Annotated in this window: 63 protein-coding genes (1 of these 63 running past the window's edge); 29 read left to right on the top strand and 34 right to left on the bottom strand. The window is 66.2% G+C overall.

Features of this window, described 5'->3' with window-relative positions:
* Positions 1–628: the final stretch of an amidohydrolase gene (locus tag EXR94_13660; GenBank protein MSR03762.1), read on the top strand. It extends 995 nt beyond the left edge of the window; the window shows 628 of its 1,623 coding nt (coding positions 996–1,623); its start codon lies off the left edge, out of view; the stop codon is at positions 626–628.
* Between the two features lie 139 nt (positions 629–767).
* Here the strand turns inward: EXR94_13660 and EXR94_13655 are convergent, their stop codons facing one another.
* Genes EXR94_13655 through EXR94_13645 form a run of 3 tightly spaced genes read right to left on the bottom strand, consistent with a single transcriptional unit; the run spans position 768 to position 2,038 of the window.
* Positions 768–1,193 carry a hypothetical protein gene (locus tag EXR94_13655; protein MSR03761.1) on the bottom strand — a complete coding sequence of 142 codons (426 nt, stop codon included), beginning with the start codon at positions 1,191–1,193 and terminating at the stop codon, positions 768–770.
* Positions 1,194–1,195: 2 nt separating this feature from the next.
* Positions 1,196–1,564 carry a co-chaperone GroES gene (locus tag EXR94_13650; protein MSR03760.1) on the bottom strand — a complete coding sequence of 123 codons (369 nt, stop codon included), beginning with the start codon at positions 1,562–1,564 and terminating at the stop codon, positions 1,196–1,198.
* 3 nt (positions 1,565–1,567) lie between these two features.
* Positions 1,568–2,038, bottom strand: coding sequence for a transcription elongation factor GreA (locus EXR94_13645; GenBank protein MSR03759.1), 471 nt, complete (start codon positions 2,036–2,038; stop codon positions 1,568–1,570).
* 215 nt (positions 2,039–2,253) lie between these two features.
* Here EXR94_13645 and coxB point away from each other — a divergent pair, with 215 nt between their 5' ends.
* From coxB to EXR94_13615, 6 genes are all read left to right on the top strand, one after another.
* Complete coding sequence (gene coxB, locus EXR94_13640; GenBank protein ID MSR03758.1) at positions 2,254–3,393, top strand: cytochrome c oxidase subunit II; 1,140 nt, start codon at positions 2,254–2,256, stop codon at positions 3,391–3,393.
* Positions 3,394–3,410: 17 nt separating this feature from the next.
* Entirely contained in the window at positions 3,411–5,282 is a 1,872-nt protein-coding gene (ctaD, locus tag EXR94_13635) for a cytochrome c oxidase subunit I (GenBank protein ID MSR03757.1), read from the top strand.
* Positions 5,283–5,288: 6 nt separating this feature from the next.
* Positions 5,289–5,963 (top strand): cytochrome oxidase subunit III, encoded by a 675-nt coding sequence (locus tag EXR94_13630; GenBank protein MSR03756.1) that lies wholly within the window; start codon positions 5,289–5,291, stop codon positions 5,961–5,963.
* Between the two features lie 15 nt (positions 5,964–5,978).
* The gene (locus EXR94_13625; protein MSR03755.1) at positions 5,979–6,332 is read left to right on the top strand and encodes a cytochrome C oxidase subunit IV; all 354 of its coding nucleotides are present in this window, start codon (positions 5,979–5,981) and stop codon (positions 6,330–6,332) included.
* 99 nt (positions 6,333–6,431) lie between these two features.
* Positions 6,432–7,841, top strand: coding sequence for a M20/M25/M40 family metallo-hydrolase (locus tag EXR94_13620; protein MSR03754.1), 1,410 nt, complete (start codon positions 6,432–6,434; stop codon positions 7,839–7,841).
* A gap of 55 nt (positions 7,842–7,896) precedes the next feature.
* Complete coding sequence (locus tag EXR94_13615) at positions 7,897–8,877, top strand: glycerophosphodiester phosphodiesterase (protein ID MSR03753.1); 981 nt, start codon at positions 7,897–7,899, stop codon at positions 8,875–8,877.
* Here EXR94_13615 and EXR94_13610 read toward each other — a convergent pair.
* The 6 genes from EXR94_13610 to EXR94_13585 are packed head-to-tail and all read right to left on the bottom strand — an operon-like array spanning position 8,839 to position 14,557.
* Positions 8,839–9,453, bottom strand: coding sequence for a hypothetical protein (locus tag EXR94_13610; GenBank protein MSR03752.1), 615 nt, complete (start codon positions 9,451–9,453; stop codon positions 8,839–8,841). The genes EXR94_13615 and EXR94_13610 overlap by 39 nt on opposite strands.
* Positions 9,278–10,132 (bottom strand): YkgJ family cysteine cluster protein, encoded by an 855-nt coding sequence (locus EXR94_13605; protein ID MSR03751.1) that lies wholly within the window; start codon positions 10,130–10,132, stop codon positions 9,278–9,280. Before EXR94_13605 ends, EXR94_13610 begins: the two co-directional genes overlap by 176 nt.
* Entirely contained in the window at positions 9,922–10,284 is a 363-nt protein-coding gene (locus EXR94_13600; protein MSR03750.1) for a DUF423 domain-containing protein, read from the bottom strand. Before EXR94_13600 ends, EXR94_13605 begins: the two co-directional genes overlap by 211 nt.
* 20 nt (positions 10,285–10,304) lie before the next feature.
* Positions 10,305–11,219, bottom strand: a complete 915-nt coding sequence (locus EXR94_13595; GenBank protein ID MSR03749.1) for an enoyl-[acyl-carrier-protein] reductase — start codon at positions 11,217–11,219, stop codon at positions 10,305–10,307.
* Between the two features lie 9 nt (positions 11,220–11,228).
* Entirely contained in the window at positions 11,229–13,829 is a 2,601-nt protein-coding gene (locus EXR94_13590; GenBank protein MSR03748.1) for an FtsX-like permease family protein, read from the bottom strand.
* Entirely contained in the window at positions 13,826–14,557 is a 732-nt protein-coding gene (locus EXR94_13585; protein MSR03747.1) for an ABC transporter ATP-binding protein, read from the bottom strand. Before EXR94_13585 ends, EXR94_13590 begins: the two co-directional genes overlap by 4 nt.
* Here EXR94_13585 and EXR94_13580 point away from each other — a divergent pair.
* Positions 14,505–15,245, top strand: a complete 741-nt coding sequence (locus tag EXR94_13580; protein ID MSR03746.1) for an arylesterase — start codon at positions 14,505–14,507, stop codon at positions 15,243–15,245. The two genes, EXR94_13585 and EXR94_13580, sit on opposite strands and share 53 nt — an antisense overlap.
* On the opposite strand, the gene EXR94_13575 is transcribed toward EXR94_13580, so the two are convergent.
* Complete coding sequence (locus tag EXR94_13575; protein ID MSR03745.1) at positions 15,179–15,727, bottom strand: PAS domain-containing protein; 549 nt, start codon at positions 15,725–15,727, stop codon at positions 15,179–15,181. The two genes, EXR94_13580 and EXR94_13575, sit on opposite strands and share 67 nt — an antisense overlap.
* Positions 15,728–15,810: 83 nt before the next feature.
* Between EXR94_13575 and EXR94_13570 the strand changes: the two genes are divergently transcribed.
* Both EXR94_13570 and EXR94_13565 read left to right on the top strand, forming a co-directional pair.
* Positions 15,811–16,878, top strand: coding sequence for an AI-2E family transporter (locus EXR94_13570; GenBank protein ID MSR03744.1), 1,068 nt, complete (start codon positions 15,811–15,813; stop codon positions 16,876–16,878).
* Positions 16,470–17,846, top strand: coding sequence for a hypothetical protein (locus EXR94_13565; GenBank protein MSR03743.1), 1,377 nt, complete (start codon positions 16,470–16,472; stop codon positions 17,844–17,846). Before EXR94_13570 ends, EXR94_13565 begins: the two co-directional genes overlap by 409 nt.
* Positions 17,847–17,905: 59 nt before the next feature.
* On the opposite strand, the gene EXR94_13560 is transcribed toward EXR94_13565, so the two are convergent.
* A complete protein-coding gene (locus EXR94_13560; GenBank protein ID MSR03742.1) occupies positions 17,906–19,462 on the bottom strand; it encodes an OmpA family protein in 1,557 nt (518 codons plus the stop codon).
* Positions 19,463–19,742: 280 nt separating this feature from the next.
* On the opposite strand from EXR94_13560, the gene EXR94_13555 reads away from it, so the two are divergent.
* Positions 19,743–20,357: a nitroreductase family protein gene (locus tag EXR94_13555; GenBank protein MSR03741.1), complete on the top strand. Its 615-nt coding sequence runs from the start codon at positions 19,743–19,745 to the stop codon at positions 20,355–20,357.
* Here EXR94_13555 and EXR94_13550 read toward each other — a convergent pair.
* Positions 20,324–20,905: an N-acetyltransferase gene (locus EXR94_13550; protein ID MSR03740.1), complete on the bottom strand. Its 582-nt coding sequence runs from the start codon at positions 20,903–20,905 to the stop codon at positions 20,324–20,326. The two genes, EXR94_13555 and EXR94_13550, sit on opposite strands and share 34 nt — an antisense overlap.
* 12 nt (positions 20,906–20,917) lie before the next feature.
* Positions 20,918–21,382: a nuclear transport factor 2 family protein gene (locus EXR94_13545; protein ID MSR03739.1), complete on the bottom strand. Its 465-nt coding sequence runs from the start codon at positions 21,380–21,382 to the stop codon at positions 20,918–20,920.
* A gap of 140 nt (positions 21,383–21,522) precedes the next feature.
* On the opposite strand from EXR94_13545, the gene argG reads away from it, so the two are divergent.
* From argG to EXR94_13475, 14 genes are all read left to right on the top strand, one after another.
* Positions 21,523–22,716, top strand: coding sequence for an argininosuccinate synthase (gene argG, locus EXR94_13540; GenBank protein ID MSR03738.1), 1,194 nt, complete (start codon positions 21,523–21,525; stop codon positions 22,714–22,716).
* A gap of 1 nt (position 22,717) precedes the next feature.
* Positions 22,718–23,812, top strand: coding sequence for a hypothetical protein (locus EXR94_13535; protein ID MSR03737.1), 1,095 nt, complete (start codon positions 22,718–22,720; stop codon positions 23,810–23,812).
* Complete coding sequence (gene argC / locus EXR94_13530; GenBank protein ID MSR03736.1) at positions 23,812–24,840, top strand: N-acetyl-gamma-glutamyl-phosphate reductase; 1,029 nt, start codon at positions 23,812–23,814, stop codon at positions 24,838–24,840. The genes EXR94_13535 and argC overlap by 1 nt, the downstream gene beginning before the upstream one ends.
* A gap of 22 nt (positions 24,841–24,862) precedes the next feature.
* Positions 24,863–26,014 carry an aminotransferase class III-fold pyridoxal phosphate-dependent enzyme gene (locus tag EXR94_13525; GenBank protein MSR03735.1) on the top strand — a complete coding sequence of 384 codons (1,152 nt, stop codon included), beginning with the start codon at positions 24,863–24,865 and terminating at the stop codon, positions 26,012–26,014.
* Complete coding sequence (locus tag EXR94_13520; protein MSR03734.1) at positions 26,011–27,024, top strand: N-acetylornithine carbamoyltransferase; 1,014 nt, start codon at positions 26,011–26,013, stop codon at positions 27,022–27,024. The genes EXR94_13525 and EXR94_13520 overlap by 4 nt, the downstream gene beginning before the upstream one ends.
* The gene (argB, locus tag EXR94_13515) at positions 27,025–27,963 is read left to right on the top strand and encodes an acetylglutamate kinase (GenBank protein ID MSR03733.1); all 939 of its coding nucleotides are present in this window, start codon (positions 27,025–27,027) and stop codon (positions 27,961–27,963) included. It begins immediately after the preceding gene.
* Entirely contained in the window at positions 27,938–29,017 is a 1,080-nt protein-coding gene (locus EXR94_13510; protein ID MSR03732.1) for a M20/M25/M40 family metallo-hydrolase, read from the top strand. Before argB ends, EXR94_13510 begins: the two co-directional genes overlap by 26 nt.
* The gene (argH, locus tag EXR94_13505; GenBank protein MSR03731.1) at positions 28,945–30,378 is read left to right on the top strand and encodes an argininosuccinate lyase; all 1,434 of its coding nucleotides are present in this window, start codon (positions 28,945–28,947) and stop codon (positions 30,376–30,378) included. Before EXR94_13510 ends, argH begins: the two co-directional genes overlap by 73 nt.
* Positions 30,285–30,836: an arginine repressor gene (locus tag EXR94_13500; protein MSR03730.1), complete on the top strand. Its 552-nt coding sequence runs from the start codon at positions 30,285–30,287 to the stop codon at positions 30,834–30,836. The genes argH and EXR94_13500 overlap by 94 nt, the downstream gene beginning before the upstream one ends.
* Positions 30,837–31,026: 190 nt before the next feature.
* Positions 31,027–31,383 carry an ATP phosphoribosyltransferase gene (hisG, locus tag EXR94_13495; GenBank protein MSR03729.1) on the top strand — a complete coding sequence of 119 codons (357 nt, stop codon included), beginning with the start codon at positions 31,027–31,029 and terminating at the stop codon, positions 31,381–31,383.
* Positions 31,380–32,150 (top strand): histidinol-phosphatase, encoded by a 771-nt coding sequence (hisN, locus tag EXR94_13490; protein ID MSR03728.1) that lies wholly within the window; start codon positions 31,380–31,382, stop codon positions 32,148–32,150. The genes hisG and hisN overlap by 4 nt, the downstream gene beginning before the upstream one ends.
* Positions 32,147–32,371 (top strand): hypothetical protein, encoded by a 225-nt coding sequence (locus EXR94_13485; protein ID MSR03727.1) that lies wholly within the window; start codon positions 32,147–32,149, stop codon positions 32,369–32,371. The genes hisN and EXR94_13485 overlap by 4 nt, the downstream gene beginning before the upstream one ends.
* A gap of 54 nt (positions 32,372–32,425) precedes the next feature.
* On the top strand, positions 32,426–32,731 hold the full coding sequence (gene hisE, locus EXR94_13480; protein MSR03726.1) for a phosphoribosyl-ATP diphosphatase: 306 nt from the start codon (positions 32,426–32,428) through the stop codon (positions 32,729–32,731).
* A complete protein-coding gene (locus EXR94_13475) occupies positions 32,728–33,822 on the top strand; it encodes an NAD-dependent epimerase/dehydratase family protein (GenBank protein ID MSR03725.1) in 1,095 nt (364 codons plus the stop codon). Before hisE ends, EXR94_13475 begins: the two co-directional genes overlap by 4 nt.
* On the opposite strand, the gene EXR94_13470 is transcribed toward EXR94_13475, so the two are convergent.
* From EXR94_13470 to EXR94_13460, 3 genes are read right to left on the bottom strand one after another with little or no spacing between them, the layout of a single operon-like run.
* On the bottom strand, positions 33,819–35,705 hold the full coding sequence (locus tag EXR94_13470) for a Na+:solute symporter (GenBank protein ID MSR03724.1): 1,887 nt from the start codon (positions 35,703–35,705) through the stop codon (positions 33,819–33,821). The two genes, EXR94_13475 and EXR94_13470, sit on opposite strands and share 4 nt — an antisense overlap.
* Positions 35,706–35,717: 12 nt before the next feature.
* A complete protein-coding gene (locus tag EXR94_13465; protein MSR03723.1) occupies positions 35,718–37,172 on the bottom strand; it encodes a serine hydrolase in 1,455 nt (484 codons plus the stop codon).
* Complete coding sequence (locus tag EXR94_13460) at positions 37,169–38,464, bottom strand: XdhC/CoxI family protein (GenBank protein MSR03722.1); 1,296 nt, start codon at positions 38,462–38,464, stop codon at positions 37,169–37,171. The genes EXR94_13465 and EXR94_13460 overlap by 4 nt, the downstream gene beginning before the upstream one ends.
* Positions 38,465–38,487: 23 nt before the next feature.
* On the opposite strand from EXR94_13460, the gene EXR94_13455 reads away from it, so the two are divergent.
* Positions 38,488–38,811 (top strand): hypothetical protein, encoded by a 324-nt coding sequence (locus EXR94_13455; protein MSR03721.1) that lies wholly within the window; start codon positions 38,488–38,490, stop codon positions 38,809–38,811.
* On the opposite strand, the gene EXR94_13450 is transcribed toward EXR94_13455, so the two are convergent.
* From EXR94_13450 to EXR94_13440, 3 genes are all read right to left on the bottom strand, one after another.
* Positions 38,797–39,249 (bottom strand): YaiI/YqxD family protein, encoded by a 453-nt coding sequence (locus EXR94_13450; GenBank protein MSR03720.1) that lies wholly within the window; start codon positions 39,247–39,249, stop codon positions 38,797–38,799. The genes EXR94_13455 and EXR94_13450 overlap by 15 nt on opposite strands.
* Before the next feature lie 11 nt (positions 39,250–39,260).
* The gene (locus EXR94_13445) at positions 39,261–39,533 is read right to left on the bottom strand and encodes a DUF4242 domain-containing protein (GenBank protein MSR03719.1); all 273 of its coding nucleotides are present in this window, start codon (positions 39,531–39,533) and stop codon (positions 39,261–39,263) included.
* Positions 39,534–39,594: 61 nt separating this feature from the next.
* A complete protein-coding gene (locus EXR94_13440; GenBank protein ID MSR03718.1) occupies positions 39,595–39,855 on the bottom strand; it encodes a hypothetical protein in 261 nt (86 codons plus the stop codon).
* Positions 39,856–40,107: 252 nt separating this feature from the next.
* On the opposite strand from EXR94_13440, the gene EXR94_13435 reads away from it, so the two are divergent.
* On the top strand, positions 40,108–40,395 hold the full coding sequence (locus tag EXR94_13435) for a hypothetical protein (protein ID MSR03717.1): 288 nt from the start codon (positions 40,108–40,110) through the stop codon (positions 40,393–40,395).
* Positions 40,396–40,621: 226 nt separating this feature from the next.
* Here the strand turns inward: EXR94_13435 and EXR94_13430 are convergent, their stop codons facing one another.
* The 9 genes from EXR94_13430 to EXR94_13390 form a co-directional block, all read right to left on the bottom strand.
* Entirely contained in the window at positions 40,622–41,035 is a 414-nt protein-coding gene (locus EXR94_13430; GenBank protein ID MSR03716.1) for a type II toxin-antitoxin system VapC family toxin, read from the bottom strand.
* Positions 41,014–41,271 carry a type II toxin-antitoxin system Phd/YefM family antitoxin gene (locus tag EXR94_13425; protein ID MSR03715.1) on the bottom strand — a complete coding sequence of 86 codons (258 nt, stop codon included), beginning with the start codon at positions 41,269–41,271 and terminating at the stop codon, positions 41,014–41,016. Before EXR94_13425 ends, EXR94_13430 begins: the two co-directional genes overlap by 22 nt.
* Before the next feature lie 136 nt (positions 41,272–41,407).
* Positions 41,408–42,538 carry a VWA domain-containing protein gene (locus tag EXR94_13420; protein MSR03714.1) on the bottom strand — a complete coding sequence of 377 codons (1,131 nt, stop codon included), beginning with the start codon at positions 42,536–42,538 and terminating at the stop codon, positions 41,408–41,410.
* The gene (locus tag EXR94_13415; GenBank protein ID MSR03713.1) at positions 42,535–43,434 is read right to left on the bottom strand and encodes a MoxR family ATPase; all 900 of its coding nucleotides are present in this window, start codon (positions 43,432–43,434) and stop codon (positions 42,535–42,537) included. The genes EXR94_13420 and EXR94_13415 overlap by 4 nt, the downstream gene beginning before the upstream one ends.
* Entirely contained in the window at positions 43,431–44,192 is a 762-nt protein-coding gene (locus EXR94_13410; protein ID MSR03712.1) for a putative hydro-lyase, read from the bottom strand. The genes EXR94_13415 and EXR94_13410 overlap by 4 nt, the downstream gene beginning before the upstream one ends.
* A gap of 14 nt (positions 44,193–44,206) precedes the next feature.
* Complete coding sequence (locus EXR94_13405) at positions 44,207–45,718, bottom strand: hypothetical protein (GenBank protein MSR03711.1); 1,512 nt, start codon at positions 45,716–45,718, stop codon at positions 44,207–44,209.
* Positions 45,715–46,173: a hypothetical protein gene (locus EXR94_13400; protein MSR03710.1), complete on the bottom strand. Its 459-nt coding sequence runs from the start codon at positions 46,171–46,173 to the stop codon at positions 45,715–45,717. Before EXR94_13400 ends, EXR94_13405 begins: the two co-directional genes overlap by 4 nt.
* The gene (locus tag EXR94_13395) at positions 46,170–46,784 is read right to left on the bottom strand and encodes a nucleotidyltransferase family protein (GenBank protein ID MSR03709.1); all 615 of its coding nucleotides are present in this window, start codon (positions 46,782–46,784) and stop codon (positions 46,170–46,172) included. The genes EXR94_13400 and EXR94_13395 overlap by 4 nt, the downstream gene beginning before the upstream one ends.
* Positions 46,781–47,266, bottom strand: a complete 486-nt coding sequence (locus tag EXR94_13390) for a hypothetical protein (GenBank protein MSR03708.1) — start codon at positions 47,264–47,266, stop codon at positions 46,781–46,783. Before EXR94_13390 ends, EXR94_13395 begins: the two co-directional genes overlap by 4 nt.
* 53 nt (positions 47,267–47,319) lie before the next feature.
* On the opposite strand from EXR94_13390, the gene EXR94_13385 reads away from it, so the two are divergent.
* Positions 47,320–47,793 carry a hypothetical protein gene (locus EXR94_13385; GenBank protein MSR03707.1) on the top strand — a complete coding sequence of 158 codons (474 nt, stop codon included), beginning with the start codon at positions 47,320–47,322 and terminating at the stop codon, positions 47,791–47,793.
* Between the two features lie 82 nt (positions 47,794–47,875).
* Positions 47,876–48,133 (top strand): DUF4976 domain-containing protein, encoded by a 258-nt coding sequence (locus EXR94_13380; GenBank protein ID MSR03706.1) that lies wholly within the window; start codon positions 47,876–47,878, stop codon positions 48,131–48,133.
* Here EXR94_13380 and EXR94_13375 read toward each other — a convergent pair.
* The 6 genes from EXR94_13375 to EXR94_13350 all read right to left on the bottom strand — a co-directional run bounded on the left by EXR94_13375 (position 48,130) and on the right by EXR94_13350 (position 54,531).
* On the bottom strand, positions 48,130–48,375 hold the full coding sequence (locus tag EXR94_13375; protein ID MSR03705.1) for a Uma2 family endonuclease: 246 nt from the start codon (positions 48,373–48,375) through the stop codon (positions 48,130–48,132). The two genes, EXR94_13380 and EXR94_13375, sit on opposite strands and share 4 nt — an antisense overlap.
* 95 nt (positions 48,376–48,470) lie before the next feature.
* Positions 48,471–49,922 (bottom strand): class A beta-lactamase-related serine hydrolase, encoded by a 1,452-nt coding sequence (locus tag EXR94_13370; protein ID MSR03704.1) that lies wholly within the window; start codon positions 49,920–49,922, stop codon positions 48,471–48,473.
* A gap of 210 nt (positions 49,923–50,132) precedes the next feature.
* The gene (locus EXR94_13365; GenBank protein MSR03703.1) at positions 50,133–50,708 is read right to left on the bottom strand and encodes a Uma2 family endonuclease; all 576 of its coding nucleotides are present in this window, start codon (positions 50,706–50,708) and stop codon (positions 50,133–50,135) included.
* A gap of 144 nt (positions 50,709–50,852) precedes the next feature.
* Positions 50,853–51,704, bottom strand: coding sequence for a xanthine dehydrogenase family protein subunit M (locus EXR94_13360; GenBank protein MSR03702.1), 852 nt, complete (start codon positions 51,702–51,704; stop codon positions 50,853–50,855).
* Positions 51,701–54,055, bottom strand: a complete 2,355-nt coding sequence (locus EXR94_13355; protein MSR03701.1) for a xanthine dehydrogenase family protein molybdopterin-binding subunit — start codon at positions 54,053–54,055, stop codon at positions 51,701–51,703. The genes EXR94_13360 and EXR94_13355 overlap by 4 nt, the downstream gene beginning before the upstream one ends.
* Before the next feature lie 14 nt (positions 54,056–54,069).
* Positions 54,070–54,531 (bottom strand): (2Fe-2S)-binding protein, encoded by a 462-nt coding sequence (locus tag EXR94_13350; GenBank protein MSR03700.1) that lies wholly within the window; start codon positions 54,529–54,531, stop codon positions 54,070–54,072.
* Positions 54,532–54,833 lie beyond the last annotated feature (302 nt).

Raw genomic sequence — 54,833 nt, 5'->3', positions numbered from 1 at the left:
CAAGCCCATAGCCCTGGCCATGCTGGAGAACGTCAAGCAGGTGGGGATGCCGAAGTGGTCGGCCGAGGACCAGCGGTTTGCCAAGGCGCTCCAAACGGAAATGCAGGTCAAGGTCGAGGGCCTCGACAGCACCGTGTCCGACACTCTGCAGACGCCCCCCAAGATGGAAAACATGAAGGGGGGCGGCTCCGACGATATCGGGGACGTAACCTGGACCCTGCCTTCGGTGACCCTCGGGTTCCCGTCCAACGTTCCAGGCTTGCCCGGGCACAACTGGACCGACGCCATCGCCATGGCCACTCCGGTGGCCCATCAGGGCGCCACTGCGGGGGCCAAAGCCATGGCCATGACCATGCTCGACATCTTGCTCACCCCGAAGCTGATCGCCGATGCGTGGGACTATTTCAAGAACGTCCAAACCAAGGACGTGAAGTACCAGCCCCTGATCCGCCCGGATGACCGGCCCGCGACCCACCTCAATGCGGGCATCTTGGGTAAGTATCGTGATCAGCTCCGGCCGTTTTACTACGATCCAACCAAGTATGGGACCTACCTCGAGCAACTGGGAATCAAGTACCCCACCGTCCGGGCGCCCGACGGGACGTGCAGGCCCAAGGCCGTGCCCTGAGGCTGGCGGAACTTCGTGGCGGTGATTGCCGGGGGGATCGCGATGGCTGGCGGCCTGATCCCGGTGGTGGTGCTCGCGGGGCTTGGGGTTTTGGGGATTCGGGCCGGCTGGCGGCGGCTCCGCCCGGTTCCGGGAACGGTCAGCGGGTTGTAGGCGGTGCCACAAACCCCCGCTCGATCGGCGTGGCGAGATCGGGTGGGGCGGGCGGCCGAAAACAGAGATCGATCGCGAGGTAGACGGTCTTGGTGAACGGGAAAATCAGGACCGGGGTCAGCCCGACCGTCAGGAGTCCGCCCGCCAGCAGCGCGTTCCACGGCACGGCGGGCCAGGTCGCCACCATGGCAGTGGCAAAAAAGGCGCAGAAGGCGGCTTCGGTGGCAAACAGATTGATCGTGTAACTGCCGAGCCAGTAGCCGGGCTCATGGCGATCCAGGCGGAAGCCGCAGACCGGACAGCACGGGCAGACCGTAAACCAGCTCACGAAGATTGGGTGACCGCCGCAGACCGGACACCGAAGCCGGAGCGCCCGGGAGAACAAGGTCCGGGGAGGCGGAAACGCGGTCATCTCTAGATTGGGATCTCGTCGCGCACCAGCACCAGAATGGCGGCCTGCGGCACCACCAGGTACTTCTTGTCTTCGAAGCTGATTTCGACCGCCGCTTTGCGGAAGAAGATCGCCTGGTCGCCGACCCGGGCCTGCATCGGGCGGAAGCGGGGGGTCTTTTCCATGGCGCGCCACGGCTCCTCATCGAAGGTCGAGAGGTCGGCCACCGGGTCGCCCTGGCCGGTCGCGACGATCAGTCCGCTCTGGACCTGCTGGGTGTCGATGGCGGTGGCCGGCAGGTAGAGTCCGACCCGGGTCCGCTCTTCTCCGTCGTTCGGGGTGATGAGGACCCGATCGCCCACGACCAGAATCTTCTTTGGGGGAAAATCCATACCCTACTTCGTCTGGTGGACGGTAATCAATTCGATCAGCCGGAGCTTGCGGGACATGGTTGGCAGGCGGAGGGACACTTCCTCCCCCACCTTCCGGTCTACCAGGGCCCGGCCGAGGGGTGACATCAGGGAGATGTGGCCGGCATCGATGTCCATCATCTCGGCCAAGACCAGATGGAAGGTCTCGGTTTCGTCGGTTTCGAGGTCGGTGACGGTGACCTTCGACCCGAGGCCGACCCGGTCGGTCGGGGCTTCGGTATTAGCGAGCTGGGCCAGTTGGGACAGGCGAAGATGCAATTGCCCGAGGCGGGCCTGGACCAGTTGTTGACGCTCGAGGGCGGCCTTGTATTCCGAGTTCTCGCGGAGGTCGCCCATCGCGACGGCGGTGGCGATGGCCTGGGGCAAGGTGACGGTGAGCTCATGGCTCAACGCCTCGATCTCCTTGCCAAGTTTTTCCCGCATTTCCTGGATCATGTCGGCTGCCGGGCCCAAAAGAAGTCCGCCCGGCGGGGGAAACCAGCCGGGCGTCAAGTATCAATCAGACATAAAGATACCAACTTCGGGACGGGAGCGAAACCGGGCCGGGGAGGGCCGTTCGGCCCGGGTGGGACGCCAATTCCCGAACCCGGCTGCCATTTCTTGACGCAACTTGTTGGGTAGACTAACCTTCCGCGCGCCTCATCCGGTCGATGCAGGCTCGGCTCTGTCCCCACAATTTGGACGCAAACCGCATGGATAGTCGCCCCGTACGCGCGTGGCGCGCGTGGCTGGCTCGGGCCCTCGGGCTCGGACTTTTGGTGTTTGTGGCGGCCTGCGCGAAGGACTACCCGCAGACCACTCTCGCTCCGGCATCCGACATCACCCGGATGATCGACAGCCTGTTCCGCACCACGTTCTGGTGGGCGGCCGCGGTGTTTGTCCTGGTGGAAGGCGCGTTGGTGTATGCCCTCTGGCGGTTCCGGGCCAAGCCGAACGATCCGAAGCCGGAGCAGAGCCACGGTAACACCACGATCGAGATTGCCTGGACCGTGATTCCCGCCATCATCCTGGTCTTTATCGCGATTCCGACCGTTCGAACCATCTTCAAGACCTCATTGCCGGCCCCGAACCCCGAGGTTGAGGTTGAGGTCATCGGCCATCAGTGGTGGTGGGAATACCGGTATCCGAAGCTCGGCGTCGTGACCGCCAATGAGTTGGTGGTGCCCCAGGGCAAGATGGTGGGGCTTCGGATGTGGAGCGCGGATGTGCTCCACAGCTTCTGGTCGCCGCAGTTGGCGTCGAAGCGCGATGTCTTCCCGATCTTCTCCAAGACCAAGTTCAAGAAGGTCAACCCGCTCTGGTTTACGGCCGACACGGTCGGCGACTACACGGGGCAGTGTGCCGAGCTCTGCGGGATTCAACATGCCCGGATGGGCCTTCGGGTCATCGTCAAGAGCCAAGCGGATTTTGATCAATGGGTTGTCGCCAGCCGAGTCGGGTCGCCGCTGGTGAACGGGGCCAAGGTCGATCCCGGGCTCGACAGCGCCTGGAAGACCGACACCATTCACACCAAGGGTCAGGCGGCGTTCCTTGCCGGAGGTTGCATCAGCTGCCACGCGATGGTCGGGACTCCGCTCGCCGGGGCGCTGAAGCTCCGGGGCCCGAATCTGAGCCACCTTGGCGCCCGCACCACGATCGGCGCCAACATGTACGAGAACACTCCGACCAACTTGGCGAGGTGGCTTCGGGATCCCCAGGGCATGAAGCAGGGAAGTCACATGATTCTTCCGCGCCCGTTGACTGAAACGGAGATTACGGCCTTGGTGGCCTATCTCCGCATGCACAAGTAAGGCGAGGAACGACGACCATGGCTACCTCGGTACTCGAGCACCGCGCGCCCGCGACGGCGCACAATTTTCCCAAGACCGGGTTGTGGAGCTGGATCACGACGGTCGACCACAAGCGGATCGGCATTCTCTATGGCGCCACCGCGTTCATCTTCTTTCTCCTCGGCGGCGTTGAAGCCCTGATCCTGCGGCTCCAGTTGATGGGGCCGAACGGCAAGTTGGTCGATCCGGATACCTACAACGCGCTCTTCACGATGCACGGCACCACCATGATCTTCTTGGGTGTGATGCCGCTGAGTGCCGCCTTCTTCAACTACTTCATCCCGATCCAGATTGGGGCCCGGGACGTGGCGTTTCCGCGGCTCAACGCCTTCAGTTACTGGGTGTTCCTGCTGGGCGGCATCTTCATCAACGTCAGCTTTCTGGTGGGCGCGCCGCCCGATGGGGGGTGGTTCGGCTATGCCAACCTGACCAGCAGCCGGGTCATGGAAGCCACCGCCGCCGCGCCGTCGCCGGGCATGAACATCGACTTCTGGGTTATTGGCCTGCAAATCCTCGGCATCGCATCCATTGCCGCGGCCCTCAATTTCTTCGTGACGATCGTCAACCTCCGGGCGCCGGGCATGAAGCTGCTCCGGATGCCGATGTTCGTTTGGATGAGCTTCGTCGTCCAAGTGCTGTTGCTGCTCGCCTTCCCGGTCATCACGGTGGCGTTGGTGTACCTGATGATGGACCGGAACTTCGGGTCGAGCTTCTTCATGCCAGATGGCGGCGGCGATCCGATCATGTGGCAGCACTTGTTCTGGATTTTCGGCCACCCGGAAGTGTACATCCTGATCTTGCCGGCCTTCGGGATTGCGTCGGAGGTGCTGCCGGTTTTTTCCCGGAAGCCGCTGTTCGGATACACCGCCATGGTGTTCTCGGGCATCTTCATCGGGTTCGTCGGCTTCGGGGTCTGGAGCCATCACATGTTCGCGACCGGCATGGGGCCGTTTGCCGACACGTTTTTTTCGCTCGCGACGATGGTGATCGCGATCCCGACCGGGGTCAAGATCTTCAACTGGATCGGGACCATGTGGGGCGGGTCGCTCCGGTACACCTCGGCGATGATGTTTTCGATCGCCATGGTGGCGCTGTTCATCATCGGCGGGTTGTCGGGCGTGATGCACGCCTCGCCGCCGGCCGACCTTCAGCAGACCGACACCTATTTCATCGTGGCCCACTTCCACTACGTCTTGTTCGGCGGATCGATCTTCGGGCTCACCTCGGGCGCCTACTATTGGTGGCCGAAGATGTTCGGCCGGTTGCTCGATGAGGGGCTTGGCAAAGTCCACTTCTGGCTGATGTTCGTCGGTATGAACGTCACGTTCTTCCCAATGCATATCCTTGGCCTCAACGGGATGCCTCGCCGGGTGTACACCTATCCCGAGGGCCTCAATTTCGAGTTTTGGAACCAGATCGAGACGGTGGGTGCCTTCTTGATCGCGGCGGCGTTCCTGGTGTTCATCGTCAATATCATCAAGACGTGGATGGGGCCGGCCAACGCCCCGGCCGATCCGTGGCACGGCGCCACCCTCGAGTGGTCGATTCCGTCGCCGCCGCAGGAATTCAACTTCCCGAAGCTCCCGGTGGTCGGCAGCTCGATGCCCCAGTGGGATGCTCGCCGGGCGGCTGGCGGGCATTTGCCGGAGCCGGCCCTGGTCAGCGGCGCCGACATCCCGATGCCGAATCCTTCGTACTGGCCGTTGGTTACTGCGATCGGGGTCAATTTGGTGCTCGGGAGTTTGCTATTCGTCCGACTGTGGCCGCATTGGTGGATGGCCACGATCGCGAGCGCGCTGCTGCTGTTCGTCGGCGCGTTCAAGTGGGCTTTCGAGCCGACCGGGCACTAACCAGGAATTCGGAGACTAGATACCGTGGCTCACGCTGCTACTGCCCCCGCCCCTGGCGAAATCGACGAGCACCACTGGACCGCAACCGGCCTCAACAGCCGGAAGGTGGCGATTTGGGCCTTCATCGGCTCCGAATGCCTGTTCTTCGCTTCCCTGATCTCGACCTACCTCGTGTACCGCGGGAAGAGCCTGGTCGGGCCGCTTCCGCATGAGGAGTCGCAGTGCATGCTGCACGGGAAGATGCAGGCCTGCGACCCGATCTTCTCGATTCCTTTGGTGACCTTCGGCACCGCGGTCCTCCTGTTCAGTTCCTTCTTCGTCGTGCTGGCGCTGAACGGTGCCCAGCGGGGCGACCGGAAAGCGCTGCTGACCTGGCTCACGGCCACGGTGATCTGCGGCTTGTTCTTCATCGGGATGCAGGTCTACGAGTTCAATCATTTCTACCACAAGGGACTCGGGTACAGTACCAATCTGTTCGGCTCGACCTTCTACACGCTGACCGGATTTCATGGCGCCCACGTGACCCTTGGCGGCATTTGGCTCACGACCATGTTGATCCTGGCGGTTCGCGGCAAGGTGCCGCCCGAGAAGTCGCTCAATCTGGAGATGGCCGCGCTCTACTGGCACTTCGTCGACGTGGTCTGGATCGTGATCTTCCCCGTCGTCTACCTGATGCGCTAACCGGGATACCATCGAATGCACGCTCATGCAACAGAGGGACACGCTGCCGGGGATCACTCTCATCCGACCCCGGCGTTGTACCTCAAGGTGGCGGTGGTGCTCTTTGTCCTCACCGCCCTCGAGGTTCTGGCGTACGAAGTAGGCCGTCGGCCAACCTGGCCCCTGCATGCGCTGGTCGAGCCGCTGGTCGTGCCGATCCTGCTGATTCTGTCGGCGGCCAAGTTCGCGCTGGTGGCCATGTTCTACATGCACTTGAAACAGGACTCGAAGTTGTTCACCAACCTCTTCGTCTGGCCGATCATCCTGGCGGCGGCGGTTATCATGGGGTTGATTGTACTCGAGATCCTTTGGCTCAAGGCGTCCTTCTAGTCCACCTGACCGTGGGGGCGGGTGCAAGGCCCGCCCCGGTGTCCCGCCGCATTGTCGTTTGCCCTGCCCCCGACCGAACCCGAGAAGCCTGGAGCCCCTATGACGACCCGGAGTCCCTTCGTGCTGATCCTGATCCTGGCCCTGGTGGCCTCGCGATCCGGATCAGCCCAAGCGCCCAAGCCACTGGGTCGCTTTGAACAAACCGCTCGTGATCTGTTGCGGGAGTTGGTCGAGATCAATACGTCGGAGAGTGTCGGGAGTACCGCCAAGGCGGCCCACGCGATGGCCGCCCGGCTCAAGGCTGCCGGCTTTCCGGATTCGGATGTCGTGGTCGTGGAGCATGTGACCCGGAAGGGCAATCTCGTGGCGCGGCTCCGTGGCCGGCCCACCGGGAAGAAGCCGATTCTGTTGCTGTCCCACATCGATGTCGTCGAGGCGAAGCCGGAAGACTGGACCCTCCCGCCGTACACCTTCACTGAGAAGGATGGCGTCTTTTACGGGCGCGGCGTGGCGGACAACAAGGACGAAGCCGCCATCCATCTCGCCCTGATCATGCGGATGAAGGCGGAGGGCTTCGTGCCCGACCGGGACATCATCGTGGCCCTCACGGCCGATGAGGAAGGCGGCCCTGCCAACGGCGTCGAGTGGCTGCTCCAGAACCGGCGGGCCCTGATCGATGCCGAGTTCGCCTTCAATGAGGGCGGCGGGGGCCGGGTTCGCGACGGCGTCAAGCTCTCCAACGACGTGCAGGCCAGCGAAAAGAAGGTGGCGAGTTTCGTCCTCGAAAGCACCAACTCGGGCGGTCACAGCTCCGTTCCGGTCAAGGACAACGCCATCACCCACTTGGCCGACGCCCTCGTCAAGCTCGGCGGCTTCGACTTCCCGGTCCGTCTCAACGAAATCACCAAGGCTTACTTTGCCCGGTCCGCGGCCGTGACCCAGGGCCGGGTGTCGGCCGCCATGACGGCGATCGCCAACAATCCAGCCGATGCGGAGGCCGCCCGCGTCTTGTCCGAAGATCCGCGGTACAACTCCCAGCTTAGAACCACCTGTGTCGCGACGATGCTCGAGGGCGGCCATGCGCGGAATGCGCTGCCGCAGCGGGCCCGGGCCCACGTCAATTGCCGGGTCCTGCCTGACGAGTCTCCGGAGGACGTCCAGCGAACCCTCGAACGAGTCGTTGCCAACCCCAAGGTCACCATCACCGAGCAGGGCACCGCCCGCAACACGCCTCCCTCCCCGCTGACGGCGGATCTCATGGGACAGATCGAGCGGGTGTCGGGTCAGTTGTGGCCCGGGGTGCCGATCATTCCGACGATGAGCACCGGGGCCACCGACGGTGTGTACCTAAGGAATTCCGGCATCCCGACCTATGGGGTTTCCGGCTTGTTCTACACCGACCCCAACGCCCACGGGATGAATGAAAAGATTTCGGCCGAAGCGTTCTACCAGGGTCTCGAGTTCATGTTCCGGCTGGTCAAGAGTATTACCGCGCCCGGCGTCAGCTGAGGCCTGGTGACCCGATCGTGACGACTGCCCGCCAAGATTCGTCCGGGAGGTTCCGATGGAAGTCATTGGTTTGTTGGCATTGGTGATGAGTCAGGCCGGGCCGCCGTTGATCATCGGCCACCGGGGGGCCAGCGGCTACCGGCCGGAGCACACGCTCGAATCATATCGTCTGGCGATTGCGCAGGGCGCCGACGTGATCGAACCGGACCTGGTCATGACTCGGGACCGGATCCTGGTGGCGCGCCACGAAAATGAGCTCGGCGCCACCACCGACGCCGCGCGGAAGTTCCCCGACCGTCAACGCACCAAGGTGATCGACGGCCAGTCGACGACCGGCTGGTTCGTCGAAGATTTCACGCTGGCCGAGATCAAAACGCTCCGCGCCCGGGAGCGCCTGGCGTTTCGGTCCCACCGGTTCGACGGCCAGTTCGACGTGCCGACGTTCGAGGAAATTCTTGGGTTGGTCCGCCAGGAAGAGCGGCGGCTCGGCCGGCGGATCGGCGTCTATCCCGAAACCAAGCATCCGACCTATCATGGGTCACTCGGTCTTCCGATCACGGACTCCTTGCTGTCGGTCTTGGCGCGGCACGGATATCGGGGTCCCTCCGATCCGGTTTTCGTTCAGTCGTTCGAGTCAGGCAACCTGCGCGCCGCCCGTGGGCACACCAAACTTCGACTGGTTCTCTTGATCGAGGCGGCCGGACCGCTGACTACGCCGGCCGGCCTCCGGGAGATCGCGACGTTTGCCGACGGGATCGGCCCCTCGAAAGATTTGATCCAGCCGATCGAGCCGGATGGCCGCCTCGGCCTGCCCACGTCGTTGGTGGCGGATGCCCACGCGGCGGGGCTCTTCGTCCATGTCTGGACGCTCCGGGCCGATTCGTCCTTCCTGCCGAAAGGCTATGACGGGGATCCGGAAGCGGAAGTCCGGCGAATGGTGGAACTCGGGGTGGACGGCTTCTTCACCGACTTTCCCGATATTGCCAGGCGGGTCGTCTCAGCCCGGGCCGGCGGCCGTCCTCGGCCACTGCCCTAACGCGTATCGGAGTTGGATGATCTGACCGCGGTGATAGCTGTTATGTGTCATCAACTGCCAGAGCACTGACTCGACCGTGCTACCCGCCTTGGGGCTCACGATTCGGCTCAGGGTCGAAGCCCGGGCATCGGCCAGGGTCGTCATCTGATCGAGGTTGGTCCGGAGCAGGGCCAATTCATGGCGCCACACCACGTCGTCTTCGGGGGGTTCGGCCGGGCCCCTTCGATCGCCTTCAGACCGAAATCGATCCAGTAGTTGAGGTGGCCGCCCTGCTGCCAGATGGTATGGGGCAAATGGAGCACCCGTCGCCCCGCGAGTTCCCAGGTCAGGTCCTCGACGGCCGCGATTGGGTCGACGTGCGACCCGGTTCCGTGGATCAAATCCTTGAGCGCGTTCATGCCTACAAGCTGTCAGCCGGCGCCGAATCGCGCCAGGTCGTGATGGCCGCGGCAATGGTGGTTTCGTAGTTGCCCCGGGATTCGTCGCCAAACAACGACCCTGCCGCCGCGCCCTTGGCCTCGTCCTCGCCGGTCTCGAACGCTTCCAATCGGAACGGCTCGGCGGGGAGGGCGGCATAGGTGGGGAATTGGTCCTGGATCGGGCATCCGTTTTCGATCACATCGCCGGACTCGATGACCATGCCGAGACCCATGACCCGACAGACGAAAGGCCGGTGCTCGTAAATCGTACAAGCACCCTGGTCGTCGAGGGCGGGGCAGGGTTCCGTCGCGAGGGCGTCGGTCAGTTGGTCGAATCGTGCCTCTCCGATGGCGGCGACGTCGTATGGCCGGCCCCACGACGGTTCGAGTCGGTTCATCAGGGCGACTTGGGCCTCGGCCCGGGCCAGGACGCCGGCCCTCACCGTCGAATCAAGCCGGCTCACGGCCAGGGCGACCAGTGCCGCATCGGCTACCGAGATGTCAAAGGGCCCCAGGCAACAGGCCGTGCACCCCGACCGGCAGGGAATCACCCCGGGATGGCGGGCCGCGGCGCCGGCCTGCCACCGATCGAGCTGGTTGAGGAGCGGGAGGTACCGCGGTGTGGTCACCCGGTGCGATCCATGGTGGAGGCCCCTTCGGCCATGACCAGGATCCACCCGGCGATCAGGGCGACCCCGCCGACCGGCGTGACGGCACCGAGCCACCGATGGCCGGTCAGGACCAGCGCGTAGAGGCTTCCGGAAAAGACCAAAATCCCCGATCCAAACGCTCGCGCCGCCCAGCTGAGACGGGGCGCCGGGTGCCGCTCGATCCACGCCGCGAGCCCGAGCAGCGCCACGGCGTGGAACATCTGATAGCGGGCGGCGGTTTCGAAGATGGCGAGATCGGCGGGGGCGAGACGGGCCGCCAGCAGGTGGGCCCCGAAGGCGCCGAGCCCGACGCCTAACGCGCCGGCCAGCCCGGCCATCGCCAGGACCGTTCGGGCGTTCACTCGGTCGCCGCCGGCGGCGTCGGCACCTCGACCCCCATGCCCATGGCATGGTACCCGTTGTCGACGTACATGACCGTACCGGTGATCCCGGCGGCCAACGGACTGGCCAGGAACGCCGCGGCGTTCCCGACATCGGTGGCCTCGAACTCCCGGGTCAGCGGGCTGTGCTGTTTGGTGTAGCTGATCATCCGGTCGATCAACCCGATGGCGCTGGCCGCTCGGGAAGCATAGGGTCCGGCCGAAATCGTATTGACCCGGACCCCGAACCGCCGGCCGGCTTCGAATGCCAACGTCCGGGTGTCGGACTCGAGGGCCGCCTTGGCCGACGACATGCCGCCGCCATAGCCCGGGATGACCCGCTCGCTCGCCATGTAGGTGAGCGAGAGAAACGACCCATTCGGCCGCATCAGGGGCGCCAGATGGCGGACCAGGGAGATGTTGCTGTAGGCGCTGACGCTGATGGCGGCCAGGTAGCCCTGGCGGCTGGTGTCCAGCAGGGGCGACTTCACTTCCGGTCCGTTGGCCAAGCTATGGACCACGATGTCGAGGCACGAGGGTCCGAAATCCGCCGCGAGCCGATCCGTGAGGCCCCGAATCGAGAAATCGCCCCGCTCCTTGTATCGCTTGTTCTCCCGGACTTCGGCCGGCGCGTCTTCCAGGACGTCAAAGGCCGCGTCGAGGGGATAGATCCGTTCGAAAACCAACTTGGTCCCGGCGGCGAGGGTCATCGAGTCATCCATCTTGCCGCGGTCGAGCATCTTCTCGAAAATGCCCATGGCGGGCGGCCAGGTTCCGACGCACACCGTGGCCCCGGCTTCCACCAGCGCCTTGGCGATGGCAAATCCAAAGCCCCCGTCATCGGCCACTCCAGCGACGAAGGCGCGTTTGCCGCGAAGATCAATGGCGAGCATGGTCATCTCCTAAGTGTCGGAGCGGAGCACCGCCAGCGGCGGTCGCTTGAGAACCTCGGCGCTGCTCCACAATCCAACCAGCAACGTGAGGAGGACGAGCAGAGCGGTCAAGCCGGTCAGCGAACCCAACGGCAGGTCATAGCGGGCCTCGAAGACCCATTTGGCCAAGGCCCATCCTGCCACGGCCGACAGTACGATGGCTACGGTCGCGGCCAGCAGGCCGAGCGCGACGTATTCCGCCACCAAGATCCGGAGAACTTGGCGGCGAGTGGCGCCCAGGGTCTTGAGCAAGACGCCTTCGCGAAGCCGCTGGAGCCGGGCCGTCGTGACCGCTCCGATCAGCACGATGGTGCCGGCCGCCACGCTGAACAGGGCCAGAAACCGGACGGCGAGGGCGGCCTTGGCCAGGACCCCTTCGATCGCTTCTTGGATCTGGGAGAGATCGATGGCCGCCACGTTGGGGAATTGCTCGGCAATCTGGCGTTGCACTTGGCCGCGGACGGCGGCGCTGTCGACCCGGGTCAAGGTCACCAGCATCTGGGGCGCTTGTTCGAGGACTCCGGATTCGAAGACGATGAAGAAGTTGGTTTGGAATCGCCCCCAGTCGATCTGGCGCAGGTTGACGACTTTGCTGGGTACCTGCACGCCCTGGACGTCCCAGACGATCTCGTCCCCAATCGTCACGCCGAGGTCGCGGGCCAGGTCGGCATCCACCGAAATCCGGGCGGGTCCGTCGCCGCGAGGACCCGACCACCAGGTGCCGGCCACCAGCTTTTCGCTGTCGGTGATCGAATCGCGGTAGGTCGAGCGATACTCGCGGCGGACGGCCCACCCGCCCGGCCGGCGCTGGCGGGGCGCTTCTTCCTCGGCCTCGGTGGTGTCGCGGGGTACGCTGTCGGGAACCACCGGTACCGGTACGCCCTTGAGCGAGGCGACTCGCATCGGCACGATCGGCACCGGGGCGCTCCCGGGATGACCGGCCGCTGTGAGAACGGAGTCGACGCCCGCCGCCTGGTCGCGCTGGATATCGAAAAACATCAGGTTCGGGCGCCCGGCGGCGCTGGTGTCGCCACCGACCTGGAATTCCCGGAGCAGATTGTGCTGGACCAGGAACAGCGTGGCCAACAGAAACGCCCCGAAACCGAGGGCCAGCACGACCGTGGCGGTTTGGTTGGACGGCCGGTAGAGGTTGGCCAATCCTTGTCGGTACAGATAGGGCAACCGCCGCGGAAACCATCGCCGCAGGGCCGCGATCAGCCCGAGCGCGGCGAGCCAGAGGACCAACACCACCACGCCGACACCGCCGGCGAAGATCGCCCCGTCGCGGAGATTTTGGACCTGAACCGCCGAGAGTCCGATGACGCTCAATGCCAGGAGCCCGAATGCGGCCCAGGCCAACGGGTCGGCCCGGCCCGGGGCCGGTTCGTAGGCACTCCTCAAGGTCACGAGCGGCGAGACCCGGCGGACCCCAAGCAGCGGCAGCAAGGCAAAGACGAGGGCCACCCAGAGTCCGAGCCCGATCCCGACGATCAGGGATTGGGGTGCCATGGCGACCTTGACATCGACCGGCAGGAAATCCTTCACCAAGAAAGGCAGCAGCTGCTGAATGCTGACCCCGAGCGCCGCCCCAACCAGGCTGCCTAACGCTCCCATGGCGAGTGCCTGGACCAGGTACGCCAGGAACACCTGGGCCGACGTGGCGCCCAGGCACCGAAGGACCGCGATCGTGTCGAGTTTCTTCCGGATGAACAAATGGGTGGCGCTGGCCACGCCGAGGCCGCCGAGCAACAGCGCCACCAGGGCCACCAGCCCGAGGTAGTTGCCGAGCCGGGTCAGCGAGTCGGTGAGGTTCTCGCGATCGTCCTCCACCGTCCGGATCCGGTAGCGAATTTCCCGGAGCGGCAAGCGCCGTTGGTCGGCAATGGTCTGGGCCTTGGTTGGATCGGGGAGCTTGACGAACACCTCGTACTCCGCCCGCGATCCGAACTGCAGCAGGTTGGTGGCCGGAAGATCGGCGGCGGCAATGAAGACCCGAGGGCCGATCGAGGTGGCCACCCCGATGTCGCCCGGGATGTTGCTGACTGTGGCGTCGATGACGAACCGGGCTTGGCCGAGCGTCAGGGTGTCGCCGACCACGGCCCTGAGGGCGGTAAGCAGGGATGGATCGACCACGGCGCGTCCGCCGACCGCGACCGAGCCCCAGCGCCCCGCGGGCGAGGTCACGATATCGCCGTAGTACGGATAGCCGGGCTCGAGGGCCCGGACTTGGACCAGGCGAACCCCGGCGGTCCGGGCCACGTAGGCCATTCCGGCAAAACTGGTGACCCGAGCGGCGGCCCCCCGGGTGCCAGTGGCCGAGTCACCCTTGATCAGGGTATCGACGAGCCGCTCGATCTGATCGGGAAAGGCTTTGCGGCCCGAAATCGCGACATCCGCGCCGAGCAGGGTTTTGGCCTGGGCACTGACCGAGGTGCGGAGATTGTCGGTGAACCCGTTGATGGCCACCAAGGCCGCGACGCCGGCCGCCACCGAACCCACCAGGAGACTCAAGCGCCGACGTGACGCCCGGGTTTCCCGCCACGCCAATTTGAAGACGAACTTGAGGTTCATGGAATGGTCACGTCTTCGACCACGTTCCCGTCGGCAAGCCGGATCATCCGATGGGCCTTCGAGGCCAGTTCGCGGTCGTGAGTCACGAGAACAAGGGTGGTCCCCAACTCGCGGTTGAGGCCCATCATCAAGTCGATGATGCTGGACCCGTTCTTGGCGTCGAGGTTACCGGTCGGTTCGTCGGCAAAGAGGATCTGGGGCCGGGAGGCAAACGCCCTGGCCAATGCCACCCGTTGCTGTTCTCCGCCCGAGAGTTGGGCCGGGTAGTGATGGCCCCGATCGCCGAGCCCCACCCGGCTGAGCAGGTCCTGGGCCCGTTCTTCGGCCGGTTCATCCCGGAGCTCGAGCGGGACCTGGACGTTTTCCCGGGCGGTCAGGGTCGAAATCAGGTGGAATTGCTGAAACACGAAGCCCACCTTCTGGGACCGGAGAATGGCCCGTTGGTCCTCCGTCATGCCCCCGAGGTCGTGCCCGTCGAGCTCGATGGTTCCCGAACTGGGGCGGTCCAACCCGGCCAGGAGGCCGAGCAGGGTGGTCTTGCCGCTTCCCGAGGGGCCGACGATGGCGAGGAAGCCCCCGCGCTCGAGGGCGAACGTGATATTGTTCAGGACCGTAAGGGACCGACCCCCCGACACGTAGGTCTGGGTGAGTCCCTGGCACTTGAGCATTGGTTCTATGGATAAGCTCATACGTGGCTCAATAATAGTGAGATCCGCCCTCGGTTTCATTGCCGCCGGCCTGCTTGGGGGCTGCGGTGACTCGGGGCGGAATCCTCCTCCGCCAGAGCCCCCGGCGGCCGAGTCGGTTCGGGAACCGCCGACCATGGCTGGGATCCCGGAAGACTCCACGCCGCTCGTTGTGTTCGTCGGGACCAGTCTGACGGCCGGCTATGGGTTGCCGGACCCGAAGCTCGCCTATCCGGCCCTGATTCAGCGAAAGATCGACTCCCTGGGCTTGGGCTACCGCACCGTCAATGCAGGGGTCAGCGGCGAGACCTCGGCTGGGGCGCTTCGGCGGATGGGCTGGGTTCTGGATCGGGGCAACATCGCTGTGGTCATGGTGGAAACCGGGGCCAATGACGGGCTGCGGGGGCAGAACCCTGACAGCACCCGGGCCAATATCCAAGCGATCTTCGATCGGGTTCGGGCCCTCGAACCGGCGCCCAAGTTGGTGCTGACGGGCATGGAGGCCATGCCGAACCTGGGGCAGGCCTACATCACCAAGTTCCGGACCCTGTTCCCCGAGTTGGCCCAGGCCAACGGGGCGAGCTTCATTCCGTTTCTGCTCGAGGGGGTGGCCGGGGTTGATTCTTTGAACCAGGCCGACGGAATTCACCCAACGCAGAGGGGTCAGGAGTTGGTCGCGGCCACCGTCTGGAAGACGATCCGCCCGCTGCTTACCGCGCCGTCACGATGAAGGTGACAGTACCGAGTGGAGTCGTCGCCTGAAATCGCTGCGGTCCCGGGGTCGGGGCCCGGCGGATGGTCGTGGAGGCCAAGCCGGATGAATCCGTCCCCGGGATCCCTCCAACCGAGCCGCCATCCCGTGCCGCCCAGATGACGGTTTCGTCGCCCACTGGGTTGTTGAAGGCATCCAAGACCAGCACCTGGAGCGACGAGAGCGGTGTCGAACCCGCCGCTCGCGGTGTGACAGGTGGCTTCACCGCGGAACGGTTGGTCCTGCCGGACCGCATTCCGAAGTCGTTCGACCACCAGCGGTTCGTCGAGGATCGTGACCAGCTGGTCGATACCCTTCCCGTCGAGGTCCAAGAGCGGGACGCCGACCAGGTTGGCAAAGGCCTGATTGGCGAAGCGAACCCGGTCTCGGTCGATGACGAGGAGGGGTTCCGTCGCATGCGGGGCGGCCAACTGGGATGGGAAATCCGCCTCGGCGCTCATGGGCTCGGTTTCACGATAGGGATAGGGATAGAGGTGCCTCCACCGGTTGACCAGCGTCTCTGGCTCTCCCTACTCTTCTCGTGATGAACTTTTTCGATTCCCGGCACCAGCGGGCCGCCCTGGTCCTCGGGTTGCTAACCGTGGGCTTGGCCCTTGCCCTGGCGCCCTACGCCACCGGGTTGATCGCCGTGCCGGTGCTGTACGTCATTCTCGAGCCGGTTCATACCCGGCTGACGAAGTGGCTCAGTCCGGCCAAGTCGGCGGGCCTGGTGATTTTGCTCACCATCCTCCTGATCGTCATCCCGGGGGTTTCGCTCCTCAGCCTGATTCTCGGCCAAGCTCAAGGGATGGCCGGCAAAGTGATGGCCGGCCCCCTCCTGGATCGAATCCGGCTGCTCCAGCTTGGGCCGTTCGATGTCGGCGCCGAGTTGGTCCGGCTGGGCCAGACCGTAGTCGGTTGGCTCGGGAGTAACGCCTTTTCGCTGTTGGGCACGATGACCCGGTTGGCACTTAACATCCTGCTGGCGTTGTTCGGGTTGTTCTACCTGCTCCTCCAACCGAACGTCGTCTGGCATGCGGTCCGGCCGTATATCCCATTCTCCCCGGTCAACACGGACCGCCTTCGGGAGCGGTTCCGGGCGGTGGCGGTCTCGACGGTGATCGGCACCGGGGTGACGGCCGGGGCTCAGGGGATCGCGGCGGCGCTCGGCTTCGCGTTCACGGGGTTGCCCGACCCGTTGTTTTGGGGCGTGGTGACGGTGGTGTTCGCCATTCTTCCGGTGGTCGGGAGCGGGATGATCTGGGGCCCCGGGGTAGCCGTCCTGCTGTTCGACGGCCGGTTTGGTGCCGCCGGCTTCCTGGCGGCCTGGAGCATCGCGACGACTGGGGTAATCGACTACATCTTCCGGCCGCTCGTCTTCAATCGGTTTGCTCAGGTCCATCCCCTCATTACGCTGGTCGGGGCCGTGGCGGGCGTGAGTTACTTCGGCCTCCTGGGCCTCTTGGTCGGTCCGCTCGCGCTGTCGTACTTCTTCGAAATCTTGGGGATGTACCGGGAGGAATTCGTCAAGACGGGCAGCGCCAGCGGGTTCACCGACGAAGTCGCGACTGCTCCGCTGCCGACCGTGTCGCCGCCGCCACCTTCGCCGTGAAGGCAACCGCCAACCGAACCCTCGTATTCTGGGCGTTCGCGGCGATCTATCTCGTCTGGGGCTCGACCTATCTCGGGATTCAGATCGCGATCCACACCATGCCGCCATTTTTGCTGGCGGCTGCCCGGTTTCTGCTGGCCGGGACGATCCTGGTGGCCTGGGCCCGGTGGCAAGGCGAGGCGCTGCCCGACCTGGTTTCCTGGCGAACCGCCTCGATTCTCGGGACCCTGTTCTTCGTGTTGGGCAACGGGTTGGTCGTCTGGGCCGAGCAGCACGTGCCGTCGGGACGAACCGCGTTGTTGGCATCGACGTCGCCGATCTGGACGGTCATTTTGGAGAGCGCCCTCGATCGCTGGCGCCGCCCGCCGACTCGGGTCTTGGCCGGGATCGGGTTCGGGGTGATCGGCCTGGTCCTGTTGGCCGCGCCCGATGTCGGCACCACCAGCGGGGTCGTCTCGCTCGGGGGAATCATTGCGCTGTTAGGCGCTTCGGTGGCCTGGGCGGTGGGGTCGGTCTTCGCCCATCGGCACCACCTACCGGCCAGCCCCGCCATGGCCACCGGCATGAAGATGCTGGTCGGCGGCGCCCAACTCGTGGTGGTGGCGTTGGTGGCCGGTGAAACCCGGGGGTTCTCGGTCAGTCAGGTCTCACCAGGCTCGTGGGCGGCTTTTGCCTACCTGGTCATCTTCGGCAGCATCATCGGTTTTACGGCGTTTGCCTATCTGCTCCGGGTAACGACCCCACAAATGGTGGGCACCTCCGCGTATGTGAACCCGCTGGTGGCCGTCTTCCTCGGGTGGAGTTTGGCCAATGAGGCCCTCACCGGGCGGATGCTGCTCGGGGCGGTCATCAGCCTGGTCGGCGTCGTCCTGATTCGGGTTCCGGTTCACCACGAACCCGATCCGATCGAGGAGGAGGTTGGTACCCTGGAAACCGGCGAGTTTCCGGTTCCCCGGCGAGCGGAGTGAAAAAGAAAGGCCGTCCTCGGGGTGAGGACGGCCTTTCTACTTCGTGCCCTGCCGGCGAACTACTCGCCGGGGCGACCGATCTTGCTGGTACCGTTCGGGCCGGTCTCCGCGCAGGTGGCGGCGGGTTCCGGCGCCGCCGTCTCGATCTGGTTGAGTTCGACCCGGCGGTTCTGCGTCATGTCGTCGTCGGTGGTGTTGTCGGCGCTCGGCTTGCACTCGCTGAAGGCGCGAACCGTGGTCCGGCCCTTGTCGATGCCGCGCTTCACCAACTCGCGCTGGATGAACTCGCCCCGCTTCTGGGACAGCCAGGCATTGTACTTGACGCTGTTCCGCCAGTCGGTGTGCCCGTCGATGTAGACCCGGATCGTCTGGTCGGTCTTCATGTTCTCAGCCACCTGATCGAGCGACATCCGATCGACGCCGGCGGCCTCGTTGTACTGGTTGGTGCCGAACATGGCCCGGAGCATGACCGAGAGCCCGCTGACGGTGGCCGCGGCCCGATCCGAGGAACCGGAGCAGGTGGCCGTCACACCGTAATCGCCGCTCCGGCTCCAACTGTAGGTCCACGCCTGGGCGCTCGGGCTGCCTTCGGCGGCCACGGTGCACTCGTCGGCGCGCATGGCCCGGCTGTTTCCATCGGTCCAGTAGCCGGTAATCGCGTAGGTTGCCGATTCGCCCAGTTTGAGGTTCGAGGTCTTCGGGCTGATCTCGATCCGCGACAACCGCGCGGGCGGGGGCGGGGGGGTGACCGTGACGGTCGAGGTGTCGGCGTACTTGCCGTTCAACGTCGTCGCGACGACCCGGTAGGTGCCGGCGGTGTTCGAGCTGAACACGCCGTTCGGACCGATCGTGCCGCCCGGCATGACCGCGTAGGTCACTTGCGGCGTGGTGGAGGACCCGTCGCAGAGCCGGCCGGAGACGTTGAAGGCGACCGACTGGCCGGTTTGCACGCTGGCCGTGTTCCGCGTCAGGTCAATCCCTTCGAGCCGCTTGGTGCACTTCGAATTCTGGAAGATCGAGAGCCCGAGTTGCGCCGCCAAGTGGGTGTTGCTCGACGGATCGCCGACCGACGCCACCGGTCCGAGCGCCTGGACCTCGGTGCCTCCGTTGCGGGGGCTCGGCGTGAAGTCGAGCGTGCCGTCGCCGCGGAGGGAGAGCCAGCTGTTGACCTTGTAGCGAAGACCCACCAACCCGCCGACCCCGAAATCGTTACCGAAAATCGTCTTGACGGCGGCGTTGTTGGATTTCCCGTAGTAGTTGACCATCGGGCCGGCACCGAGCAGGAGGCTCGCCTTGGTGCCTAACGGAGCGTGATAGAGGCCCCGGAGATGGATCGGCGAGTGCCGGATCGGCGAACTGGCTTGCCCGGTGAAGTAATTCTTGAGATCGGTGGCGTTGAACGACGCGTCCGCCTCGAGCGAGAATTTCGGCGAGAGGAAGTACCCGAGACGGCCACCCGCACCGAAACTATTCTGGCTCTTGTTTGACGTGCTGAAGCTGCCGTCGTACTTGGTGTACCGACCGAAGCCGCCGATTTCGATCGTGCCCTTCTCCTGCGCTACGGCCGGGAGAGCAATGAACGCCAAGGCTCCCACCACTAGGAAGCTGCTTCGCATCTGGAGTTTACTCCTTCCAAGGGTTTTCGTCGCTCATCGCTTTTCGTAAGTAGTTGCAGTGCCACAAGATAGATGGATTTGACGGACGATGGTAGCCCTGGCCGGTCTGGGCTAGTTTATGAGCATGCTTTCCCTCCGCGCGATGGCCGCTCGTGGTTGGCCGCCACCGGATCGAAGCCGTTCAAGGCCGGGTCCGGGATGCGGTCGAGATCGAGGTCCTGCCGTAGGAACTTCCTGAAGTGCTCCGTCGTTGTACCGACTCACCGAAAGATGCTTTGCCATGTCGACGCCCCATCCATTAACCGTCCGGGAAGCCGCCGAGTCCCGGCGCGCCATCCGGAAGTACGTCCAGCAGCCCGTGCCGGAGGAGGACGTCCGCGAAATCCTCCGCCAGGTGAGCCTGGCGCCCTCACCGAACAACATTCAGCCGTGGCGGTTCGTGGTCGTCCGAGATCCGGCGCTCAGGCAGCAGCTCGAACCGGCGGTACTCAACCAGCGCCAAGTGCTCTCGACCCATTGTCTGATCGTGCTCTATGCCGACATGGAGGATGTCCTGGCGACATCCTCCGACATCGTCCATCCGGGCATCACCGGGGAGGCCCGGGTCAAGGCGCTGGCCGGGGTCACCAGGGAGTGGGACCGGCAGTCGGTCGAGGAACGGCAGCGGTTTGCCCACGGCATTGCCTACATCGCGTTAGGCTACCTGCTGCTGGCGGCGGAATCGATGGGCTACCGGACCTCCTCGATGTTGGGCTTCAAACCGGAGGAGGTCAAGTCGATTCTCGGGCTGCCGGACCACGTCACCATCCCAGCGGTGATCGCGATGGGGTTGGGAGACGAGCCGGGGTTTCCGCACCATCGTCACGCGGTGGACCGGATCGCCCGGTTTCGGTAGTCGCTCCGGAGGAGCCCCATCAGGAGCGAGTCTGAGATCTCGTCACCCACGATCCAGCGCTCCCGGAGCAGGCCTTCTCGGATGAACCCCTGGCGTTCGAGGACCCGAGTCGAGGCCTCGTTCCTGGGGTCGAGCTCCGCTTCGAGCCGGTGGAGGTCGAGGGTCTCGAATCCATACTCGACCAGGGCGGCCGTGGCCTCGGAGGCCAGGCCCTGGCCCCAAAACGGCCGGGCCAGGGCATAGCCGACTTCCGCCCGCCGGCACGGCCAATCGAAGTGCAACAGGTTTCCGGTGCCGATGACCTGATCGTCTTCGGGCCGCACCAGCCCCACCCGGAGTGCCGTGCCTGCGGCAAATTCCTTGGCGGCGCGTTCGATGGCGGCCAAAGCGTCGGCGGGGGTGCTCATCGGGGCGCGGCTCAGGTACCTGGTTACCAGTGGATCGGAGAACAAGGAAAAGATGGCGTCGGTGTCGGCTTCGGTCAGTGGCCTGAGCCGGAGCCGGCCAGTGGCCAGGGTCGGGACGCCGCGGGTGGAGTCGAATGCCATCGTTGGGTAGGCCTACGGTGAGACCGTGCGCCGTTTGGGGCGATTGACTCTGGCGTGGCTGGCCACCAGCTGCCACCGTCCCGCTGGCGTGCGATTGAAGATGACGGTCGTGTAGATCCCGACCCACTCGCTGTGGCGGCCTTCGATGTTCGGCTGGCGGATCCAACAGGGTCCGACGGCGGTGGCACCGAAGCGGTCGAAGTCGCACCGTTCGAGGTTCAGGGTCGAGATGCTGTCGTTGCTGGCGGCGATCGACTGCAGTCGCTCGGCTCGGCTAAGCGTGGTGACCGAGTCGCCCCCGCCGATGGCGAAGGTATAGCCGTTGGCGTAAATCCCACTGAGGGTTACGGTGTCGCGCGTCTGGAGGGCCTCGACGACTTGGCGGAACTTGGCGGTGAAGTCCGGGGTGGATCTGGTTTGAGCTAACGACAGTGAGACTGGGGCGAGGGACCGGGCGAGCCATGCCGCGTGCTTCATACTCTCTCCGGGGTACCTGAGGAGTCCGAACCGGGTCAGATCGTTGCGTCCGGACCCAATGTACCGTTTCGTTCCCGGGGGACAAGTTGGCGGCCGGGAGCCCTTGCGGTCGGGACCCCGGTGTTGCATGTTTATGCATTATGCATAACAAGACTCTCGCGCTCGCCTTTTCCGGCGGCCTCGACACCAGCTACTGCGTCCCGCGCCTCGCCGACCAGGGCTTCGTCGTCCACACCGTCTACGTCAATACCGGCGGCGCCGGCCCGGAAGAACTGGCCCAGATCCGCCGCCAAGCCATGGCCGTCGGCGCCGTTGAGCACCACGAAGTCGACGCCCGCCAGGCCGTGTTCGAACGGTTTGTCCGCTACCTGATCCAGGGCAACGTGCTCCGGGGCGAGGTCTACCCGTTGAGCGTGGCCGCCGAACGGACCCAACAGGCCCTGTCGGTGGTCGAAGTGGCCCGCCGGATCGGCGCGGGGTCGGTGGCCCACGGTTCCACCGGCGCCGGCAACGATCAGGTCCGGTTCGACATCGCGCTCCGGGTGCTGGCGCCGGAATTGGCCATCGTCACCCCGATCCGCGACGAGAGCCTCTCGCGCGATGCCGCCATCGCATACCTCGAAGCCCGGAAACTCCCGGTACCACCCAAGGCCGGAGCTTTCAGCATCAACAAAGGCCTCTGGGGCACCACCTGGGGTGGCGGCTGGACCCACGACACCTGGGCCGCCCCGCCGGCCGAGCTGCTCGATCCGCCCGCCGACGCGCCGGCGCCGCGAGACGTCGTGATCGGCTGGGAACAGGGTCTTCCGGTCAGCCTCGACGGCACCAAGCTCTCGCCACCCGATCTGATTGCCGCGATGAGCCGGGCCGCCGAATCGTTCGGGATCGGCCACAACATCCATGTCGGCGAAACGGCACTCGGCATCAAGGGCCGGATCGGCTTCGAAGCCGGCGCCGCCATCATCCTGATCACCGCGCACCGCGACCTGGAGAAGCTGGTCCTCACCAAGTGGCAGAGCTACTGGAAGGACCACCTGGCCCGGTTCTACGGCGACCGGCTCCACGAGGGTCTCTACTTTGATCCGGCACTCCGGGACATCGAAGCGCTGATCACCAGCTCGCAGCAGCGGGTCACCGGCGACACCCGGGTTCGGCTGGCGCCCGGCCGGTTCATGGTGACCGGGACCCGAAGTCCGTTCTCCCTGATGGACCGCTCGGTCGCCACCTACGGCGAGGAAAACCGGCTCTGGACCGGCGACGAAGCCCGGGCCTTTGCCCGGATCGGCGCCATCCCCTCATTGCTCGCGGCCAAGGTTGCCGCGAAAGGCGGCTGACGTGGTCCGGACCACGCGGGTCCGGCTCGACCGGATTGCCTCCTCGACCAAAAACGCCCGGCTCACGCCCGACGTGATTCTCGGCGACGAGATCGTGGCCGAGGAAGGGCGGATCCTGGCGGTCCGGATCCTGACCGACAAGTCGAGCTACAACACGGTCGAAGACCCGAGCGGGCGGATGATGGCGCTCCGGGCCGGCGATGTCCTGGCCGGCACGTTAGGCTCCCGCCGGGCGCTCCGTGGCTATGCCGGGGAGGTTCCCGCGTCCGTGGCGGTCGGTGACACGATCGACGTGCTCAACCTGGGCGGCATTCTCGGCCGGTGCACCTCGGTCAATCCCGACATCGGGCAGCCGTTCAAGGCGGAAGTGCTCGGCGCCGTGCTGGCCTTCCCGGAACTGGGCGACCGGATCGGCCGGCCGGCGACGATTCGAGACGGCGCGATTCCGACCGCCGACTCTCTTCTGTCGGACACACCGATCGTATTCGTGGCGGGCACCTGTATGAACGCCGGCAAGACCGTCGCGGCCACTGAGTTGGTCCGGGGCTTGTCACGCCGGGGGCTCAAGGTGGGCGCGGCCAAGCTCACCGGTGTGTCCTTGATGCGTGACACGCTCTCGATGCTCGACGCGGGGGCCATCGCGGCCCTGACGTTCAACGATGCCGGGATCGCGAGCACCCATCCAGGCCAAACCGTTGGGGTGGCCAAGGGTCTCCTCAACCGGCTCGGCAGCCGGCAAGCCGGATCGCCGGATGTAATCGTGGCGGAGTTGGGCGACGGTATCCTCGGCGAATACGGGGTCCAGGACATTCTGCTCGATGCTCAGTTGATGGCCGTGGCCGCCGCCCACGTGATGGCGGCCCCGGACCCGGTGGCATGCTGGGGCGCGGTGGAACTGTTCCGCGACCGCTTCAAGCTCCCGATTGCGGTGTTCACCGGCCCCGCCACCGACAATCAGGTCGGTCGCGACTTCATTGAGGGCACGCTCGGTTTGCCCTCCCACAATGCGCTCCGGGATGCCGGCGGGCTGGTTGATCGGATCGAACCCTTGGTCCGCTCGGCCATGGCCGCGGCAGGCCCCGTGGCGGCCGGTTGATGCGGGTCGCGGTCATCGGAGCGGCCGGCTACGCCGGCGGCGAGCTGCTCCGTCTCCTGTTCCAGCACCCGGACGTCTCCGAGGTCGTGGCCACCAGCCGGAGCCAGGCCGGCCGGCCGTTAGGCGATACCCACCCGGGGCTGGCCCATCTGGCCGAGGCCCGGTTCTCTGGAGCCGCTCCGGCGGAGGCAGCCCGGGGCATGGACGTGGTGTTCCTGGCGCTCGAACACGGCGAGTCCTCGAAGCTGATGGCCGAGATCGCGGATCAGGGCGCCGGGTTGATCGTCGACTTGGCCGCCGATTTCCGGATCCAAGACGGGCGGCTCTACCAGGCCTATTACGGGGCCCATCCGGCGCCCGGATTGGTCGCTCGGTTCCAATACGGACTGGCGGACGTCCGCGGCACCGATCTCAAGGGGGCTACGGCCATTGCGGCGCCGGGCTGTTTTGCCACGGCCTCCCAACTGGCGCTCTATCTGCTCCGCGCGGCGCCGCTGTCCTGCGAGCCGGCGATCTATGCCATTACCGGCTCGAGCGGCGCGGGCGTCCACCCGAAGCCAACGACCCATCATCCGGCCCGGGCTCACAACGTGTTCGCCTATTCGATGCTGGGCCACCGGCACGAAGCGGAGATGGCCGAACAATGGCGAGCCTGGACCGGTCGGAGCGGGGCCACGCCGCGGCTGATGTCGCACTCCGGCCCGTTTGTCCGGGGTATCTACGCCACCATCCACGCCCACTTGCGGGAGCCCGCGGGTGCGGCGGTGCTCGCGAGCGCGAAGACCGCTTTCCAGGGCCGGCCGTTCGTGCGGATGATCGACCGGCCGCCGGAGCTTACCCATGTGGTGGGCACCAACGATGCGCTGATTCACATCACCGCCACCGCCGATGGCCGCGAAGTGGCCGTCTCCGTGGCGATCGACAACTTGGTGAAGGGTGCCGGCGGCCAGGCCGTCCAGGCCATGAACTTGGCGCTCGGCCTCCCGGAAATTGCCGGACTCCGGGTGGCCTCCCCGTTTCCGATCTAATGCACACCACGAGGGGTGATCGATGACGGCAGTGACCACGGGGGCTCTGCTCCCCGTTTATGCCCAGTTTCCGCTCCGGGCCGTGTCCGGTCATGGGTCGTGGATCGTGGACGACCAGGGCGAGAAGTGGCTCGACGCCTATGGCGGCCATGCCGTTGCCGCCACCGGGCACTCGCACCCGGAGGTGGTGCGCGCCATCGCGGAGCAGGCGGCCAAGCTGATCTTCTACTCCACGGTCATTCCTCATGCTGGCCGGGAAGCCTTGGCCGAGGTGATCGCGTCGCTCTGTCCCGATCCGCTGGCCAAAGTGTTCTTCTGCAATAGCGGCGCCGAGGCCAATGAGAACGCCTTGGTGCTGGCCCGGAAGGTCACCGGCCGGCAACAGATCGTCTCGGTGTCCGGCGGGTGGCACGGCCGGACGGTGGCAACGCTCGCGGTGACCGACGGCGCCAAGTACGAGGAGGGGGCGCGGCGGGCCGGCATTCCGCTCTCCGTGAAGGTGCCGTTCAACGACGTCACCGCCATGAGCGCCGTGGTCGATGACTCGGTCGCCGCGGTCATCGTCGAGCCGGTGCAGGGGATGGCCGGCGCCCGGGACTGTTCCCCGGACTTCTTACGGGCAGCCCGGATTGCCTGCGATCGGGAGGGCGCTGTGCTGATCTTCGACGAGATCCAATGCGGCGTGGGCCGGTGCGGGGCGTTCAGTGCGGCGGAAGCGTACGAAGTGATCCCTGATATCCTGACCTTTGCCAAAGGCCTCGCGGCCGGTTTGCCGATCGGGGCCATGGTGGCCACCTCGGCCATTACCGCGGGCCTCAAGATCGGCGATCTCGGCAGCACCTTCGGCGGCGGCCCGGTGCCCTGCGCGGCGGCCCTCGCGAATCTCGAAGTGATTCGGCGGGATCGGTTGGTGGACAACGCCGTACTCGTGGGTGACCACATCCGCCGGGCGGTGAGCCGGATCAGCGGCGTGACCGATATCACCGGCCGGGGTCTCCTCCTCGGCCTTCGGCTCGACCGGCCGGCCGCCGACGTCCAGCGGAAGTTGTTCGAGTCCCGGGTCCTGACCGGCACCTCCAGTGATCCGAATGTTCTCCGGCTGATGCCTCCGCTGTCTTTTTCCCGAACTGAAGCGACTCTTGTCGTCGACGCCTTGCGTCGGGCTCTCTCATGAGAAAACGTGATTTCCTCGCTACCGAAGACCTTGGCCCCGAAGGCTTCCAGTCGATTCTCGAACTCGCCGCTCGGGTCAAACGGGGCGAAGTCAAAGGGGGCCTCGAGGGCAAGATCATGGCGGCCGCCTTCATGGACCCGAGTCTCAGGACCCGGGCCAGCTTCGAGTCGGCGATGTTCATGCACGGCGGGCACATGATCGTGCTGGAGCCGGGCCGGGGCAGCTGGAGCCTGGAGACCGAGCTGGGTGCGGTGATGGAAGGCACTGCGGTTGAGCACTTGATCGAGACCTCGCGGGTGTTGGGTCGCTACGCGGATGTCATCGGCGTCCGGGTGTTCCCCAAGGGCACGGAGTGGGTTCGGGAACGTCAGGACCGGGTCATCAAGGACTTCGCGGCGTACAGCGACAAATCGGTGATCAACCTCGAGTCGGCCCGGCGGCATCCCTGCCAGGGTCTGGCCGACGCGCTGACGCTCAAGGAGAAATTGGGCGAGCCAAAGGGCAAGAAGTTCGTGCTGAGCTGGGCCTGGCATCCGAAGGCGTTGCCGACCGCGGTCCCGGCCAGCGCGGCCATCGCGGCGGCGCAGTTGGGCATGGACGTGGTGATCGCCCGGCCGCCGGGATTCGACCTCGACGCCGAGGACATGGCGACGATCTATCAGCAGGCCGCCGCGGCCGGGGGCCGGGTCACCCTGGCGCAGTCGCAAACCGACGCTATGGTCGGGGCCGATGCGGTCTACGTGAAGTCGTGGGGGTCGTTGCAGCATTTCGGCAAACCGGAGGAGGAGAAGGCGTTCCGGGCAGGTTTGCGCGGATGGAAGATGACCACCGACCTCCTCAAAGCCACCAAGGCCGGCACGGGGATCGTGATGCACTGTCTTCCGGTCCGGCGGAATGTCGAAATCGACGATGCGGTCCTCGATGGCCACTGTTCGGTCGTCATCGACCAAGCCGAAAACCGGCTCCACGTCCAGCGGGCGTTGCTGCTTGACCTGATCGGGAGAAAATAGATGTCGTCTCATGAAGTGGCCCGCCCGTTGGCGAGCTTGAAGGGCGCGCTTCGGTATGTCCGCGCCTATCGCGACCATGTGTTCGTGGTCAAGGTCGGGGGCGACGTGGTCGCCGATGCCCACGGACTCGACCAAGTGTCGGCCCAGTTGGGGTTGCTGCACAGTCTCGGGATTCGGATCGTCATCGTGCACGGTGGCGGGCCCCAGGCCACAGCGCTCTCTCGCCGGCTCGGACAGGAACCCGAGATCGTGGCCGGACGCCGGGTCACGGATGACGCGGGCCTCGAAGTGGCCAAGATGGTATTTGCCGGCACCGTCAACCTCGACTTGCTCTGCGCCCTGCGCCGGCACGGGGTCCAGGCCGTCGGGCTGAGCGGTGTGGATGCCGACCTGTTGTCGGCCACCCGGCGCCCGCCCATGGCGGTCAAGGACGATGCCGGGATTACCCGGATCGTCGACTACGGACACGTCGGCGAGATCGACCAGGTCGATGGCCGGGTGCTCACCACCCTGCTCGATCAGCGGTTCGTGCCGGTGATCTGCTCGCTGGCCGGCGACCGCGACGGTCATGTCTTCAACGTCAACGCCGACACGGTCGCGGAGCGAATCGCCGTCGCCTTGAAAGCGCAGAAGTTGATTTTCTTGACCGGCGTGCCGGGCGTTCTCCGTGACCGGAACGACCCGTCGTCGCTGGTCACGTTCGCCGATCCGGACGATCTGACCCAGTTGATGGAAGCAGGCGCTCTGGCCGGCGGCATGCGGCCCAAGGTCGAGGCCTGCATTCGGGCCGCGACGAGCGGGGTGGAGCGAACCCATATCATCGACGGGCGGGCCACCGATTCGTTGTTGCAGGAAGTGTTCACGGGGTCCGGGGCCGGCACGATGATCGTCGGCAAGAAGGAAAAGGCGACCTATGTCGGAGCCGAACTTGCGGAATGAAATCGAGCTCCTGAAGGCGTTGGTGGCATGCCCCTCGGTCAGTGGCGACGAGGAGGCGATGGCCCGGTTGGTCGAGGGGATTGCGGCCGGTTTCGGGCTCGATGTGGTCCGGGATGAGACCGGAGTCAAAGTGATGGTCGACACCGGCCGGCCGGGCCGGACGTTGGCATTCATTTCCCATCTCGATGTCGTCCCACCGGGCGAAGGATGGACTCGGGACCCCTTCACCCCGGTCATCGAAGGCGACCTGTTGTATGGGCGGGGCTCCGGCGATGCCAAAGCCTCGGTAGCCTCCATGCTGTTGGCCGCGCTCGATTTCGCCGAGCACCGGGCTGGTTCCGTCGGCGGATCGCTGGTGGTGGTGTTCGGCCTGGGGGAAGAAACCAAGCACACGACCATGGGCCGGGCGGTGGCGACGTTGCCGCCGATCACCGCGGCGGTGGTCGGCGAGCCGACCAATCTGGCCATTGCCATTGCCCAGCGGGGCTTGATGATGGTCGACCTGGTGGCTCAGGGCGACCAACGCCACGCCGGATACGCCGCCGACGGCAATTTCACCAATGCGATTACCCAGTTGGCGGCCGATCTGGTCCGGCTCCCGTCGTTATTGCAGGACCGGAGCCACCCGGTGTTAGGCAAGACGACCGTCACGGCCACCATGATCGAGGCGGGCGTGAGCCGGAACGTGACGCCACCGACCGCCAAGGCCGTCCTCGACATTCGGAGTACCCCGTCCTTTGAGCACACCGAGATCGCGGCGGCGCTCCGTGCCGGACTGGATTGCGACGTCGTGGTCACGTCTGAACGACTGGTCCCCTGCGAAACGCCGCCGGATTCCAAGGTCCTGGCCGCCGCCCGGCGGGTCGAGCCGTCGGTGACCACGTTCGGCAGCCCGACCTGTTCCGATTGGGTCTTCGTCCGCACTATCGACACGATCAAGTGCGGGCCCGGCACCAGCCGGCGCTCCCACACCGCCGACGAATGCGTCGACCTTCCCGAAGTGACGGCCGCCCGCCGGTTCTATCGGGCGGTGGCCGAGGAGTATCTCCGATGAAGACCTTGTGGTCGCAAAGCACCCCGCCGGATCCGGCGATGTTGGCGTACACCGTCGGTGACGACCGGCACTGGGACGGCTACCTCCTCGAATGGGACGTGATCGGAAGCCTGGGTCATGTCGAGGGACTCTATGCCTCCAAGCTGATTCCCCGGAGCGAACGTGACCGGCTCCGAGTCGGTCTCCGGGCCGCGCTGGCGGCAGTGCGGCGCGGAACGTTAGGCATCGGCGCCGAGCATGAGGATGCCCATTCGGCCGTGGAGGCGTGGCTCACCCGGCGGTTCGGGTCGGCCGGCGAACGGCTCCACACGGGCCGCTCCCGCAACGACCAGGTTGCCTGCGATCTCCGGCTCTATCTCAAGGACTCGCTCCTCCAGATCGAGATGCAGGCGCTTGGGTTGGTGAGCGAGTTGCTGTTCTTTGCCGACCAGCACCGGGACAGCCTCTGGCCCGGCTACACGCATCTCCGGCCGGCCATGCCGTCGAGCGTGGGAATGTGGGCCGGGGCGTTCGCGGAGGGCCTGCTCGATACCATCGGGACGCTCGACGGGGTCTGGCGGTTGGTCGATCGGTCGCCGCTCGGGAGCGGGGCCGGCTACGGGGTGCCCCTGCCGCTCAACCGTGAGGCCGCGGCCAAGGCGCTCGGCTTCGCGGGAGTAGAACCTAACGTCGCGCAGGTCCAGAACGGCCGGGGCAAGCTCGAGGCCGCGGTATTGTTCTGGTGCGTTCAGCTCGGCCACGATCTGTCGAAGCTGGCCAGTGATGTCGTGCTGTTGTCGGGTGAGGAGTTCGGCCTCCTCGAACTCCCCGCCCGGTTTGCCACCGGTTCGAGCATCATGCCCCAGAAGCGGAACCCTGACGTCTTCGAGTTGACTCGGGCGCGGGCCGCGGTGCTGGAGGGCGACTTGGCCGCGGTCTTGGCGTTGCGTTCCAAGCTCACCAGCGGCTATCACCGCGACTTCCAGTTGCTCAAGGAGCCGTTGATCCGGGGGCTCGGCCGGACCGAGGACATGGTGACGATGATGACGTTGGTCGTCCCGGCTCTCGGTGTTCGGGGCAGTCGGGGGCTCGAGATGTTGCAAGGCGGCGTGCTGGCCACCGACGAGGTGATGCGGCGGGTCGAGACCGGAGTCCCGTTCCGGCAGGCCTATCGCGACGTGGCGGCCGCGCTCAACCGGGGCGACCGGATGCCGGGCATCTCGGCGGCCCGGATTATCAGCCGGCGCCGGTCAACCGGCGGTCTCGGCCGGCTCGGCCTCGGCGTCGCGTGGCGGCGATTCGTGGCCTTGGCCAGGGTCAACGACCAAGCGGCCCGAAAGTTCGAAGCGGCCATCACCCGGCTGGCCGGTCGGGCCCCGTGATTCGGGCCGACCGGCGGCAGCGCCACCTCAAGATCCTCGAACTGATCGAGACCCACTCGATCGGTACCCAGGAGGATTTGGCGGCGGCGCTCGCCCGTGAGGGCTGGGACGTGACCCAGTCCTCGGTAAGCCGGGACATCGCCGCCCTGAAGCTGGTCAAGGTGGAGGGGGCCTATCACCGCCAAGTGGTGACCAATCCGCCCCGGCGCGATTCGGACGAGCAGCGGATTGTCGAGGGCGTCCTGGCGTACACCGCGGCGGGCGACGTCCTCATCGTGCTCCACACGCCTCCCGGCGAGGCCAACCGAGTCGGGGCGGCTCTCGACCGGCTGGCCTGGCCCGAAGTGTTAGGCAACATTTCCGGCGATGACACGATCTTTCTGGCCACCCGGGACAATCCGGGGCAGCGCCGGGTGCTCCGGCAACTCGGCCGCTTGACCCAGGCACCACCGGCTTGACAGCCCCGGCCGGCTTGGGATACCTTCGGGCCATGCACACCGCTCTGATTCGGCACGCGCACCACCATCACCACGGTCATCGGGCCGGGGTCTGGTTTGCTGCGCAGGGGTGCTAGTTCGGAACCTTCAGGCGTAACGACATGACTCCGCGGCCCGTCACCAGACGGGCCGCTTTCTTTTTCGAGGCCGGATGCTCAAAATCGCGTTGCCAAACAAAGGTCGGTTGGCCGACGATGTTCGCGCCCTCCTCGACGATGCCGGACTCTCCGTCCGGGTCCAGAGCGACCGGGCCCTGATTGCCAAGCTCGGCGACGAGTACGAAGCGATCTTCGTCCGATCGCAGGACATTCCCGAGTTCGTGGCCGACGGCGCCGCCCTGGTCGGGATCACCGGCTGGGATCTGGTCACCGAGTCGGAGCGGGCGCTGGTCGACCGGCTCGACCTCAACTTCGGCCGGTGCCGGATCCTCCACGACGGCCAGACGACCGTCACCGAGTTCAAACAGGCCATGGCCGCGGCCGGCATTCCAACCCGGAGAACCTGGTGAGCAATCCGAGCGAACTCCTCCAGGCGGTGACCGATGTGTCCCGCGTGGCCGGCGAGGTGGCCCTCCGATATTTCGGCAAGGGTGTGGCGGTCGAATGGAAAGGTGACGGGAGTCCGGTCACCATCGCCGACCAATCCGCTGAACAGGCGGCACGGGCGTGGATCAGCGCTCGATTTCCCAACGATACCATTCTCGGCGAAGAGTTCGGATTGACCGGGAGCGGCACCGGCCGGCGCTGGCTGATCGACCCGATCGACGGGACCAAGAGCTTCGTGGCCGGAACCCCGCTCTGGGGAACCCTGATCGCCGTCGTAGAGGGAGAAGAGGTGCTGGCCGGGGCCATCAACTGTGCCGCGGCCGGCGAGTTGGTCGCCGGCGCCCGGGGCGAAGGTGCTTGGTGCAACGGAGCGCGCTGCCGGGTGTCGACCCAGTCGGTGTTGGCCGATGCCGTGGTCCTCGCCACCGACGAGCGATTTCCCGATCAGCCGGTGCGGAGGCAATCGTGGCAGGCCCTGGCGGCTGAGGCCCGGGTGGTCCGAACCTGGGGCGATTGCTTCGGCTATCTCCTGGTCGCCACCGGCCGGGCCGATGTCATGGTTGACGACCGAATGAACCCCTGGGACTCAGCCTGTTTGATGCCCATCATCGAGGAAGCGGGTGGCGTGTTGACTGATTGGCAAGGCCGGCGAACCGCCTTTGGCGGCGATACGATTGCCACCAACCGGGAACTAGCGGTGACGGTCCGGTCGATGTTGGTATCCCCATGATCGATCGCTTGGACTTCACGAAACGGGGTGGAGTCGTGGCGGTGGTTGCCCAAGACGCCACGACCGGGGCGGTGCTGATGGTGGCCAAGACGCTCGAGACCGGCGAGATGCACTATCGCTCCCGGAGCCGGGGCCTTTGGCATAAAGGCGCCACCAGCGGCAACGTCCAGCGGGTGGTCAGCCTGCTGCCCGATTGCGACGGCGATACGCTCTTGGCCTAGGTGATCCCGGCGGGACCGGCGTGTCATACCGGCGCCCCAACCTGCTTTGGGGACATGGGCGCCGGAGTCCTCGGCCGCCTCGACCGGACCATCGCGGCCCGCGCCGCCGGGCCCGATGCCGGAGCCAGCTACACCGCCAAGCTCCTCGCCGACCGAAACCTCCGCCTGAAAAAACTGGGTGAGGAAGCGACCGAATTAGCGGTGGCCTGCGTCGATGGCGACCCGGTCCGTGCCACCGAAGAGGCCGCCGACCTTCTCTACCACACGCTGGTGGCCGTCCGGGCGCTGGGGGTGTCGCTGGCCGACGTCCAGGAAGCCTTTGGCCGCCGGGAATCCACCTCTGCTACATTACCTCAATGACTACTCGACGCGATTTCATCAAGACCACCGCCGTCACCGGCGCCGCGCTCTCGATCGGACCCTCGGCCTTCACGCTTCGGCGGAAGGCTCCGCTTCGGATCTTGTTCATCGGCGGGACCGGATTCATCGGTCCCCACATGGTTCGGGCGGCTCAGGCCCGAGGTCACGTGCCGACGCTCTTCAATCGAGGCAAGACCAATCCGGGCCTCTTTCCGGGCCTCGAGAAGCTGATCGGCGACCGGGACGGCGGCCTTGGCGTCTTGAAGGGACGGAAGTGGGACGCGGTCATCGACACCTCGGGCTATGTGCCGCGGGTGGTCCGCGCCTCGGCGCAAATGCTCAAGGCCCAGGCCGACCACTACCTCTTCATCTCGACCGGCGACGTCTATAAAGATTTCACCGTCGACCATATGGACGAGGATGCCCCCAAGGCCGTGCTACCCGAGCCGAACTCGGAGGACACCCGGAAGTACTACGGACCGCTCAAGGTGATTTGCGAGCAGGAAGTCCGCGAGGCGTTTCCGGAGCGCAATACCATCATCCGGCCAGGCTGGATCGTCGGCCCGGGTGACAACGCCAACCTCTTCACCTATTGGCCGGTCCGGATCGACCGGGGCGGCGAAGTGCTGGCCGCCGGCGCGCCGACCGACCCGGTGCAAATCATCGATGCCCGGGACATGGCCGAATGGATCGTTCGGCTGCTCGAGCAGAAGACCACCGGAGTGTTCAACGCGATGGGACCGGGTACTCCGCTCTCGATGGCCGAATTTCTCTACGGGATCCGGGCCATCACCAGCGCCGACGTCCGGTTTATCTGGGTTGAGACTCAGTTTCTCCTCGACCGGAAGATTCGGCCGTGGCGGGACATCCCGATCTGGTACCCGCCGATTGGTGATCACAAGGGCAACGGGCTGATCAGCCCCAAGCGTGCCGTCGCGGCCGGCCTGACCTACCGTTCCTTGGCCGATACCGCGGCGGACACCCTCAAGTGGTTCAAGTCGGAGGGAACCGCGTGGGAAGCCGTGCCCCGCCCGGGCCTGACCGCGGCCCGGGAAATCGAACTCCTAAAGGAGTGGCACGCCCGGGGCTAATTCGGAGCCCGCGAGCCCGGCTTTGGGTCCCAGAGATGGTTGATGACCCAAAGCAGCGTGAGCCCGCTCACGGCAAACAGCGCGCCAAGGGCCAGGGCCAATTGGGTGCGGCCATAGAGGAATTGGCCGATTCCGAACAGCGATGACCAGATCGTCAGGCAACCGGCAACCCATCCCAAGGTTGCCATGCCCATGTGGTCGCCGTGCAGGGCCGCATCCTCGGCGCTGACCCCGGCTTCGATTCGAATCTTGGTCCAGCCCGGGCCCGCCGGGTGCACTTTCCGGAAAAAGGCCACCAGTTGGTCGCGGCTGGTCGGGGCCGCGACGTAGGCCGTCACCAGCCAGCACACCGTGGTGAACGCCACCGAAAAGAGCACCGTGGTGGCAAACGGCAGGGGATGGCCGGTCTTCTTCATCACGAAGAAGATGATCGAGATCGTGAAGGAACTGACCATGGCCGCCACCTCGCACCAAGCGCTGATCCGCCACCAAAACCACCGGAGCAGGTAAATCAGCCCGGTGCCGGCTCCGATCGAAATCAAGATTTCGAAGGCGTCCTGCGCCGAGGTCAGGAGTTGGCTTAATCCCGCCGCCACCACATACAGGCCCACCGTGCAGAGCCGGCCGACGTTGACGTAGTGCTTCTCGGTGCCGGCGGGCCGGAGGAACCGTCGGTACAAATCGTGGACCAGGTACGACGAGCCCCAGTTGAGATGGGTCAGGATGGTCGACGAGTTGGCCGCGATCAATCCGCCGACCATCAGGCCCACGAACCCGACCGGCAAGAATTTGAGCATGGCCGGGAAGGCGCTGTCATGCCCGATCAGGGCGGGATCGGCCGCAGGAAATGCCGCCTGGATGTCGGACAGCTCTGGAAAGATGATGATCGAGCAAAGCGCCGTGATGATCCAGGGCCAGGGCCGGAGGACGTAGTGTGCCAAATTGAAGAACAGGGTGCCGCCCAACGAATCCTTCTCTGTTTTAGACGCCAGCATCCGCTGGGCGATGTAGCTGCCGCCGCCCGGTTCGGACCCCGGGTACCAGTTGGCCCACCAACTGACCGCGATCGGCATGATGAAGATCATCAGCGCCAACTCGCTCATCGAGAAGTTCGGCAGCAGGTCGAGGATCGGCTGCCCGGTGCCGTCGATGGCGGAGCGAACCGGGGTGCCGTTGACGAAGTTGACCTGCTGTCCGCCGAGCGTCGCCACCAGTTTCTGGAGCCCGTCCCACGCGCCTTCGCCGACTCCGGTGGACCGGGCCACTTGCTTCAGGCTGAAGTAGGCCGCGGCGATGACCGCCGTCATCTTGATGAAGAACTGAATCATGTCGATGACCAGCACACCCCAAAGGCCGGAGTGGGCGGCGAAAGCCACGTTCAAGACGCCGCAGATGAGGATCGTCTGCCACGGTGGCATCCCGAACAGAATGTTCGCGATCTTGCAGGCCGCGAGCGTCACCGTCCCCATGATGAAGCAGTTGAAGAACAGGCCGAGATAGACGGCGCGGAAGCCCCGGACCACGGAGGCGGCTTGGCCCGAGTAGCGGAGTTCATAGAACTCGAGGTCGGTCATGACCCCGGACCGCCGCCAGAGCCGGGCGTAGAAGAACACCGTCGACACCCCGGTCAGCACGAACGCCCACCATTGCCAGTTGCCGGCCACCCCGAACTGACGGACTTGTTGGGTTACCCAATTCGGGGTGTCGCTGCTGAACGTGGTGGCCACCATCGACAACCCGGCCAGCCACCACGGCACCGACCGGCCGGAAGCAAAGAACTCCGAGGTGTTCTTGCCGGCCCGTTTTCCGAAGAACAGGGCCGGTAGGAAGCAGATCAGCAGCGACGCTACCGCGATGACCCAGTCGAGGGGTTGCAGTCGCATGGAGCGGGGGCCTTACCGGATCCGGGGCATGAAGTTGTTGCTGCTCCGGTACGTCGTGGCGCGGCCGTCCGGGCCGATGTCGAACGTGATCGACTCGGCCAACTCCCCGTCCTTCCGGATCCGCTTGAAGGTGTGCTCGCCGACCTTCTGGTATTTGGTAATGGCCCGAGCGGGATTCTCGGTCGGGAGAAAAATCGAGGCGAGCCTGCCCTCCCACCGAATGATCTCCAATTCCCCCCCGAACGACTCGGCATAGGTGCCGAGGTATTTGTCGAGGCTGGCGTCGGCCACGGGCAGGGCACGGCTCGAGGTATCCTGGGCCGCCTTGATGGCCGGGGCCAGAAGGTTGTAGGCCTGCTGGGCCAGGCCCTCGGCGTCGGCGTCGATCGCGTTGACCATCGTGATCGTGGCGATCTTCTCCTCAGGCCGCATGGTCAGCTGGGTCCGGTAGCCGGGGCAACTCCCGCCGTGGCCGACGAACGTCCTGCCGTCGTTTCGCCACACCTCAAACCCGAGTCCCCAGGTGGTCTCCCAGGCCGGATCCATGAAATGGACCCGCTGCATCTCGCGGAGGGTGTTGGCCGACAGCACCTCGGCGCCACCCTTGGCCAGGAGCCGGAACTGCCATGACGCAAACTTGGCGAGGTCGAGCGCGGTCGACGCGTATCCGGCCGCCGGGGCAATGCCCCGGGCCTGAAAGAACGGAATTTCCCGGCGGGCGCCCTCCCGGGGCCAGCCGCTGTAGCCCATGGCGAGCCGTTTGCCCCGCTCCTGCGCCGGCATGTCCCAATAGGTGTCCTTGAGCCCGAGAGGATTCAGCACATTGGCTTGCACTTGATCACCGTAGGACTTGCCGGAGGCGACCGCCACTATTTCGCCGGCCAGCGTGAGGCCGAGATTCGAGTATTGGAAATAGGTCTCGGGCCGGTAGAGCATTTCCTGGCTCGACACCGCATTGATGATCTGTTCGCGGGTCGGGAACTCGAAGCTCGGGGCGCTCCAATACGGATAGGCCGCCTCGCGCGGGAGTCCCGCCGCGTGGGTTAGGATGCCCTCCACGGTCACGGCTTCCTGGTCGGGCCGCGGATTCTTGATCGTGAACCAACTCAAGTGCTTGGCGACCGGGTCATCGAGCCGAACCTTCCCCAGGTCGCGGAGCTGCATCAGGGCGACACTGGTGAACAACTTCGAAATCGAGCAGATGCTGTAGAGCGTCGTCGCCGTCGCGGGCGTCCGCTTGGTGATGTCGGCGTAGCCGAACCCACCCTGCCAGATCACCTCTTGGTCGACCACCACCGCGGCCGAGACGCCGGGGTACCGGGTATAGGCTCGGGTGGCCTCGATCCACTTCTCGAGGACCGCGGTCGCTTCCTTGACCCGCGGATGATTGGCCACCGATTGGGTGCGGCCGGTGGCCGGGACGGCGGCCGCGAACAGCAGGGCGCTGAGTACGGATCGGGATGTCATGATTTGGTCCCCCTGGTGATTTTGCCTTGATATCGGGTGGCCGTGATCTCCGCCAAGATCGCCAACGCGATCTCGCTCGGCTCCCGCCCGCCCAAGTCGAGCCCGATCGGTCCATGCAATCGGGCGATCTGCTCGGCGGAATGACCGGCTTCCTTGAGTCGTTCCCGCCGGATCTGCTGGGTCTTCCGCGATCCGATCACCCCGATATACGCCGCCGGCGACCTGAGCGCCACCTCGATGGCCGGTTCGTCGAACTTGGGGTCATGGGTCAGGAGGCAGATGCAGGTGGCCGAGTCGATCCCGACTCTGGCAAAGACCTCATCGGGCCAGCCGACGATCAACTCGTCGGCGTCGGGAAACCGCTCCGGCGTCAGAAACGCTTCGCGGCCATCGGCCACCACGGTTCGAAACCCGAGCGGCCGGGCGAGCGTGACCAGCGCGGTGGCGATATGCACGCCCCCGAAGATCAACAGCGTGGGCCGCCGGGGAAACACCTCGTAGAGGACCCGAACCTCGCCGTTCGGGGTCGGAATCGTTTCCGACTTGCTCGACAAGTGCGTGATGGCATCGGCGGCGCCGGCGGCCATCGTCTCGGCGAGGCCCGGCGGGACCCGGAGGTTCTCGCGAGCGCCCGATTCGTGATACACGAGCGCGGCCCCGAGGGGGGCCGCCCCGCCGATGACCGTGGCGACCACGCTCCCCTCCCGCCGGCCGGCGGCCGCCACGATTTCAGCCCGAACCGTCGGCTCGACGAACAGCGAGATGGTGCCGCCGCAGGAGAGCCCGAATTCCCAGGCCCGTTCGTGCGTCACCCCGTACTCCAGCGCCTTGGGCGTGCCGCGTTCGATGGCCGCCCTGATCTCCTCGACCACCGCGTTCTCGACGCACCCGCCCGACACGGAACCGGCCATCTTGCCGGTCGGGCTCGCGAGGAGCACGGCGCCCTCGGGCCGCGGGGCCGATCCCCAGATCTGAGTCACCACGGCCCGGCCGACCAGTCCTTCGGCCCGGAGCCGCTCATAGGCTTCCAGTAGTTCCCGCATCGTCGCGCTCCACTTCGGTTGAACCTGCCAACGATACGTGGTCCGCAGGGCCAGGCGTAAGTCCAGGCGGCCCGCCCGGTCGCGCGGAATCGGGGGGGGGACCATATCTTCTCTCGAATGCGAGTCGCCATGGCGGCGGTGGCCCCCTACCCGCCCGAACGGTTGCAGGTCATCAAGTAGATCGGGGTCGATCACCTCGCCTACTACGAGGGTACTAGCCGACGCGATGGGCGCCGACCTCGTGGCCATGACGGAACGGTTCCGGGGGCCGGATCCACCATCTCCACTTCCGCGACGTAGCCGGAACCCCGACCGATTTCGTCGAGACGTTTCCCGACGACGGCCCCACGGATTTCATCCCGGTGTGCGAAGCCCTTGAGCGGACCGGATGCGACAGTCCGATTCGGATCGATCACGTACCACGGCTCGCCCTCGAGCCCGGATCGAACGATGGCTACGGCTTTCTCGGGCACGTCTTCGCCACCGGCTACCTCCGGGGCCTGCTCGAATCGGTGTCCGGCAAGCCGAGTCTCAACCGATGGCAACCCATTCCAGCTGAGCGGCGCTCGACCGGGTATCCGCTATGTGATGCGTAGCAACCGGGTGAGGACCCGGTCGAGGGCCGAGGCAAACGCCTGCTTGGCTCGGGCATCGTAGGGCGGGGGCCCGCCGGTCTCGGTGCCACCCATCCGAACGGCTTCCATGAAGTCGCGGATCGAGAGCCGTTCGCCGATCGTTTCCTCGGTATGCTCCTCGCCTCGGGGATCGAGGACCGCAATGCCCTTCGGCACCAGGAGCGCGGCGAGGGGAATGTCCTGGGTTACGACCAGATCACCGAAGGCAACGTGGGCGACGATGTGCTGGTCGGCGACGTCAGGCCCGCCGTTGACCCAGACCGTGGTGACCAGGGGATAGCCCGGCGGCGTCTGGAGCCGTTGGTTGGCCACCAGCACCACGGGCAGGCCGAGGCGCTTCGAGGCGCGAAAGACCAAGTCTTTCACGTCGCGAGGCGCCGCGTCGGCGTCGATCCAAATCGTGAGCGAGGCTACTCCGCGGTGGTCGGGTCGATGATCGTGGTGACCTTCGACACTCGGTTGGCCGGGAAGCCACCCTGGGCGGCGTGCTCGCGGACCAGGGCCTCGTTCGGAGCGTTGTAGACGCAGTAGACCTTGTCCGCCGTCACATAACTCTGGACCCATTGGATCTGGGGGCCGAGGTTGGCCAGGACGCCGCACGACTTCTGGCTGATGGCTTGGAGGTCGGCCGCTGAAAGGCCTCCGGCGCCGGGGATATCTCGCTCGATCACGTACTTGGGTATTGCGTCGTCTCGAATTGGGGTGGCCGAACATAGTTCTTGTTTCCGCATCCCGCCATCAACGTCAGGAAGGCCGCCGGGCCACGCTCGTCAGCGGCCCACCCGAGTAATTGTGGAGCAGGGCGGTGGCCCGGCCCTCGAGACCAAGCCCGATCCGGGAGTCCACCGGTTGGATCGAGAACCCGGCCCCGAGATGGCCCTGGAGCGCCCCGTCGCTCGAGGTGCCGTTGACCGAGAAATTGTTGAGCAGGGTCCCGGTACTGTCGCGGGCCTCATTCCAGATCCGGTCACGCACCGTGAGCACGCCGAGTCCGGCCAAGGCCAAAGGCGATTCGCATTCCAGTATCCTAGTCGGGGTGGCTGTCGCCCCGGCGGACCGGTGACGGAACCGGGGGTCCGGGGGTATCCGTGGTGAGTTGTTGCCCCACGAAACGAGGTCCCATTCATGTCGACCGGCAAAACCATTGGTTGGTGAGCGGTACTCGCCGCCTGCGGCGGGATTACCCCGCCCGAACCGAGCCCCGTCATCAACACCCTCCCGGCAATCTTGACGCTCAAAGTGGGTGAGAGCCGCACCGTGAGCGGCGCGCTGATCCGGTGTGCCGAGGTCAAAGGCGATTCCCGCTGCCCGATCGATGTGGCGTGTGTCTGGCAGGGCAACGCGGAGCTGATGCTCCGGGTGGGCCCGGCCGCGGGCGATGGTCCCGACCACCTCGTGCCGCTCAACACCGGACTCGAACCCCATGCGGGCGGTGCCCTCGGCCTCCGGCTGACCCTCGTGACCCTCGCGCCGGCTCCCGTGTCGACCACCCAGACCAAGGGCTCCCAGGCTGAGATCCCGATCGAGCGCATCCCGGCATCGTGACCGGCCACCAATGACCGTCCTCGACGGTGGTGGTCGCGCCGCCGTCGAACCACGGTTTTGAGCGCCAGCATGGCGAACACGCCGCTCAACAAGATGCCAAACAGCACCACGAACACGATCCGAAACCCTCGTTCGAGCCATTCCATGGGGGGCGCTCCCGCGTCACGAGATGCCGCCAATATTCCGTGGGAACCAGACCGCAACAAGTTAAAAAAATCTTGCCGGGCTACCGGTTGGCCAAAACCGCGAATTCTTCCGACTTGAGCAATCGATCGTCGGAGGTGACCAGCGTCAGGCCGAGGACCTTGGCGGTGGCGGCCAGGAACCGATCGGCCGGGTCCTGATGAGACAGGGTCAGCTGCCGGCTGGCCACCGCAATGTCGTGGGTGAGCGGAGCCTCCCGGCGCGGAATGGCCCGGACCATTTGCTGGATCCACTCCGCCGCCGGCAGGCTCGGCGCGAGCCGGCCCCGTTCCGCCAGCACCAACGCCTCCCAGACGCTGATCGGTGAGAGCCAGAGTTCATTGTCAGCCGACTCGAGCGCGGTCCGAACCGCGGGCGTGAGCCGCTCCGGCTCCAGGAGGGCCCAGAGCCAGATGTGGGTGTCGAGCAGCAGCTTCACGAGCCCAAGACCTCCCAGTCGGTAGGAGCGCCCGCGGGGGCGACGAGATCACCGACAATGACGGCGGAGCCCCGCATGGCTCCCAGCCACCCATTGGCTGTGCTGGCCATCGACGGCGGAACCACCTCGGCGATCGGCTGGCCCCGGCGAGTGACGATGATCGGCGTCCCGGTCCGGTGGACCCGGTCCAGAACCGCGAGACAGGTGGCTTTGAACTCGGAAATCGGCATGGTCTCTGACGGCTTCTTGGTCATGAATAAACGTACTATAGTCAATGACTATGGTCAAATATGTCACTCGGTTTCTGACCATCGTCGCCACCTATGGTAACGGTCGAAATCCCGTCCGAAGGACCAAATTTCGCAGGATTGTACCCATTTTCAGGGGTTTTCAGCGGGTTCGGGCCGTTGCCACCGCCAGCCGCCGGGCCAGATCCTCGAGCGACGCAACCGACGCGCAGGGCAACAGCCCATCCACGAACGGCAACGCCACCCGAAGCCCCTCGACCTCCGGTTTGAACCCAGTCTGGCTGGCTAACGGATCGAGCCAATAGAGCCGGTGGCACGACCGCCGGAGCTTGGCCATCTCGGCGCCGAGCACGGTGGCATCGCCGCGTTCCCAGCCGTCCGATACCAGCAACACCACCGATCCGCTCCGGATCGTTCGCCGGACCCAGCGGCGGTTGAGTTCCCGGAGGCTCTCGCCGATCCGGGTCCCGCCGTTCCAATCCACGACCGTGAGGCCGACCCGGGCCAGGGCCGTGTCGGGGTCGCGGACCCTGAGTTCGCGGGTGATCCGGGTGAGCCGAGTCCCGAAGACGAAGACTTCGACCGGGGCGCCCGATTGACTCATCGCGTGGGCAAACCGGAGCATCAGCCGGCTGTACCGTTCCATCGAGCCGCTGATATCACAAATCACCACGATCGGCCGGGGGCGTTTGGGGTGGTGGACCCAATCCCACCGGATCGGTTCGCCGAAGGTCCGGAGGGCGGCCCGGAGCATCCGGGCCCGGGCGGGACGCTGGCCCCGGTGCCGCGACCCGATCCACCGCCGCGACGGCCGCCGAGGCAAGGAGGGACGGAGCGCCGCCAGCATGGCCAGGGCGTCGCGGGCTTCGGCGGGCGTGAGCGATGCGAAGTCCGCGTGCTTGAGTCGTTCGGCGTGGCCGGCCAGCGTCGGCTCGGTGATCGCGGGGACGTCATCCAAGGTGAGTTCAGCTGGAGGGGCGGCGGCGGGAAAGGTCGGAGCCTTGGCTGGGTCCTGGTTCATCCGGGGGAGCACCGGGGCGTCGTCGCCTAACGGGGCGTAGCGGCGCCAGAACAGGCCGAACGCCTGGTCGTAGAGCTCCCGGTCTTCCCGGCGGCGGACGAAGATCGACCGGCCCGCCGCGCGGACCGCCGCTTTCCGGTCCCACCCCACGGTGTCGATCGCTTGGCCGAACAGCCGGGTCGAGTCTGGCGTGACGGACAATCCCGCGCGGCGAAGCAGTCGCCCGAAGGTGACCAAGTTCGCCGTGATCACCGGCCCGCCTGGATCTCCGCCAAAAGAGTCCGGGCCGCGTCGCCCCGGATCCGGGACACGTCTTCTTGATACTTGAGCAACACGCCGAGACTCCGGTCGATATCCTCGGGGCCGAGCTGGCGGGCGCCTAACGAATCGAGCGCGGCGGCCCAGTCGATGGTTTCGGCTACTCCAGGAAGCTTCGACAGGTCGGAGGTCCGGAGCCGCTGGACGAACGCCACCACCTCGGCGGCCAGCCGGTCGGGCAGCTGGGGCAGCCGGGCCTTCAAGATCGCGAGTTCCCGCGTGGCGGAGGGATAGTCGATCCAGTGATAGAAGCAGCGCCGTTTCAGGGCGTCGTGCACTTCCCGGGTCCGGTTGCTGGTCAAGATCACGTAGGGCTTGATCTTGGCCTTGATGGTGCCGAGTTCGGGGATGGTGATCGCGAAATCGGCCAGCAGTTCGAGCAGGAAGGCTTCGAACTCCTCGTCGGCCCGGTCGATTTCGTCGATCAGCAACACCGGCGGCGCCGCGCTCACCGATTCGATGGCGCGGAGCAGCGGCCGGCGGACCAGAAACTCCGGTCCGAAGATGTTCTTGGTCTGGGCGCTTCCGGCCTCGCCCCGGGCTTCGAGCAAGCGGATCTCGAGCATCTGGCGGGGGTAATCCCACTCGTAGAGCGCGGTGGCGGCGTCGATGCCTTCGTAGCACTGGAGCCGGATCAACTCGCCGCCGGTGACGGTGGCCAGGGTCCGGGCCAATTCGGTCTTGCCGACCCCCGCTTCGCCCTCCAGGAACAATGGCCGGCCGAGTTTCAGGGCCAGGAACAACGCCGTGGCCACGTCGACATCCGCCAGGTATCCCTCGGCGGCAAATCCGGTTTCGAGATCGGCAACGGTGCTGAAAGGGCTGGTCATGGCGGGAAGATAAGATCGGTCAGGAACATGTGACCAGGCGCGTGGGTGATCAGGAAACTCGGCCGCGACGCCAACGCGACGGCCTGGGGCGTGACCCCGCAGGCCCAGAACACCGGGACGTCGCCGGGAAGGGCTTCAGGCGGATCGCCCCAGTCGGGCCGGGTGAGATCGGTGATCCCAATGGCCCCCGGGTTCCCGATATGGATCGGCTCGCCATGGGCGTCGGGAAACCGGCCGCTCGTGGTCACCGCCAAATCCACGAGGTGCTCGGGGATCGGCCGCATCGACACCACCATCGGACCGCGGAATGGTCCAGCCGGTTGGCAGGCGATCGAGGTCCGATACATCGGGACATTCCGTCCCCGGGCTTGATGGCGCACCGGAACGCCGGCGGCGACGAGCGCCGATTCGAACGTGAAGGAGCAGCCGAGCAGAAAGGCTACCAAGTCGTCGCGCCACCATTCGGTGGCATCGGTCACCTCGGCCACCAGGTTCCCGTCGCGATAGACCCGGTACCGGGGCAGGTCGGTTCGGAGATCGGCGCCCGGCGCGACCCGGGCCGGTTCGAACTCACCGGGCTCGGTGACGTCGAGCAGGGGGCAGGGCTTCGGATTCAATTCACAGAACCGCCGGAAATCGGCGGCCAAGCCGGCTGGGAGCACCGCGAGATTGGCCTGGGCATAGCCGGGCGCCAGCCCGCTGGTGACACCAGTGATCCGGCCGGCGCGGATCTCGGCGCGGATCTGCCGGGCGTCCATCTAACCGATCACCGTCAGGTGGGCGCGGGCAGGCTGCCGAGGGCCCGTTCGAGCGATCGTCCGAGCCCAAGCAGGCCCCGATCGCTCCCACTCGGCCCGTCAAACTCCAAACTCACCGGCAGGCCGCCCGAGGTGAGGCCGGCCGGGAGTACCAGACCCGGAAGACCAGTGGTACTGCCGGGGGCAATGTTTCGGGCGATCGCCGTGTCGAACGGGATCGTCTTCCCTCCGAGTTCCACCGTGTCGGTCCCGATCGGCACGGCCGGCATCCGGGTGGCCGGGAACACCAGCGCCGCGACGCCGTTGGCCGCAAAGTACGCCTGAAAGACGGCCTTGAGCCGGGGAAGGTGGACGTCCCGGGCCGCGAGGTAGGCCGATTTCGAGACGGCGCCCTTCGCGCCGGGAGCAAAGAGATCGAAGGCCTGCTTGATGTCGGGGCTTGCCTGGGCCCGGACTTGCTCGAAGGTGACCCCGGTGTCGTAGTCCGCCAGAAACTTGATCAGGCTCGGGACCAGGTCGTGGACTTGAATCTGAAAGGTCGTCAGGCCGATCAGCCGGGCCAGATCGGGCACCTCGGCCTCGACCAGGATGGCGCCGGCGTCGGTCAGCCGTTTGAGGGCTTCATTGGTGATCCGTTCGACCTCGGGGTCGAGCCCTTCGAAGTAGTACCGGCGGGAGACACCGAGCCTAACGCCGGCCAGCGGCACCGGTTCGATCGGCCCGGTGGTGCCGGAGACGACGGCATCGAACAGAGCCAGATCGGCCACCGACCTGGCATGAGGCCCCACTTGGTCGAACAGCGGGGTGATCGGCACCGCGCCGGCGGTCGAGTAGCGGCCCGTGGTGGGCCGGAATCCGGCGACTCCGCAGAGTGCCGCCGGGACCCGGATCGACCCCTCGGTGTCCTCGGCGACGCCTAACGGCGCCATCCGCGACGCCACGGCCGCGGCCGTGCCCCCGCTGCTGCCGCCCGGGATTCGGGTCGGGTCGTACGGGTTGCCCACCGGGCCGAAGGCTTGATTGGCGCTGGTCCAACCGAGCGAGAGCTCATGGAGGTTGGTCTTGCCGAGGACGATGGCGCCGGCCCCGATGAGGGCCGCGACCACCGGCGCGTCGGCCTTCGGCCGGAAGTTACGGAGGGCGGGCGTGCCCGCGGTGGTCGGGAGGTCCTTGGTGTTGATGCTGTCTTTGATCGGGATCGGGAGCCCGTGAAGCGCACCAAGTGTGGCGCCGGCTTTGCGGCGACCGTCCGCGTCGCGGGCGGCGGCCAGGACCCGCGGGGGGTCGAGGGTGATGAAGGCGTTGAGTCGTTTCCGCGCTTCGCACCGTTCCAGCAGCGCCCCGGCGTACCGCTCGGCCGTGAAATCGCCCTTGGTCATCCCGGCCACCGCATCTACCGCGCTCAACTCGAGCAATTCGGCCGAGGCGATTGGCGGCGGCGGGGTCGCGGGCCGGCAGGCCAAGGCGCCGGCGGCGGCCGCGGCGGCCACGAACTCCCGGCGGGACCATTCAGTGGATTCAGTCATCGGGGCTCCGAGGCCTTGGATACCGCAGCGGCGAAATCTCGCCAAAACTCCTCGGCCAGCCGCCGGGAGGTTCCTTCGAGAAGCCGGGCGCCGATGCTCGCGATGGTGCCACCCACTTCGCTGTCGGCGGTCCAGTTGAGTTTGATCCCGCCGGGCGCGTCTTCCAAGTGGAACGAGGTCGTGGCGTCGAGGGTCGAGCCGGGCGCCTTCCCGCGGACTCGCATCTTGGCGGTTTGCCCCTCGACGATGTCGAACAACTCGGCCGTCAACTTGAACTTGAGCTTGAGCGAGCCGATCCCGAGCCCCGCGGTTACCGTGAAATGGGTCGGGTCGATGGTGTCGACCTTCTCGATGGCCGGCGCCGAGGCCGCGACGAAGGTCGGGTCGAGCAACGCCTTCCAGACTTGGGCGCGGCTAGCCCGGATTTCGGGGGCGCCGCCAAAACTCATTCTCATGTCAGCTTCTCGAGATCCTTCGGGGTGTCGACATCGGGATTGGTCCCGGGCAGGTCAACATACCGCCACTCGCGGCCTTGCTGCTTGATGACCGCGTCGAGGCCGTGGTCGCCCTCGGTGGCTTCGAGCAAGCCGAAATGGACCCGCCCCACCAACACCGGGTGACCCGGCTCCTCCGGCGCCTCGGCGTACCGGGGCCGGACCAACGCCGCCGGCGACCCGCCGGCCCGGCCGATTACCGCCCGGATTGCGTCGACCGAGAGTTTCGGCTGATCGCCTAACACCAGCAGCACGCCGGTCACGCTCCGGAGGTCGTGCATCGCGGTCATGGTGACCATGCCGGCCTTGATGGTTTCGGCAATGGCCGGCCGCGACCGGGTTACCAGGACGGCATCGAATCCGGCCTCGTGGGCCAGGGTTCCGATGGCCGGATGCTCGGGCGGATACACCACGAACACCTCCGAGACCAACCCTTCGGCTTGGGCCGACACCAAGGTGGCGAGCACCGATGCGATCAGCGGCCGCCCGTTCCAGGGAGCTAAGAGCTTCGGCGTGTCGCCGCCGAACCGGGTGCCGGCGCCGGCGGCCAGGACGATCGCGTGAACCGTCATGACTCGGCCCGCGACAACGTTCGGGGCCCGAAGAACACCACCAGGAGCAAGGAGAGCACGAGATGGGTCGCCACGAGCGCGACCGGGCCGGCCAATCCGCCCCGGTCGATGGCGAGGTAGCCGGCCCAGGCATTCCCGGCTCCGTGGTACACCGCGGCCAGCAGCACGCTGCCGCCGGTATTGGTGAAGATCCAGGTCAGTTGGAACGACAGCGCCACGACCAAGCCGGCGTAACCCAGGAACGCGGGCAGGAAGCCGATCTGCTCGGCCAGAGTGTTGTAGGCCTCACCTTTGACCAGGAAGAGCGGGATGTGCCAGAGGGCGTGGAACCCGCCGATGATCAGGGTTGCGATCAGGGCGCCGAGCTGGAGGAACTTGGGTGACAGCCAGCCGGCCAGCACGGGGGCTACCAGGGCCGGCCCGAACGCCACGGCCACGAGGAACAACGACAGCGCTGGGTGTTTCCTTACGAATTCCGGCATCCTGAATTATCGGGCTCGGGCGCGCAGTCGACAAGGAGGCGGTATTTTGCCCTATGACCTTCGTCGCCAATCTGCTGCTCCTGGTTGCCGCCTTCCTCGGCGCCCAACTGGCCGTGGCGTGGGGTGAACTCGGCAGTTACCCACTCCATGGCGACAAGAGCGGGATGGCCGGCTTCGGTGCGATCATCATCCTGATGCCGATGCGGTGGCTGGCCGTGGCGGTGGCGCTGGCGATCGGCGTTGGGCGGCGGGCCCAGGTGATGATGGTGCTGGCCCTGCATCTCGCGCTCGGGGTGGCGGCCTATCGGGTATTCGAGTGGATTGCCGCCGCGATTCAACGCGACCTCGGGGGACCCCAGAAGGTCGCGATCGGGTTCGGCGTAGTGGTGCCGGTGGCGGTGTGGCTGACGGCGTTCTGGGCGGTCAACCGGCAGTGGTTGGGGCGCCGTCCGGTGGTCACGGCGCTCGTTGTGGTGGCGGTGCTGGCCGGCCATCTAGCCGGCTGGCGGAGCGGGTCCATTCGCTAAGGTGCCCGCCCCGCTCGATCTCCGGTAGCCCCCGGCTACGGGAACCGGACTTTCACCGGCGGGCCGAAGCTGGCGGCAGTCGGTGCTGGTCGAGTTCTACACCAACGAGCAGCCGTTTCCGCACCTCCTCGACTTGGGCTACCGGGCGGTCCGGACCGCCCGGTACAAATACGTCCACTGGATCAAGTTTCCGGAGCAGGATGAGTTGTACGGCCTGAAGCGCGATTCGCTCGAGCGCCGGAACGTGGCGGCGGACCCGGCGATGGCGGGGGTGCGGTCGCGGATGCGGGCGGAACTGGCGCGATTGGTGGTGGAAGCCCTTGGGCTCAAGACCCGCTAGTTAGGCCCGTCGCCCCAGATCTCGGCGAAGTATTCAGCCAGGTCGAGTTCGAACGGCTCGAGGTCCGGCCTCGGCTGCCACACCGCTCGAACGAGACAGATCTCCGGGCGGGCGTCGGCGGGCTGCCAGCGTTCGACGATCCAGTACTCGCCCACGCCCGCCCGCTGGTACGCCGGCCGCTTCACTTTCCTGTCGCCCCGACCCGTGGAGGGCGACAGGATCTCCGCGATGAAGGAGGGCACCCCCCAACGCGGTCTGAATGGCTCGCTTGGCCGCCACTCGCGCCAAGTGCGACTCGTGGTCGTCTACCTGCGGGGGCCCGGGACGCCGGCGCGATTCAGTTTGCCGGCGGTTCGACGCGCGCGTAGTAGCCGTCCCCCACGATCAGCCGCGTCACCTTCCCGTTCTCCTCGGCAAACCGCACCACCTCTCCCACCTCTCCGCCGCCCGACTTCGCCAGGTAACGGAACCGCCCGCCGCCGAGCGGCTCGAGTGTGCCTTGGTCGTCGACGTTAGGTTCGGTCGGGTCGATGAGCACGAGCTTCTCCTTGGTGACGACCACCTGCTGGTCGCCCCAGGCGCCGCGATAGAGCCCGGCAAATCGCGTCCACGCCGGGTCCCACGCCACCACCACCGGCTTCGGGGCCGCCGCCTTCGCCACCGCGGCTCCCACCGTGGCCATCAACTGCCGGGCGATCGCGCTGGGATCCGAATCGTTGGTGTTCGTCAGGACGATGACCCCGACCCTGTCGTCGAGCTGGATCAGGGTTTGGGTCGTGTTGCCGAGGTAGCCGCCGCCGTGTCCGACGTAGGTGCGGTCCTTGATCCGGCTGATCCAGAAGCCGACTCCCGTTCCGTAGGTCCAGTCCTCCTCGACCGAGCGGACCCGGTGCATCAGCCGGAGCGACGCGGTGCTGAGGATCTGCGATCCTCCCGTCTTGCCGGCGCGGAACTGCGCCGAGACGAACTTTGCCATGTCGTCCACGTTCGAGGAGACTCCGGTCGCCGCGGCCATGCCGCGGGCATCGATGAACGGAATGACCGCCCGCGTCCCGTCGGGCATCCGGCGCCCGTAGCCGACCGTCAGCCCGGGGACGTTCTGGTCCACGCTCGACCCCGCCATGCCTAACGGGTCGAAGATGTGGCGTTGCACGTAGTCGCTCCACCGCTCGCCGCTCACCGCCTCGACCACCATCCCGGCGATCGTATAGGCCAGGTTCGAGTACTTCCAACGGGTCGCCGGCGGCAGGGCGGCCTGCCGGTCGGCCATCAGCCGCTTGATCTCCTCGCCGGTGGGGAACTGGTTCGACGACCAGTGATCCCCCGCTTCCCGGGGGAGCCCGGAGGCGTGGGTGAGCAGCTCCTCGATCGTGACCTCGCCGTCGTCGCTGCCCGCCGGCCGGAGGGTGAACCACGGGAGGTACTTCGCGACCGGTTCGTCGAGGCGGAGCTTCCCTTGCTCGCGGAGCTGCATGATCGCCGTCGCCGTGAACAGCTTGCTGTGCGACGCCATCCGGAAGAGCGTGCTCGGCGACATCGGCCGCCTCGCCGTCAGGTCGGCGAGGCCGAACCCCTTCGACCAAACGAGCTGTTGATCGCTCACCACGCCGACGGCGATCCCCGGCAATCCCCGATAGGCGATCTGCCCTTCCAACCACGCCGAAAACAGCCGCTCGGCCCCCAGAACGTCGGGGTCGGCAGCGACGCCCGATGAGGCCGCCGGCGCCTGCGCGGCGAGCGGCCGGCCGGCCAAGGGGCCACCGGTGAGGGGTGCCGAAACGAGAGCCATCGTCGAGCCGGCGACGACGGCGAAGCAACGGACGATTCGCAGGGGATGATGCATGGTGCCTCTGGTGGCAGGATCGTCAAACGCGCCGAAGGGACTAGCTTCGAGGTTCCGAACCTACCGCGTCCGCGGCGGACGGGCCAGGGGGACAGTGCGAGATCTCGGCGGCTACCCGGTCAGGCGCCGGCGAGGTTGTAGTAGGCGTCACTCCCCTCAGGCCTGCGGCCCCTCGCCCCACACCTCGGCGAAATATTCACCCAGGTCGAGTTCGAACGGCTCGAGGTCCGGCGTCGGTTGCCACGCCGCCCTGACGAGGCAGATCTCCGGGCGGGCGTCGGCCGGCTGCCAGCGTTCGACGGTCCGCGAGTCCGGATCGACGATCCAGTACTCGCCCACGCCCGCCCGCTGATACGCCGGCCGCTTCACCTTCCGGTCGCCCCGGCCGGTTGAGGGCGACAGGATCTCCGCGATGAAGGATGGAACTCCGCAGTCGGGCCAGTCGCGTAGCTTGCGGGTATCGACCTCAGAGACGACAAAGAGGTCCGGCTGGACGACGTACTCCCGGCCGAAGTCGAGGTCAGCTGGAGCGAACAACGTCGTGCCGAGCCGATGGCGGGTGACGTAGTGATCGAGTCGGCGAAAGAGCGCCGTCAGGGCGAGCTGATGGATCGGCCGGGGCGACGGGCTCACGAGCAGTTCGCCGTCGACGAGTTCGTAGCGCTTCCCGTCGTCCGGAAGCGCCAGCACCTGTTCGCGGGTCCAGTGTCGCACCACGTCGGGCATGCCCATATGCTATCCTCCTCGGCGATGGCTCGGCAAGTCATCCGCCCAAGCTGGTGACGCAGCGCCGGAAGGTGCTAACCCTATTAATGCGAAACGGGGCCCTTCAAACGCAAGGACCCCGTTCGACCCATCAAACGCTCGTCCGATGGTTCAGCCGGCCCGGCCTAACGCCGCCTGGATGGCCCGCTTCGCCGCCACCCGCGCCAAGTGCGACCGGTACTCCGCCGAGGCGTGAATGTCCGCATTGACCGAAATCCCGTTCAGGATCCCGGCCAAGGCCGCCTCGAGTTCCCCGTCCTCACCATGGGTGCCGACCGCCGCCGAGGCATCAGCCAGGAAGGCTTTGTCCCCGACACCGGTGATGGCCAGGGTGACGCCGGTGATGGTCTTCCGGCTCTTGGTCACCACCGCCGCGGCCGCCGCGATCGCGTAGCCCGAGGCCTTCTGCTCGAAGCTCACGTACGCCGAGCCGGACTTCTTAGGAGCCGCGGGGACGATGATCTCGTAGAAGATCTCGTCGTCCTTCAAAGCGGTGGCAAAGGCGCCCTGGAAGAACTCCCGGGCCGGGACCGAGCGCTTCCCGGCCTTGGACCGGAGATTGAACGTGGCGTCCAAGGCCATCATCACGGCCGGCATGTCGCTGGCCGGATCGGCGTGGGCCAACCCGCCCCCGACCGTGCCCCGGTTCCGCACCTGGGTGTCCCCGATCGTCTCGGTGGCCTCGGCCAAGAGCGGGGCCCGTTCCTTCACGGCGCCCGAGTCGAGGATGTCGCGATAGGTGGTGGCGGCGCCGATCCGAAGGCCTTTGCCCTTGACGTCGATGCCCTTCAACTCGTCGATCCCGCCGATGTCGACCAGTTTGGCCGGCTGGGCCAACCGGAACTTCATCAACGGCAGCAGGCTGTGTCCCCCGGCCAGCAACTTGGCCTCACCGGCGGCCAACATGTTCAAAGCCTCACGCACCGTCTTGGCGCGGGCGTACTCGAATCCGACCGGAATCATTGGGCCCCTCCCTTCGCCTGCTGAATTGCGGCCCAGACGCGGGCCGGGGTCAGCGGTTTGTCGATATGGTTGATGCCGAGCGGGCTCAAGGCGTCGATGACCGCATTGACGATACAGGGCACCGAGGCGATCGTGCCGGCCTCGCCGATGCCCTTGACGCCTAACGGGTTCACCGTCGTCGGGGTGTAGGTGTAGTGCGACTCGATCCGGGGCATCTGGCTCGCTTTCGGCACCGCGTAGTCCATCATGGTGCCGGTCGCGAGTTGGCCGTCATCGGTGTAGATCGCGATCTCTTGCATGGCCTCGCCGACGCCCTGGATCACCCCGCCGTGGACCTGGCCCTCGACGATCATCGGGTTGATGTGGGGCCCGCAGTCGTCGACGCAGACGTACCGCAAGATCTTGGTGTCGCCGGTCTCGATGTCCACTTCCACGGTGGAGACATGGGTCCCGTAGGGGAACACGAAGTTGGTCGGGTCGAAGAACGCGTTGGCTTCGAGGCCCGGCTCCATGCCCGCGGGCATGTTCCAGGCAACGTTGGCCATCAGGGCCAACTCGCCGAACGATTTCGACTGAGTGGGCGAGCCTTTGACCTGGAACTTGCCCTCGTTCCACTCGAGGTCGTTCTCGTTGGCCTCGAGCAGGTGGGCGGCCAGTTTCTTGGCCTTTTCCTTGACCTTGACGGCCGCGTTCTTGAGGGCGGCGCCGCCGACCGCCGTGGTCCGGCTGCCGTAGGTGCCCCAGCCTTGGGCGGTATTGTCGGTGTCACCCGCCACGATTTCCACCGATTCCACCGGGACCCCGAACTCGTCGGCCACGATCTGGGCAAAGGTGGTTTCTTCACCCTGGCCGTGGGGCCGGGTGCCGATGTAGGCGCGGACCATGCCGGTGGGGTAGACCCGGACGATGGCCGACTCGTAGAGCCCGCCGCCGAAGCCGATCTGGCCGGCCACCTGGCTCGGTCCCAACCCGCAGATTTCGGTGTAGGTGGAGACGCCGATCCCTAAGTACTTGCCGGCCTTCCGGGCCTTGGCCTGCTCGGCCCGGAAGCCCTGGTAGTCGATGATGCCTAACGCCTTGTCCATGGCGGTGTGGTAGTCGCCGGAGTCGTAGGTGATCCCGGTGGCCACCGTGTACGGCATCTTCTCCTTCGGGATCAGGTTCTTCCGGCGGACCTCGACCGGGTCCATTCCCAACTGCCGGGCATAGGTGTCGACCAGCCGTTCGATCAGGAAGGTGGCTTCCGGGCGGCCGGCGCCGCGGTAGGCGTCGACCGGGGTGGTTGAGGTGTAGACGCCGACGATGGTGCCGTGGATGTTCGGGATCATGTAGGCGCCCGAGTACATCAGCCCGTGAAGGATCGTGGGCACGCCCGGCGCCGCGGTCGAGGCGTAGGCGCCGAGCCCGGCGTAGACCTTGGTGCGGATCCCGGTGATGGTGCCGTCTTTGGTGCCGCACATCTCGACGTACTCGATGTGATCGCGGCCGTGGGTCGTCACCGTGTAGTTCTCGGACCGGTCTTCGGTCCATTTGACCGAGCGGCCGAGCGTCATGGCCGCGTAGCTCACCAGGGCCTCATCGGCGTAGACCGCGAGCTTGCTGCCGAACCCGCCGCCGACGTCGGGCGAAACGACCCGGACCTTGTGCTCGGGCAGGCCGAGCATCAGGGAGCAGAGGAACCGGTGGATGTGGGGGTTTTGGCTGGTGGTCCAGAGGGTCAGCTGGCCCATGGCCTTGTTGAAGGTGGCCACCGCGGCGCGGGGCTCCATGGCGGTCGGCAGCAACCGCTGCTGGACGATCCGGAGCTTGACCTTGACCGGGGCACTCGCAAACGCCGCCTCGGCGTCGCCGCCCGCCACCACCCACGTCAACGCGACGTTGTTCGGCACCTCGGCGTGGAGCTGCGGCGCTCCGGGCTGGGTGGCCTTCTCGGGGTCGACGGTGGCGCCGAGCGGTTCGTAGTCCACGTCGACCAAGTCCACCGCGTCCCGGGCCGCCGCGCGCGACTCGGCCACGATCAGGGCCACCCCGTCGCCGACGTAGCGGACCTTGTCGACGGCCAGCATGTGGTGGGGCGGGGTGATCAGCCCGCAGCCGGGGACGTTGAAGGCGCAGGGCACCGTCCCGACCTTGCCGACGAGGTCTTTGCCGGTGATGACGGCAATGACGCCGGGCGCTTTCCGGGCGGCGTCGACGTCGATCCGGGTGATCTTGGCGTGGGCGTAGGGGCTTCGGACCACGGCCGCGTAGGCCAGGTCGGGGAGTTTGACGTCGTCGGTGAAGAGGCCGGTGCCGGCGAGGAACCGGGGGTCTTCGCGCCGTTTGATGCCGGAACCGAATAGCGTAGCCATATAAGGATGCCCCCTCAGCTCGCCGCGGCGGTTTTCACCGCCTCGACGATGTTCTGGTAGCCGGTACAGCGGCAGTAGTTGCCCTCGAGGGCGTGGCGGATCTCGGCTTCGGTGGGGGACGGGTTAGACGCCAGGAGGTCGGCGGCCGTCATGATCATGCCGGGGGTGCAGAACCCGCACTGGAGCCCGTGTTTTTCCCAGAAGGCGGCCTGGAGCTTGTGGAGGCCGGCGGCGGTGCTCATGCCCTCGATGGTGGTGATCTCGGCGCCGTCGGCTTGGACGGCCAGGACGGTACAGCTCTTGGCGGCGCGGCCGTTCAGGTGGACGGTGCAGGCGCCGCATTGGCTGGTGTCGCAGCCGACGTGGGTGCCGGTCAGGTTCAGGGTATCGCGGAGGACGTGGACCAGGAGGGCGCGGGGTTCCACGTCGACGGCGTGGGCGGTCCCGTTGACCTTGAGGGTAATGGAATGCTTCATGGCTGCTCCCCGAGAGGTTGGTGCCGAGGGTGGGATTAGGGATGAGTCTACGTCTAGAAGGCGGTGTCAGCAAGCGAGTTGGGTGTGGCGGGGGGCTTGGAGTGCAACGGTTGGGTGACGGGGGGTGGGTGGGTGGTTTTGGGGGGGGTAGGATCGGCGGAGCGGCGGGGTCGCCATGATTAGTATTCGACGATGGAAGCCGCCAAATCGTTGCAAGCCGAGACTCACGCCGTACCGGGCGGTCTGAAACCACCGCTCTGGCCTCGTCAGGCCTGGTACCGATGCGACCCCACCCGTTTCCC

The organism is Gemmatimonadota bacterium (assembly GCA_009692115.1).
In the GTDB taxonomy this organism is placed as follows: Bacteria; Gemmatimonadota; Gemmatimonadetes; order Gemmatimonadales; family GWC2-71-9; genus SHZU01.
The sequence above is the reverse complement of the archived record's forward strand: the minus strand, read 5'-3'. Positions and strand labels throughout refer to the sequence as shown.

What these genes read in the sequence shown, in the direction of transcription:
- argB (MSR03733.1), top strand. Translation starts at nt 27,025, where the DNA reads ATGTCGTCTCATGAAGTGGCCCGCCCGTTGGCGAGCTTGAAGGGCGCG.
- EXR94_13395 (MSR03709.1), bottom strand. Translation starts at nt 46,784, where the DNA reads ATGACGGTTCACGCGATCGTCCTGGCCGCCGGCGCCGGCACCCGGTTC.
- EXR94_13365 (MSR03703.1), bottom strand. Translation starts at nt 50,708, where the DNA reads ATGGGCATGCCCGACGTGGTGCGACACTGGACCCGCGAACAGGTGCTG.
- EXR94_13545 (MSR03739.1), bottom strand. Translation starts at nt 21,382, where the DNA reads ATGAAGCACGCGGCATGGCTCGCCCGGTCCCTCGCCCCAGTCTCACTG.
- EXR94_13580 (MSR03746.1), top strand. Translation starts at nt 14,505, where the DNA reads ATGGATAAGCTCATACGTGGCTCAATAATAGTGAGATCCGCCCTCGGT.
- EXR94_13555 (MSR03741.1), top strand. Translation starts at nt 19,743, where the DNA reads ATGTCGACGCCCCATCCATTAACCGTCCGGGAAGCCGCCGAGTCCCGG.
- hisG (MSR03729.1), top strand. Translation starts at nt 31,027, where the DNA reads ATGCTCAAAATCGCGTTGCCAAACAAAGGTCGGTTGGCCGACGATGTT.
- EXR94_13390 (MSR03708.1), bottom strand. Translation starts at nt 47,266, where the DNA reads ATGCCGGAATTCGTAAGGAAACACCCAGCGCTGTCGTTGTTCCTCGTG.
- EXR94_13425 (MSR03715.1), bottom strand. Translation starts at nt 41,271, where the DNA reads ATGACCAAGAAGCCGTCAGAGACCATGCCGATTTCCGAGTTCAAAGCC.
- argC (MSR03736.1), top strand. Translation starts at nt 23,812, where the DNA reads ATGCGGGTCGCGGTCATCGGAGCGGCCGGCTACGCCGGCGGCGAGCTG.
- EXR94_13410 (MSR03712.1), bottom strand. Translation starts at nt 44,192, where the DNA reads ATGGACGCCCGGCAGATCCGCGCCGAGATCCGCGCCGGCCGGATCACT.
- EXR94_13470 (MSR03724.1), bottom strand. Translation starts at nt 35,705, where the DNA reads ATGCGACTGCAACCCCTCGACTGGGTCATCGCGGTAGCGTCGCTGCTG.
- EXR94_13645 (MSR03759.1), bottom strand. Translation starts at nt 2,038, where the DNA reads ATGATCCAGGAAATGCGGGAAAAACTTGGCAAGGAGATCGAGGCGTTG.
- EXR94_13600 (MSR03750.1), bottom strand. Translation starts at nt 10,284, where the DNA reads ATGGCCGGGCTGGCCGGCGCGTTAGGCGTCGGGCTCGGCGCCTTCGGG.
- EXR94_13475 (MSR03725.1), top strand. Translation starts at nt 32,728, where the DNA reads ATGACTACTCGACGCGATTTCATCAAGACCACCGCCGTCACCGGCGCC.
- EXR94_13525 (MSR03735.1), top strand. Translation starts at nt 24,863, where the DNA reads ATGACGGCAGTGACCACGGGGGCTCTGCTCCCCGTTTATGCCCAGTTT.
- hisE (MSR03726.1), top strand. Translation starts at nt 32,426, where the DNA reads ATGGGCGCCGGAGTCCTCGGCCGCCTCGACCGGACCATCGCGGCCCGC.
- EXR94_13595 (MSR03749.1), bottom strand. Translation starts at nt 11,219, where the DNA reads ATGCTCGCCATTGATCTTCGCGGCAAACGCGCCTTCGTCGCTGGAGTG.
- argH (MSR03731.1), top strand. Translation starts at nt 28,945, where the DNA reads ATGCGTCGACCTTCCCGAAGTGACGGCCGCCCGCCGGTTCTATCGGGC.
- EXR94_13405 (MSR03711.1), bottom strand. Translation starts at nt 45,718, where the DNA reads ATGACTGAATCCACTGAATGGTCCCGCCGGGAGTTCGTGGCCGCCGCG.
- EXR94_13520 (MSR03734.1), top strand. Translation starts at nt 26,011, where the DNA reads ATGAGAAAACGTGATTTCCTCGCTACCGAAGACCTTGGCCCCGAAGGC.
- EXR94_13550 (MSR03740.1), bottom strand. Translation starts at nt 20,905, where the DNA reads ATGGCATTCGACTCCACCCGCGGCGTCCCGACCCTGGCCACTGGCCGG.
- EXR94_13385 (MSR03707.1), top strand. Translation starts at nt 47,320, where the DNA reads ATGACCTTCGTCGCCAATCTGCTGCTCCTGGTTGCCGCCTTCCTCGGC.
- EXR94_13625 (MSR03755.1), top strand. Translation starts at nt 5,979, where the DNA reads ATGCACGCTCATGCAACAGAGGGACACGCTGCCGGGGATCACTCTCAT.
- EXR94_13370 (MSR03704.1), bottom strand. Translation starts at nt 49,922, where the DNA reads ATGGCTCTCGTTTCGGCACCCCTCACCGGTGGCCCCTTGGCCGGCCGG.
- EXR94_13590 (MSR03748.1), bottom strand. Translation starts at nt 13,829, where the DNA reads ATGAACCTCAAGTTCGTCTTCAAATTGGCGTGGCGGGAAACCCGGGCG.
- EXR94_13650 (MSR03760.1), bottom strand. Translation starts at nt 1,564, where the DNA reads ATGGATTTTCCCCCAAAGAAGATTCTGGTCGTGGGCGATCGGGTCCTC.
- EXR94_13655 (MSR03761.1), bottom strand. Translation starts at nt 1,193, where the DNA reads ATGACCGCGTTTCCGCCTCCCCGGACCTTGTTCTCCCGGGCGCTCCGG.
- EXR94_13615 (MSR03753.1), top strand. Translation starts at nt 7,897, where the DNA reads ATGGAAGTCATTGGTTTGTTGGCATTGGTGATGAGTCAGGCCGGGCCG.
- EXR94_13355 (MSR03701.1), bottom strand. Translation starts at nt 54,055, where the DNA reads ATGGCTACGCTATTCGGTTCCGGCATCAAACGGCGCGAAGACCCCCGG.
- EXR94_13585 (MSR03747.1), bottom strand. Translation starts at nt 14,557, where the DNA reads ATGAAACCGAGGGCGGATCTCACTATTATTGAGCCACGTATGAGCTTA.
- EXR94_13620 (MSR03754.1), top strand. Translation starts at nt 6,432, where the DNA reads ATGACGACCCGGAGTCCCTTCGTGCTGATCCTGATCCTGGCCCTGGTG.
- EXR94_13575 (MSR03745.1), bottom strand. Translation starts at nt 15,727, where the DNA reads ATGAGCGCCGAGGCGGATTTCCCATCCCAGTTGGCCGCCCCGCATGCG.
- EXR94_13510 (MSR03732.1), top strand. Translation starts at nt 27,938, where the DNA reads ATGTCGGAGCCGAACTTGCGGAATGAAATCGAGCTCCTGAAGGCGTTG.
- EXR94_13485 (MSR03727.1), top strand. Translation starts at nt 32,147, where the DNA reads ATGATCGATCGCTTGGACTTCACGAAACGGGGTGGAGTCGTGGCGGTG.
- EXR94_13560 (MSR03742.1), bottom strand. Translation starts at nt 19,462, where the DNA reads ATGCGAAGCAGCTTCCTAGTGGTGGGAGCCTTGGCGTTCATTGCTCTC.
- coxB (MSR03758.1), top strand. Translation starts at nt 2,254, where the DNA reads ATGCAGGCTCGGCTCTGTCCCCACAATTTGGACGCAAACCGCATGGAT.
- EXR94_13465 (MSR03723.1), bottom strand. Translation starts at nt 37,172, where the DNA reads ATGACATCCCGATCCGTACTCAGCGCCCTGCTGTTCGCGGCCGCCGTC.
- EXR94_13360 (MSR03702.1), bottom strand. Translation starts at nt 51,704, where the DNA reads ATGATTCCGGTCGGATTCGAGTACGCCCGCGCCAAGACGGTGCGTGAG.
- EXR94_13400 (MSR03710.1), bottom strand. Translation starts at nt 46,173, where the DNA reads ATGAGAATGAGTTTTGGCGGCGCCCCCGAAATCCGGGCTAGCCGCGCC.
- ctaD (MSR03757.1), top strand. Translation starts at nt 3,411, where the DNA reads ATGGCTACCTCGGTACTCGAGCACCGCGCGCCCGCGACGGCGCACAAT.
- EXR94_13350 (MSR03700.1), bottom strand. Translation starts at nt 54,531, where the DNA reads ATGAAGCATTCCATTACCCTCAAGGTCAACGGGACCGCCCACGCCGTC.
- EXR94_13570 (MSR03744.1), top strand. Translation starts at nt 15,811, where the DNA reads ATGAACTTTTTCGATTCCCGGCACCAGCGGGCCGCCCTGGTCCTCGGG.
- EXR94_13610 (MSR03752.1), bottom strand. Translation starts at nt 9,453, where the DNA reads ATGCCGCCCTCCCCGCCGAGCCGTTCCGATTGGAAGCGTTCGAGACCG.
- argG (MSR03738.1), top strand. Translation starts at nt 21,523, where the DNA reads ATGCATAACAAGACTCTCGCGCTCGCCTTTTCCGGCGGCCTCGACACC.
- EXR94_13460 (MSR03722.1), bottom strand. Translation starts at nt 38,464, where the DNA reads ATGGCCACGAGGTCGGCGCCCATCGCGTCGGCTAGTACCCTCGTAGTA.
- EXR94_13415 (MSR03713.1), bottom strand. Translation starts at nt 43,434, where the DNA reads ATGACCAGCCCTTTCAGCACCGTTGCCGATCTCGAAACCGGATTTGCC.